This window comes from Kitasatospora sp. NPDC058190, assembly GCF_042883685.1.
GTDB lineage: Bacteria > Actinomycetota > Actinomycetes > Streptomycetales > Streptomycetaceae > Kitasatospora.
Window position 1 is genome coordinate 1 of record NZ_JBHVVI010000071.1, and the last position, 49,512, is coordinate 49,512.

Annotated in this window: 42 protein-coding genes, 1 pseudogene and 1 riboswitch; of the genes and pseudogenes, 15 read left to right on the plus strand and 28 right to left on the minus strand. The window is 72.1% G+C overall.

Annotated elements, in window-relative coordinates; genetic code table 11:
* Positions 1-287: pseudogene (locus ACFVWU_RS28180) on the minus strand (IS630 family transposase); the annotation flags it as partial.
* A gap of 207 nt (positions 288-494) precedes the next feature.
* Positions 495-1,745, minus strand: coding sequence for an IS701 family transposase (locus ACFVWU_RS28185; protein WP_387626122.1), 1,251 nt, complete (start codon positions 1,743-1,745; stop codon positions 495-497).
* A 236-nt stretch (positions 1,746-1,981) separates the two neighbouring features.
* Here ACFVWU_RS28185 and ACFVWU_RS28190 point away from each other — a divergent pair, with 236 nt between their 5' ends.
* Positions 1,982-3,145: an RNA-guided endonuclease InsQ/TnpB family protein gene (locus ACFVWU_RS28190; RefSeq protein ID WP_387626124.1), complete on the plus strand. Its 1,164-nt coding sequence runs from the start codon at positions 1,982-1,984 to the stop codon at positions 3,143-3,145.
* A 73-nt stretch (positions 3,146-3,218) separates the two neighbouring features.
* Here ACFVWU_RS28190 and ACFVWU_RS28195 read toward each other — a convergent pair whose 3' ends face one another.
* From ACFVWU_RS28195 to ACFVWU_RS28245, 11 genes are all read right to left on the minus strand, one after another.
* The gene (locus ACFVWU_RS28195; protein WP_387626126.1) at positions 3,219-4,985 is read right to left on the minus strand and encodes an SDR family oxidoreductase; all 1,767 of its coding nucleotides are present in this window, start codon (positions 4,983-4,985) and stop codon (positions 3,219-3,221) included.
* Complete coding sequence (locus tag ACFVWU_RS28200; RefSeq protein ID WP_387626128.1) at positions 4,982-5,890, minus strand: M24 family metallopeptidase; 909 nt, start codon at positions 5,888-5,890, stop codon at positions 4,982-4,984. Before ACFVWU_RS28200 ends, ACFVWU_RS28195 begins: the two co-directional genes overlap by 4 nt.
* A 21-nt stretch (positions 5,891-5,911) precedes the next feature.
* A complete protein-coding gene (locus tag ACFVWU_RS28205; protein ID WP_387626130.1) occupies positions 5,912-7,000 on the minus strand; it encodes a PDR/VanB family oxidoreductase in 1,089 nt (362 codons plus the stop codon).
* Positions 7,001-7,147: 147 nt separating this feature from the next.
* Positions 7,148-8,065, minus strand: coding sequence for a metal-dependent hydrolase (locus tag ACFVWU_RS28210; RefSeq protein ID WP_387626132.1), 918 nt, complete (start codon positions 8,063-8,065; stop codon positions 7,148-7,150).
* Positions 8,066-8,270: 205 nt separating this feature from the next.
* Entirely contained in the window at positions 8,271-9,050 is a 780-nt protein-coding gene (locus ACFVWU_RS28215; protein WP_387626134.1) for an IclR family transcriptional regulator, read from the minus strand.
* 373 nt (positions 9,051-9,423) lie between these two features.
* Positions 9,424-10,884 (minus strand): catalase, encoded by a 1,461-nt coding sequence (locus ACFVWU_RS28220; RefSeq protein WP_387626136.1) that lies wholly within the window; start codon positions 10,882-10,884, stop codon positions 9,424-9,426.
* Positions 10,885-10,944: 60 nt separating this feature from the next.
* Positions 10,945-12,204, minus strand: a complete 1,260-nt coding sequence (gene alc, locus ACFVWU_RS28225) for an allantoicase (RefSeq protein WP_387626138.1) — start codon at positions 12,202-12,204, stop codon at positions 10,945-10,947.
* 58 nt (positions 12,205-12,262) lie between these two features.
* A complete protein-coding gene (gene allB / locus ACFVWU_RS28230; RefSeq protein WP_387626140.1) occupies positions 12,263-13,642 on the minus strand; it encodes an allantoinase AllB in 1,380 nt (459 codons plus the stop codon).
* Between the two features lie 114 nt (positions 13,643-13,756).
* Positions 13,757-14,899: a glycerate kinase gene (locus ACFVWU_RS28235; protein ID WP_387626142.1), complete on the minus strand. Its 1,143-nt coding sequence runs from the start codon at positions 14,897-14,899 to the stop codon at positions 13,757-13,759.
* Positions 14,900-15,284: 385 nt separating this feature from the next.
* The gene (locus tag ACFVWU_RS28240) at positions 15,285-16,178 is read right to left on the minus strand and encodes a 2-hydroxy-3-oxopropionate reductase (RefSeq protein ID WP_387626144.1); all 894 of its coding nucleotides are present in this window, start codon (positions 16,176-16,178) and stop codon (positions 15,285-15,287) included.
* 175 nt (positions 16,179-16,353) lie between these two features.
* Complete coding sequence (locus ACFVWU_RS28245; protein ID WP_387626194.1) at positions 16,354-17,196, minus strand: TIM barrel protein; 843 nt, start codon at positions 17,194-17,196, stop codon at positions 16,354-16,356.
* 216 nt (positions 17,197-17,412) lie between these two features.
* Between ACFVWU_RS28245 and ACFVWU_RS28250 the strand changes: the two genes are divergently transcribed.
* The 7 genes from ACFVWU_RS28250 to ACFVWU_RS28280 all read left to right on the plus strand — a co-directional run bounded on the left by ACFVWU_RS28250 (position 17,413) and on the right by ACFVWU_RS28280 (position 23,327).
* Positions 17,413-17,658, plus strand: coding sequence for a thiamine-binding protein (locus tag ACFVWU_RS28250; protein ID WP_380404961.1), 246 nt, complete (start codon positions 17,413-17,415; stop codon positions 17,656-17,658).
* Positions 17,655-18,035 (plus strand): helix-turn-helix domain-containing protein, encoded by a 381-nt coding sequence (locus tag ACFVWU_RS28255; RefSeq protein ID WP_387626146.1) that lies wholly within the window; start codon positions 17,655-17,657, stop codon positions 18,033-18,035. The genes ACFVWU_RS28250 and ACFVWU_RS28255 overlap by 4 nt, the downstream gene beginning before the upstream one ends.
* A gap of 203 nt (positions 18,036-18,238) precedes the next feature.
* Complete coding sequence (gene uraD / locus ACFVWU_RS28260; protein ID WP_387626148.1) at positions 18,239-18,742, plus strand: 2-oxo-4-hydroxy-4-carboxy-5-ureidoimidazoline decarboxylase; 504 nt, start codon at positions 18,239-18,241, stop codon at positions 18,740-18,742.
* Between the two features lie 108 nt (positions 18,743-18,850).
* Positions 18,851-19,186, plus strand: coding sequence for a hydroxyisourate hydrolase (uraH, locus tag ACFVWU_RS28265; RefSeq protein WP_387626150.1), 336 nt, complete (start codon positions 18,851-18,853; stop codon positions 19,184-19,186).
* Positions 19,187-19,216: 30 nt separating this feature from the next.
* Entirely contained in the window at positions 19,217-20,137 is a 921-nt protein-coding gene (pucL, locus tag ACFVWU_RS28270; protein ID WP_387626152.1) for a factor-independent urate hydroxylase, read from the plus strand.
* Between the two features lie 271 nt (positions 20,138-20,408).
* Positions 20,409-21,872: a nucleobase:cation symporter-2 family protein gene (locus ACFVWU_RS28275; protein ID WP_387626154.1), complete on the plus strand. Its 1,464-nt coding sequence runs from the start codon at positions 20,409-20,411 to the stop codon at positions 21,870-21,872.
* 69 nt (positions 21,873-21,941) lie between these two features.
* Positions 21,942-23,327, plus strand: coding sequence for an 8-oxoguanine deaminase (locus ACFVWU_RS28280; RefSeq protein WP_387626156.1), 1,386 nt, complete (start codon positions 21,942-21,944; stop codon positions 23,325-23,327).
* A 367-nt stretch (positions 23,328-23,694) separates the two neighbouring features.
* On the opposite strand, the gene ACFVWU_RS28285 is transcribed toward ACFVWU_RS28280, so the two are convergent.
* The gene (locus ACFVWU_RS28285; protein WP_387626158.1) at positions 23,695-24,096 is read right to left on the minus strand and encodes a gamma-glutamylcyclotransferase; all 402 of its coding nucleotides are present in this window, start codon (positions 24,094-24,096) and stop codon (positions 23,695-23,697) included.
* 217 nt (positions 24,097-24,313) lie between these two features.
* Positions 24,314-25,966, minus strand: coding sequence for a malate synthase A (gene aceB, locus ACFVWU_RS28290; protein ID WP_387626160.1), 1,653 nt, complete (start codon positions 25,964-25,966; stop codon positions 24,314-24,316).
* A gap of 201 nt (positions 25,967-26,167) precedes the next feature.
* On the opposite strand from aceB, the gene ACFVWU_RS28295 reads away from it, so the two are divergent.
* Together ACFVWU_RS28295 and ACFVWU_RS28300 are read left to right on the plus strand one after the other, a co-directional pair.
* Entirely contained in the window at positions 26,168-26,965 is a 798-nt protein-coding gene (locus ACFVWU_RS28295; RefSeq protein WP_380609421.1) for an IclR family transcriptional regulator, read from the plus strand.
* Between the two features lie 330 nt (positions 26,966-27,295).
* The gene (locus ACFVWU_RS28300) at positions 27,296-27,796 is read left to right on the plus strand and encodes a hypothetical protein (RefSeq protein WP_387626162.1); all 501 of its coding nucleotides are present in this window, start codon (positions 27,296-27,298) and stop codon (positions 27,794-27,796) included.
* 90 nt (positions 27,797-27,886) lie between these two features.
* Here ACFVWU_RS28300 and ACFVWU_RS28305 read toward each other — a convergent pair whose 3' ends face one another.
* Positions 27,887-29,260 carry a hypothetical protein gene (locus ACFVWU_RS28305; protein WP_387626164.1) on the minus strand — a complete coding sequence of 458 codons (1,374 nt, stop codon included), beginning with the start codon at positions 29,258-29,260 and terminating at the stop codon, positions 27,887-27,889.
* 2 nt (positions 29,261-29,262) lie between these two features.
* Positions 29,263-29,426, minus strand: a riboswitch (cyclic di-AMP (ydaO/yuaA leader).
* Positions 29,427-29,916: 490 nt separating this feature from the next.
* Between ACFVWU_RS28305 and ACFVWU_RS28310 the strand changes: the two genes are divergently transcribed.
* On the plus strand, positions 29,917-30,246 hold the full coding sequence (locus tag ACFVWU_RS28310) for a MoaF N-terminal domain-containing protein (RefSeq protein ID WP_387626166.1): 330 nt from the start codon (positions 29,917-29,919) through the stop codon (positions 30,244-30,246).
* Between the two features lie 82 nt (positions 30,247-30,328).
* Here the strand turns inward: ACFVWU_RS28310 and ACFVWU_RS28315 are convergent, their stop codons facing one another.
* Both ACFVWU_RS28315 and ACFVWU_RS28320 read right to left on the minus strand, forming a co-directional pair.
* Positions 30,329-31,471: an alpha/beta hydrolase gene (locus tag ACFVWU_RS28315; RefSeq protein WP_387626168.1), complete on the minus strand. Its 1,143-nt coding sequence runs from the start codon at positions 31,469-31,471 to the stop codon at positions 30,329-30,331.
* Positions 31,472-31,749: 278 nt separating this feature from the next.
* The gene (locus tag ACFVWU_RS28320) at positions 31,750-32,376 is read right to left on the minus strand and encodes a TetR/AcrR family transcriptional regulator (protein ID WP_387626170.1); all 627 of its coding nucleotides are present in this window, start codon (positions 32,374-32,376) and stop codon (positions 31,750-31,752) included.
* Positions 32,377-32,514: 138 nt separating this feature from the next.
* Here ACFVWU_RS28320 and ACFVWU_RS28325 point away from each other — a divergent pair, with 138 nt between their 5' ends.
* Positions 32,515-33,279, plus strand: a complete 765-nt coding sequence (locus ACFVWU_RS28325) for an SDR family NAD(P)-dependent oxidoreductase (RefSeq protein ID WP_387626172.1) — start codon at positions 32,515-32,517, stop codon at positions 33,277-33,279.
* Between the two features lie 298 nt (positions 33,280-33,577).
* Here the strand turns inward: ACFVWU_RS28325 and ACFVWU_RS28330 are convergent, their stop codons facing one another.
* The 5 genes from ACFVWU_RS28330 to ACFVWU_RS28350 form a co-directional block, all read right to left on the minus strand.
* A complete protein-coding gene (locus tag ACFVWU_RS28330) occupies positions 33,578-34,246 on the minus strand; it encodes a Pr6Pr family membrane protein (protein WP_387626174.1) in 669 nt (222 codons plus the stop codon).
* A 128-nt stretch (positions 34,247-34,374) separates the two neighbouring features.
* Entirely contained in the window at positions 34,375-35,337 is a 963-nt protein-coding gene (locus ACFVWU_RS28335) for a phosphotriesterase (protein WP_387626176.1), read from the minus strand.
* A complete protein-coding gene (locus tag ACFVWU_RS28340; protein WP_387626178.1) occupies positions 35,334-35,870 on the minus strand; it encodes a carboxymuconolactone decarboxylase family protein in 537 nt (178 codons plus the stop codon). The genes ACFVWU_RS28335 and ACFVWU_RS28340 overlap by 4 nt, the downstream gene beginning before the upstream one ends.
* Before the next feature lie 17 nt (positions 35,871-35,887).
* Positions 35,888-36,463: a DUF4865 family protein gene (locus ACFVWU_RS28345; RefSeq protein WP_387626180.1), complete on the minus strand. Its 576-nt coding sequence runs from the start codon at positions 36,461-36,463 to the stop codon at positions 35,888-35,890.
* Positions 36,464-36,549: 86 nt separating this feature from the next.
* Entirely contained in the window at positions 36,550-37,116 is a 567-nt protein-coding gene (locus tag ACFVWU_RS28350) for a TetR/AcrR family transcriptional regulator (RefSeq protein ID WP_387626182.1), read from the minus strand.
* Positions 37,117-37,497: 381 nt separating this feature from the next.
* On the opposite strand from ACFVWU_RS28350, the gene ACFVWU_RS28355 reads away from it, so the two are divergent.
* The gene (locus ACFVWU_RS28355; protein WP_387626184.1) at positions 37,498-38,490 is read left to right on the plus strand and encodes an aldo/keto reductase; all 993 of its coding nucleotides are present in this window, start codon (positions 37,498-37,500) and stop codon (positions 38,488-38,490) included.
* A gap of 126 nt (positions 38,491-38,616) precedes the next feature.
* On the opposite strand, the gene ACFVWU_RS28360 is transcribed toward ACFVWU_RS28355, so the two are convergent.
* From ACFVWU_RS28360 to ACFVWU_RS28380, 5 genes are all read right to left on the minus strand, one after another.
* A complete protein-coding gene (locus tag ACFVWU_RS28360) occupies positions 38,617-39,318 on the minus strand; it encodes a winged helix-turn-helix domain-containing protein (RefSeq protein WP_387626186.1) in 702 nt (233 codons plus the stop codon).
* A 1,015-nt stretch (positions 39,319-40,333) separates the two neighbouring features.
* Positions 40,334-40,981 carry an ATP/GTP-binding protein gene (locus ACFVWU_RS28365; RefSeq protein WP_387626188.1) on the minus strand — a complete coding sequence of 216 codons (648 nt, stop codon included), beginning with the start codon at positions 40,979-40,981 and terminating at the stop codon, positions 40,334-40,336.
* Positions 40,962-41,432 (minus strand): DUF742 domain-containing protein, encoded by a 471-nt coding sequence (locus ACFVWU_RS28370; protein WP_387626196.1) that lies wholly within the window; start codon positions 41,430-41,432, stop codon positions 40,962-40,964. The genes ACFVWU_RS28365 and ACFVWU_RS28370 overlap by 20 nt, the downstream gene beginning before the upstream one ends.
* Positions 41,433-41,551: 119 nt before the next feature.
* Positions 41,552-41,971, minus strand: a complete 420-nt coding sequence (locus ACFVWU_RS28375; protein ID WP_380609434.1) for a roadblock/LC7 domain-containing protein — start codon at positions 41,969-41,971, stop codon at positions 41,552-41,554.
* A complete protein-coding gene (locus ACFVWU_RS28380) occupies positions 41,968-45,006 on the minus strand; it encodes a nitrate- and nitrite sensing domain-containing protein (RefSeq protein WP_387626190.1) in 3,039 nt (1,012 codons plus the stop codon). Before ACFVWU_RS28380 ends, ACFVWU_RS28375 begins: the two co-directional genes overlap by 4 nt.
* Before the next feature lie 620 nt (positions 45,007-45,626).
* Between ACFVWU_RS28380 and ACFVWU_RS28385 the strand changes: the two genes are divergently transcribed.
* Both ACFVWU_RS28385 and ACFVWU_RS28390 read left to right on the plus strand, forming a co-directional pair.
* Positions 45,627-47,453, plus strand: coding sequence for an AMP-dependent synthetase/ligase (locus ACFVWU_RS28385; RefSeq protein ID WP_387626192.1), 1,827 nt, complete (start codon positions 45,627-45,629; stop codon positions 47,451-47,453).
* Positions 47,454-47,778: 325 nt separating this feature from the next.
* Entirely contained in the window at positions 47,779-48,900 is a 1,122-nt protein-coding gene (locus ACFVWU_RS28390; protein WP_387626198.1) for a polysaccharide deacetylase family protein, read from the plus strand.
* The last annotated feature ends 612 nt before the right edge of the window (positions 48,901-49,512 follow it).

Here is a 49,512-nt window from a genome sequence, read left to right on the forward strand (position 1 = left end):
CAGCCGAGTACTTGTACGTCCCCAACGGGAACTCCTGTTCTCCGGATCATCACGATCCAAGTGTCCAGGGTGTCCACGTTCCGGGGGAAACCTCCCACGTCCCGCACGGTGTCCTCGTCGGCCTGGACCAGCCGGGCGATGACCGGGACCCGGTTGCCGCCGGCCGAGGCCAGCAGCATCATCGCCCGCCGGTAGCGCACCGTGCTCGTGCTGCCCCGGCGCACGATCCTCTGTAACTGCTGGCCCTCCTGATCTGTCAGCCTCCGGACTCTGACCGGCTCCGCCACCACGCCTCCCCACACCGAATCGGATGTCGGTCCACATCCAACCGGTTCATGCGTCGCCACCACCAACCCGGCGAACGTATGCGGTCAGAGCACTAGTAGGGCTTGGTCAGGTCTGTATTTGAGTGGGTATGTCGCGGTGGCAGGTGGGGCAGGTGCCGGCCCAGGTGGCGAGGAGGGTCTGCAGCTCGCGGACGACCTGGTAGAGGCTCAGGCCGGTGCCATTTCTTTTGGGGCCCGGGCCAGCCTCCGCAGGGTGCAGAAGGCATGCGCCAGGGCGACGAGGGTGACGTGATGGTGCCAGCCGGTGAAGGTGCGGCCTTCGAAGTGCGCAAGTCCCAGCGCCTGCTTCATCTCCCGGTAGTCGTGTTCGATGCGCCAGCGGAGCTTGGCCAGGCGGACCAGGGTGGTCAGCGGGGTGTCGGCGGGCAGGTCGGAGAGCCAGAACTGCACCGGCTCGGGCGACTTCGCGGGCCACTCGGCCAGCAGCCAGCACTCGGGCAGTTCCACGCCGTCGGTCGCGTCACGGATCTCGCGGCCGGCGGGGCGGATCCGCAGGGCGACGAAGCGCGAGTACATCCGTTTGAACCCGGTGCGGCCCTTGCCCGGACGGGATCCCTCGCGCCAGGACACCGGCTTGACCGCCTTGCGCCCGGCTTCCGTCACCAGGGCCTTCACGCTCTTCGCCGGATCCGGGTATCGGGCCACCGGCGGCCGTCCGGTCCCGCTGTAGGGCGGGGTGACGGGCCGGGCGGAGCCCGGCTGGGCGCTGAGGGTGGTGGAGATGCCCACGACGTAGTTCATTCCGCGCTCGTTCAGGCCCAGGCGGAAGGCGGCCGCGTCACCGTAGCCCGCGTCCGCGATGGCCAGCGGGATGTGGACGCCCCACGATCGGGTCTCGTCGACCATGTCCAGGGCGAGCTGCCACTTCTCCACGTGCCCCAGGTCTGCGGGGATCTGGCAGCGTTCGCGGCGGGACACCTTCGCAGGGTCGGCCTTGTCGGAGGCCGGGTCCCAGGACTTGGGAAGGAACAGCCTCCAGTCGACGGCGGCGGAGGCGCGATCGGAAGCCAGGTGCAGCGAGACGCCCACTTGGCAGTTGGTGACCTTGCCCGCGGTACCGGTGTACTGCCGTGACACACACGCGGAGGCGTCACCGTCCTTGAGGAACCCTGTGTCGTCGATGATCAGGGCCGTCGGCTTCAACTCCGTCTGCATCTTCCACGCCAGCCGGGCCCGCACATGCACCGGGTCCCACGGACTGCTGGTCACGAAGTGCGCGAGCGCCTGCCGGTTGCCGTCCTCGCCAAGCCGCGCGGCCATCGGCTCCACCGACTTGCGCCCGCCGTCCAGCAAGAGCCCACGCACATAGACCCGCCCCCAGCGGCGCTGATCGTTGCGGGTGAACGCCTCGAACAGCTCCGCCGTGAACTCCTCAAGGTCCTCCCGGACCCCAGCCATCTCCCCAGTCGTCACACACCCTCAACGACACGACCCGCCAACGGACACGCCACACCAAAACGGACCTGACCAAGCCCTACTAGCAAGGAACCCCGGGAGGCTTATGCCCGGGTGGGGGTACCTCCCGCTTACGGGGGGGGAGTCGCCTCCCGAGTTCCGGTGGCGCGGAGCGCCGCCGCATCTCTGCACGTCTGCCGGAAGCGCCTGTGTCAGTGGGTCAGGTTATGTTCTCGGACATGAAGGTCGTGGTGCGGGTGAAGCTGGTACCGGAGGCCGACCAGGCCGCCGCGCTGCGCTCCACCCTGCGTACGGTCAACGAGGCCGCGTGCTGGGTGTCGGCGGTGGCGTTCGAGCGCGGGGTGCCGCGCGAGTACGAGCTGCGCAAGCACACCTACGCCGAGTTGAAGGCGCGCGGACTGGGGGCGCAGGCCGCCCAGCACGTCATCAAGAAGACCCGAGACGCCTACACCACCCTACGGGCGAACATCCGCGCCGGGAACCTCGGCAAGCCCGGCTCCAAACGGCGGGTCAAGGCGGAGTCGAAGCCGATCACGTTCCGCCCCGAGGCCGCACAACCGTATGACGACAGGTGTTTGAGCTGGCAGCTGGACCAGCGGACCGTGAGCATCTGGACAACGGCCGGACGGCTCAAGGGCGTGCAATTCGCCTGCTCGCCCGACGCGCTCACGATGCTCTGCGGGCACCGCAAGGGCGAGTCCGATCTGATCGGACGCGACGGCGAGTTCTATCTGATCGCCACCTGCGAGGTGCCTGAGACGCCACTGAACGAGAACCCTGCCGGGTTCGTCGGCGTGGATCTCGGCATCGCCAACATCGCCACCACCAGCACCGGGTACAAGGCGGCCGGACGCGGTCTGAACCGGCACCGCAAACGCCAGCTCGACCTGCGCAGGAAGCTGCAGGCCAAGGGCACCAAGTCCGCCAAGCGGCTACTCAAGCAGCGTGCCCGCAAGGAAGCCCGGCACGCCGCCAACGTCAACCACATCATCTCCAAGACCATCGTCACCACCGCTGAACGCACCGGCTCCGGTATCGCCCTGGAAGACCTCACGGGCATCCGCGACCGGGTACGGCTCCGCAAGGACCAGCGGACCCAACTGCACTCGTGGAGCTTCCACCAGCTCGGCCAGTACATCGCATACAAGGCGAAGCGAGCCGGGGTGCCGCTGGTGTACGTCGATCCGGCGTACACCAGCCAACAATGTTCCCAGTGCGGTCATATTGAGCGGAAGAACCGCGTCGATCAGGCGACGTTCGCCTGCCGGTCCTGCGGGACCGTCCTGCACGCGGATGTCAACGCGGCCCACAACATCGCCCGCAAGGGCGAGACCGTGTGGACAACGGGGCGTGAGTCACGCGTCCCAGCCATCGAAACCTAGGTGGCTCAGACGTGGGGGGCCACGCGGCAGCCAGTTGCGCCCTACCCACAAGCCCGGTCCCTCCAGGGCTGGGTCAAGTTGACGTCACGTTCAGACGGGCGGCCAGGCGCAGCAGGCCGGGGCTGAGACGGGAGAGCAGACGGGCGGCCTTGGCCTCGGGGGTGACCGGGACGACGGACTTGCCGGTGCGCACGGCGCCGACGATGGCGGCGGCCACCTTCTCCGGCGGGAAGCCGCGGCGGGCGTAGAGCCTGGCGGCACGGGCCTGCTTGGCGGACTGCTCGGCGGCGGTGGTCGCGGAGAAGGTGGAGGTCCGGGTGATGTTGGTGTTGACGATGCCGGGGCAGATGGTGGAGACGCCGATGCCGTGGCCGACGAACTCGGCGCGCAGGCAGTCCGAGAGCATGAACACCGCGGCCTTGCTGGTGGCGTACGCGGTGAGCGCCTTGGCGGGCAGGTAGGCGGCGGCCGAGGAGACATTGACGATGTGGCCGCCCTGGCCGCGGTCGGCCATCAGGGTGCCGAAGGCGCGGCAGCCGTGGATCACGCCCCAGAGGTTGACGTCCAGGACGCGCTGCCACTCCTTCTCGGTGGTCTGCAGGAAGGTCCCGGAGTGGCCGATGCCCGCGTTGTTGACCATCACGTCGGGCACCCCGTGCTCGGCGGCGACGGTCTGCGCGAAGGCGTCCATCGCGGCGCCGTCGGAGACGTCCACCCGGTAGGCGTGCGCCGTCGGGCCGATCAGCGAGGCGAGTTCGGCGGTGCGCTCGGCGGCCGCGAGGTCGAGGTCGCAGACCACCACCCGGGCGCCGTCCTCGGCGAAGGCCAGCGCGGTGGCCCGGCCGATGCCGCTGCCGCCACCGGTGACGACCACCAACCGGCCATCACCCTCGGCGGTTCGGGCGTCGCCCGTGCTCCCGGTCTCGATCCGGGCGGTGAACTCGCGGACCATGCCGGCCACGGTGGCTCCCTTCTCCAGCAGCGCCGACCAGTGGCCGGCGTGCAGCGTGCGTCGGGTCAGCTCGGGCGCCCAGCGTTCCAGGCCCTCGGAGAGGTAGGTGCCGACGTAGCGGTCCCGGGTGAGGGTGATCAACTGGACCGGGACCTCGGTCGGCCGCTCACGCGGACTGCCCATCGTGGGGCGGAAGTTGGCGCGGTACAGCTCGATGCCGCGAACGGCGTCGCGGCGCAGCGTGCGCTGGGGGTGGTCGGCGCGCGGGGTGACGTGCTCCAGGTCGCGCAGCACCCGCGGCCAGGCCCGGGCCAGGCCGAGGCGCCAGACCGCGGGGGCGAGGAAGGGCAGGTGGAAGGCGGTGATGTACCAGGAGTGCAGGCCCTGGTGGAGCAGCTGCTTGAGGTGGCGCGGGGTGGGGCGGCGCAGCCGGTGGCGCAGCCAGTAGCCCATGTGGTCCAGGGACGGGCCGGACATGGTGGTGTACGAGGCGATCCGGTGCTCGGCGCCGGGGGCGGTCACGGCCTCCCAGGACTGGATCGAGCCCCAGTCGTGGGCGAGCAGGTGCACCGGGCGGTCCGGGCTGACCGCGTCGGCGACGGCGAACAGGTCGTCGGCGAGCTGCTCCAGGCGGTAGCCGTCCCGGTCCGCGGGGACGCCGGACTCGCCGGCGCCGCGCACGTCGTAGCGGACCACGTGGTGGTCGCGGGCGAGGTCGGCGGCGATGTCGTCCCAGACGGCGTGGGTGTCCGGATAGCCGTGCACCAGGAGGACGGTGGGGGCGTCCGGGTCGCCCTGCTCGAAGACGGCGAGCGGGAGGCCGCCGGAGTGGACGGTCCGGCGGCGGATCGGGGGCGTCGGAGTCGTTGGAGTCGTCGGGGTCGTCATCGGGTGGCCTCCAGGGCGGTCGGCTCGTCGGTGGCGGTCGGCTGGGCGGCGGCCTGGGCGGTGGTCGGCTCGTCGGCGGCGGTCCAGCGGCGGACGTGCGGGAGGTCGTCGTCGAGCCAGTAGGCGTCCTCCTCGGTGACCACCAGCAGTTCCTCGAACTTGATGCCCACGCCGCGGAAGCCGATGTGCGGCTCGACCGCCCACAGGCCCGGCGTGGGCGCGTGCCGGGACGAGCGGCCGTCCGCCCACAGCGGTGAACGGCCGTGCAGGCGCTCGGAGATGAGCTCGCGGCCGAGGGTCTGCAGGGTGCGCACGCCGAAGCCGAAGACGTTCACCCCCGCCGGGCCGCGCACGGTGGTGCGGGTGACCTGGTGGCCGATCACCCGCCCCGGGTAGACCTGGTGGCGGTTGTCGTAGCCGTGCGCGGCGATCTGCGCGTCCACGGCCGCGTACACCTCGTTGAGCGGCTTGCGGGCGCGCACCTCCGCGAGGATCAGCTCGCGGTAGACCTTGAGGTCGGCGGCCAGACGGTCCCACACCTTGTTCTCGCCGACCTTGCCGCCGTAGCCGATGTCGGCGGTGTAGCCGTCCACGACGGGCGCGCAGTCCAGCACGTACGGCATGCCCTCCTCGAGGCGGCGGTTGCCGGCGAAGAACTGCAGCGGGGTGTGGAAGTGCCGGAAGGCCGTACGGTCGCCGAACCAGGCGAAGGGGACGTGGAAGAAGTCCTGCACCCCGGCGGCGACCAGGCGGCGGCGCAGCTCGGCGGTGGCCTGCCGCTCGGTGACACCCGGTTCGATCCAGGCGGCGACCTGTTCGGCGCAGTGGTAGGCGAGTTGCTGGGTCTCGCGGAAGCGGTCGAGGTCGCGCTCGGTGTAGCGGAACGTGGGGATCGCATTCGCCATGGGGGGCATCGGGGGCTCCTTCTAGACGTCGAGCACGAGGGTCTCGCCCTCGGCGGCCCGGGAGACGCAGGGCAGCAGGGCGCCGGCGGCGCGCTGCTCGGCGGTGAGGCGGCGGTCCCGGTGGTCGGGCGTGCCGGACCGCAGGCGGACCTCGCAGGTGCCGCAGAAGCCCTGGTGGCAGGAGTACGGGAGGTCCGGGCGGGCCTCGCGCAGCACGTCCAGGGCGGAGCGGTCGGCGGGGACTTCCAGGATCGGGCCGTCGGTGCCGAGCCGGACGGCGAAGGGCTTGCCGTCGGTGATCGGGGCGGCACCGAATCGCTCGAAGTGCAGGGCGCAGGCCGGGGACTCGTCCAGGGCCCGCTGGACGGCGGCGAGCATCGGGGCCGGGCCGCAGCAGTAGACGGCGGCGCCGCGCGGAGCGTGGGCGAGCAGTTCGGCGCCGGTGGGGACGCCACCGTGCTCGTCGTCGGTGCGCAGCACCACGCGGTGCGGGTCGAGGGCGCGCAGCTCGTCCGCGTACGGGAGGGTGTCGGCGCTGCGGCCGACGTGGACGAGCCGCCAGTCCAGGCCGTGGCGCTGGGCCTCGCGGGCCATCGGCAGCAGCGGGGTGACACCGATGCCGCCGGCGAGCAGCAGGACGGTGGGCTCGGCGCAGAAGGCGAAGCCGTTGCGCGGGCTGCGGGCGGTGAGGCGGGCGCCGGGGTGCAGGGTGTCGTGGATCTCGACGGACCCGCCGCCGCCCTCGGGCAGCTTCCGGACGGCGATCCGGTAGCTGCGGCGGTCGGCCGGGTCGCCGCTGAGCGAGTAGTGGCGCTCGCGGCCGGAGGGCAGGACGAGACGCAGGTGGGCGCCGGGCTGCCAGGGCGGCAGCTGGCCACCGGAGGGGCCAGTGAGGCTCAACTCGATGACGTCGGCGGCGAGTTCGCGGCGGGCGGCGACCACCAGCCGGAGCGGCGGGGTGGGTCGGCTGAGCGGGCGGCGGGGGCTGCGCCGCAGCAGGGGGCCGCCGAGGGCCTGTACGTAACGGTCCTGAATCGCGGTCAGGCCGCGCAGGAAGCGGTCCGCGCGGGGGCGTCCGTAGAGGTCGGGGGGCGGGGTGAGCAGGTCCATCCGGCGTTCCTTGGCGTCAGTCTGAGGGGGTGGCGGGCGACGGGCGACGGCTTTCAGATGTCAGACGACAGATAACAGCTGACAGATAACAGATGACGTTCTCTGTCAGCTGTCATCTGTCATCCGAAATCCGTCACCTGAAACCCGTCAGCCGCGCACCGCCGCCGCGCGGGCGGCCGGAGAGCTGGCCAGGTAGCCGAGCGCCTGGCTGGAGGAGCCCTCCTGGGTGGGGTGGTAGCCGGGGCGCAGGTAGCGCAGTCCGGAGCGGATCGACTTGACCGGGTCGGGCAGCAGCCCGCGCCGGGTGATGCGGTACGCCTCGCGCCAGCTCGGGCGCAGCCGCCCGTCCAGGGTGGGGTCGGCGGCCAGCAGGAAGCGCACCCCGCGTACCCAGAGGTGGACCAGCAGCGGGCCGGCCATCGCCATGGTGCGCACCCGGCGCACGTACCCGGGGTCCAGGTGGACCAGCAGGTCGAAGGCGACGCTGCGGTGCTCGACCTCCTCGGCGCCGTGCCAGCGCAGCAGGTCGAGCATCGCCGGGTCGGCCTTGGCGCGGTCCAGCCCCGGGGAGTTGAGGATCCAGTTCCCGAGGAAGGCGGTGTAGTGCTCGATCGCCGCGATGGCGGCGACCCGCTCGATGAGGGCCTCGCGCCGCTTCGCCGGGGTCGGTCCGGGCCGATCCCCGAGCACCCGCTGGAAGACCCAGGCGACCTGGCGCACGTAGGGGCGCGGGTCGAGCCCCTGGCCGAGCAGGTGGTCCAGCACCTCCTGGTGGGCCTCGGCGTGGATGGCCTCCTGCCCGATGAAGCCGAGCACCTCCTCGCGCAGCTGCTCGTCCCGGATGAGCGGCAGCGCCTCCTTGAACACCTTGACGAACCAGCGCTCCCCCTCGGGCAGCAGCAGGTGCAGCACGTTGAGGATGTGGGTGGCCATCGGCTCGTCCGGGACCCAGTGCAGCGGCAGCCGGGCCCAGTCGAAGCGAACGTCCCGGGGCTCCAGGACGAGGCTCTCGTGCACGCGCGCGGCGGGGGCGGCGAGGGCGGGGACGGTGGTGGTTCGGGGCATGACAGGCCCTCCTGACCTGGGGGCGGCGGCTCGACTCCGGGAAACGTACTCGCCGGTAGCGACCGCGACAAGGGTTTGGACAACTCTTATCGACATCGAGTCTAATAAGTGACGTGCCCGGAGGAGGACCCCGGAAACACTCCCCCGGAAAACACCCGGGCCCCGCCGGACGCAACACGTCCAGCGGGGCCCGTCAGTGGCAGCGTCAGACCGCCATCGCCAGCATCAGCGGCGCAGCCTGGGCCGCCAGCAGTTCGGCAGCGGCCTTCAGCTTGTGGATGTTGCCCACCGGCATCGAGGTGGCCAGACAGCCGACCGTGCTGCCCGCCGTGATCGGCACCGCCGCGCACACCGTGCCGAGCGCGTACTCCTGGATGTCCAGCACCGGCACCGTCGCGGGCTGCCGCTCCAGCCGGTGCATCAACTGGTCGGCGTCGGTGACCGTACGGGAGGTGAGCCGGGCAACCGGGTGCCGGGAGAGGTGGTCGCGCCGCCCGTCCGCGTCCAGCTGGCTGAGCAGGCACTTGCCGATCGCGCTGGCGTGCGCGGTGGCACGGAAGTCCACCCACTCCTGCACGGCCGGCGCGTAGTCGGCCGCCGAGACCGCCTCGACCGACAACTCCCCGTCGTGGTACCGGCTGAAGTACACCGCAGCACCCAACTCGTCCCGGAGTTCGGCGAGTTTGCGGTTCAGTCGGGCCTTGACGAGCTGCTCCCGGTTGTGCTGGCCGAGCAGGGCGAAGGTACCGCCGAGCACCCAACCGCCGTCCTGGCACTGGAGGTAGCCCTCGATCTCCAGGAGCTCCGCGAGCCGCCGGACGGTCGGCAGGCCGAGCGAGGTCTCCCGCGCGAGGGCGACCAGGGTGGCGCCGTCGGGGTGGCGGTCGACGGCCTCCAGCAGTCTGAGGGCGTGCTGCAGGGAGGTGAACGGGCCCGGCAGGCCCGGGTCCAGCGCGGCGTGACGACCCGGGGCTGGTGTCGACATGTCGTCCCCTTCCGATGTCCCCCCACGGAGCGACCGCGGGCAGCCTCCAGCCTAGCCATCAGGTGGCCTCGGCAACTGGCGTCCGTGAATATCCGTGAACATTCCGTGGAGCAGCTGCCGGTCGGCTGGTACAAGGGGCCCCGCCGGTACGAGGGGCCCCGCCGGTACGAGCGGCCCCACCCGCACCAGCGGGCTCCCACCCGCACCCGGGACCCCGCGAGACGACGACAGCCGCACAACGCCCGACGGGCCCCTCCCCCACTGCCCAGGGGGGGGAGAGGCCCGTCGTACGGCCGCCGGGGTGCGAGCCCCGGCGGCCGGTGAGGGTGCGGAGGGGCCGGTCGGTCGGTCAGTCCCCGGCCCCGAGTCGGGCTCAGCCCTCGTCACCGGCGCGCAGCTTGGCGACGGCGGCCTCGAGCCGGGCCCCGTACTCCTCGTCGGCGGCGTGGAAGTGGGCCAGGTTCTTCTCCACCACGTCGTCCCGCGTCACCTGCGCCAGGAAGCCCGCGATGTTGGCGATCAGGCGGGTCTTCTCGCCCTCCGACATCAGCCGGTACAGCTCGCCGGCCTGGAAGAAGTCGTCGTCCTTGGTGTGGGCCGGCGTGGTGTAGGTGCCGGTGTAGCCGTCCACCGTGACCGGCGCGGCGAGCGCGCTGTCGCTCTGGGCCGGGCCGTCGTACGAGTTGGGCTCGTAGTTCTTGCCGCGGCCGGCGCTGTTGACGGCCATGAAGCCGTCCCGCCCGTAGTTGTTGGCCTCGGTGGCGCGCGGGGCGTTCACCGGCAGCAGGGTGTGGTTGACACCGAGGCGGTAGCGCTGGGCGTCGGCGTAGGCGAACAGGCGGCCCTGGAGCATCTTGTCCGGGGAGGGGCCGATGCCGGGCACGAAGTTGTTCGGCGAGAACGCGGACTGCTCGACCTCGGCGAAGACGTTCTCCGGGTTCTTGTTGAGAACCAGGCGACCGACCTTGACCAGCGGGTAGTCGGCGTGCGGCCACACCTTGGTGAGGTCGAAGGGGTTGAAGCGGAAGTCCGCGGCCTCGGCGACCGGCATCAGCTGGACGTAGAGGGTCCAGGACGGGAACACCCCGCGCTCGATGGCCTGGTGCAGGTCGCGCTGGTGCGAGTCGGCGTCGGCGCCGACCACCTCGGCGGCCTGGTCGCCGTCCAGGCTGCGGATGCCCTGGTTGGTCTTGAAGTGGTACTTCACCCAGTAGGCCTCGCCCTCGGCGTTGACCCACTGGTAGGTGTGCGAGCCGTAGCCGTTCATGTGGCGGTAGGACGCCGGGATGCCGCGGTCGCCGAACAGCCAGGTGATCTGGTGGGTCGAGGCCGGCGAGTGGGCCCAGAAGTCCCAGACGTTGTCCGCCTCCTGCACGCCGGTGTACGGGTCGCGCTTCTGCGAGTGGATGAAGTCGGGGAACTTGATCGGGTCCTTGATGAAGAACACCGGGGTGTTGTTGCCGACGAGGTCGTAGTTGCCGTCCTCGGTGTAGAACTTCAGCGCGAAGCCGCGCGGGTCGCGCACCGCGTCGCTGGCGCCCAGGTTGCCGGCCACGGTCGAGAAGCGCAGGAAGACCTCCGTGCGCTTGCCGACCTCGGACAGGAACGCCGCCCGGGTGTACTGCGACACCTCGTCGGTGACCTCGAAGTAGCCGTACGCGCCGGAGCCGCGGGCGTGCACGACGCGCTCCGGGATGCGCTCGCGGTTGAACCGGGCCAGCTTCTCCAGCAGGTGCTGGTCCTGGATCAGCAGCGGGCCGTACTCGCCGGCCGAGGCCGAGTTCTGGTTGTCGGCGACCGGGGCGCCGGACTCCGTGGTCAGGATCTTGGACATGGAGGGTCCTTCAGGTGTCGATAAGGCGGTGCGTGGAGAGGTGAACGGGCCGCGCGGGGATCAGACGCCGAGCAGGCGCCAGAGCGCCGACCGGCGGCGGGCCGAGTGCTCGCCGTCGGGGCCGTCGGCCGGCTGGAGGCCGGCCACCGCGGCGGTGGCCGCGGCCGGGTCCGCCAGCGGGCGGGCGGCGGCCAGCGCGGCGGCCTCCTCGCCGGTCAGGCCGGCGGCGGTGAGCGCGGTGGCGGCCTCGGCGGCCGGGACGGCGTTGAACCAGCGCAGCGCGAGGGCCGCGCGGCCGGCCTCCGTGAGGCGGCCGGTGAGCCGGAGACGGGCGAGCCCGCCGTCCGGGTAGACGTTGATCCGCACGTGGGTCACCGGGCGGCCCACGTCGAGCCGGAAGCGGTGCCGGGTGTCGGGCTGCAGGCGGGTGCGGGGCAGGATCTCGAACCACTCGCCGTCGGCCGGGTCCTGTCCGGTCGAGGCGTCGAAGCCGATCAGGTCGGCCCAGCCGGGGGCATTGGCGACGAAGTGGGTGGTGTCCACCTCGGCGGCCAGGACCTCACCGCCCCCGGCCAGGGCGATCTGCACCCAGTCGTTGGCCTTGTCGCGCCGACGCCGGGTCTCCCAGCCCTCGCCCATGACGGAGGCGCGACCGGGAGCGTTCAGGTTGTGCGGGGAGGAGAAGTAGCGGTCGGAGGCCGCCTCGGCGACGCCGCCGTACTCCTGGGCGGCCAGGTCGAAGGTGAGGCCGTCCAGTTCGCGCGGGTCGGGCAGCACCTCGCCGTGCACCCGGAGCCGGGCGACGCCGCCGTCCGGGAAGATGTTCAGCCGCACGTGGGTGTAGCGGGTGTCGTCCTGGACGGCGAACTCGTGGGCGGTGTCACCCTGGAGCGGGGTGCGCGGCACGATGACGGTCCACTCGGCGTCCTGCAGCTCCTCGGGCGAGGGGTGCCCGGGTACGGAGGCGGCCTCGACCGAGGCGCTCTCCGGGTAGTTGCCGGTGAAGTGGGCGGTGTCGACGATCAGGCCGCGGATCACGCCACCGACGCCGAGCCGGACGATCGCCCAGTCGTGGTCCTGGTCGGTGGGGTGCGGCTGGTCGGCGGAGACGCCGCGGCGGCGCTTGGACTCCCAGCCGTCCATGATCTGGCCCTTGTGACCGAAGGTGTGCGGGCGGAACTCGGCGGGCTTGGCGACCAGCAGGTTCTCCGCGTCCGCGAAGGTGTCCTCGTTGGTGGCGACGACGCCCGCGCCGAGCAGCCGGGAGGCCAGGTTGACCAGCTCGGTGAAGGGAGCGCTCGGGGTGTCGGCAGTGGTCACTGACTCTCCTCGGAAAGGCGGTGTCGGTTCAGGCGGTGTCGGTTCAGGCGGTGTCGGTTCAAGAAGCGCTGTCGGAAAGGGAGTCGGCCGGCCGGGTGAGCTGACGACCGAAGGGCTCGGCGCCGGTGTCCACCGCGCGGCCGCGCAGCCAGGTGGTGCGGACGACACCGGTCAACGTCCGTCCCGCGTACGGGGTCACCGGGTTGCGGTGGTGCAACTCCCCCGCGTGAACGGCGAATTCGCCATCGGGGTCGAAGGCGACCAGGTCGGCGTCGCAGCCCACCGCGATGGCGCCCTTGGTGCCGGTGAGGCCGACCAGCTCGGCCGGTCCGGCGGACATCCAGCGCACCACGTCGGCCAGGGTGTGGCCGCGTCGCCGGGCCTCGGTCCAGACGGCCGGCAGGCCCAGCTGCAGCGAGGCGATCCCGCCCCAGGCGGCCGCGAAGTCGCCGCTGCCGCCGTACTCCGGCAGCAGTTTGAGGTCGGGGGTGGACGGCGAGTGGTCGGAGACGACGGCGATGAACTCACCGCGTCCCAGGGCCTCCCAGAGCGCGTCCCGATTGGACTCGTCGCGGATCGGCGGGCAGCACTTGAAGGCGGTGTCGCCGTCCGGCACCTGCTCGGCCGCGAGGGTCAGGTAGTGCGGGCAGGTCTCGGCGGTGACCCGTACGCCGTCCTCGCGCGCCCGGCGCAGCAGCGGCAGCACGGCCGCCGAGGAGACGTGCAGGATGTGCACCCGGGCACCGGTGCGCCGGGCGGTTTCGAGCAGGTGGGCGACGGCCGCGGTCTCCGCGTCGGCGGGGCGGGAGGCGAGGAAGTCCCGGTAGTGGACGCCGGGTTGCTGCGGCGCGGCGGCCAGCACGCCGGGGTCCTCGGCGTGGATGATCGCCAGCGCCCCGATCCGGGCCTGTTCGGCCAGCGCGGCCTCCAGGTCGGCGCCCTCGACGTGCGGGAACTCGTCGACGCCGGAGGGGGCGAGGAAGCTCTTGAAGCCGAACACGCCTTCCCGGTGCAGGGGTTCGAGGTCCGGGACGTTGCCGGGGACGGCGCCGCCCCAGAAGCCGAGGTCGACCCAGGCCTGTCCCTCGGCGGTCTTCCGCTTGGCGGCCAGCCCCTCCACCGTGGTGGTGGGCGGGATCGAGTTGAGCGGCATGTCGATGATCGTGGTGACGCCGCCGGCCGCGGCGGCCCGGGTGGCGGTGGCGAAGCCCTCCCACTCGGTCCGGCCGGGCTCGTTGACGTGCACGTGGGTGTCGACCAGGCCGGGCAGCAGGGCCGTCTCGCCGAGGTCGACGAGCTGGCTGTCGCCGATCGTGAGCGAGCCGTACGCGGCGACCTGCTCGATCTTCCCGTCCCGGATCAGCACGTCCGCGGGGCGCTCACCGTCGGGCAGCACCGCCCGACGGGAGCGGATCACCGTCGGCTGGCTGAAAGGCATGGGGGACCTCCGAAACCTGGGAGTTGGGGGTGGCGGAACGCGGGTGGAGGCGCAGGATTGCCGGGAGCCTAGGCCCGCCTTCAACAAAACGTCAATGGAGGAACGTACGAGGGCTCAGCCCGGCAGCAGCTCCTCGGCCAGCCGCTCCCCCGCGACCTCGGCCAGCTCACCGGCCCTGGTCATGCTGTCCCCCGGCTGCTCGGCCAGGTCGGTGAGGGCGATCGCGGCGGTGAAGCCGGCCGCGCGCCACTCGGGCTCGGAGAGCTCCAACCGGCCCGCCACAGCGGCCACCCGAACCCCCGCCCGGGCAGCCGCTGCGGCGACTCCGGCGGGGGCCTTGCCATGGAGCGTCTGCGCGTCCAGGCAGCCCTCGCCGGTGACGACGAGGCGTGCCCCACGCACGGCCTCGTCGAAACCCAGCAGTTCGAGCAGCAGCTCGATACCGGGTCGCATGGTGGCGCCGAGCAGGGCGAGGGCGGCGAAGCCCACCCCGCCCGCGGCCCCGGCGCCGGGGGCCTCCCGCACGTCGCGCCCGGTGACCGCGGCGACCTGGTCGGCGAAGCGGGTCAGGCCCTCCTCCAGGACCACCAGGTCGTCCCCGTCGGCGCCCTTCTGCGGGCCGTAGACGGCGGTCGCGCCGCGCGGGCCGAGCAGCGGGTTGTCCACGTCGCAGGCGACCACGATCTCGACGCCGGTCAGCAGCTCCGCCAGGCGGCCGACGTCGATCCGGTCGAGCTTGCGCAACGCGGCCCCGCCGGGCGGCAGTTCGGTGCCGTCGGCGTCCTGCAGGCGCACCCCGAGCGCCTGCACCATGCCGGCACCGCCGTCGGTGCAGGCGCTGCCGCCGAGGCCCAGCACGATCCGCTTGGCGCCCATCGAGACCGCCCGGCCGATCAGCTGGCCGACCCCGTAGGAGCCGGCCGCGAGCGGGGCGGTGCGGCCGCCGGGCAGCCGGGCGAGGCCGGAGGCCTGGGCCAGCTCGACCACGGCGGTGTCGCCGCGGACGGCCAGCGCGGCGTCCACCGGCAGGCCGGTCGGGCCGGCGACCTTGGCCGCGACCCGGGTGAAGCCGGCCGCGAGCGCGGCGGCCAGGGTGCCCTCGCCGCCGTCGGCGACGGGCAGTTCGCGCACCTCGGTGCCGGGCGCGGCGCGCCGGATGCCGGCGGCGATCCGGGCGGCGACCTCGGCACCCTCCAGGGTGCCCTTGAACTTGTCCGGAGCTACGACCACATGGCCCTGGTGGGGGGTGGGGGGCATCGCGTGGTCCTCACTTCCGTACGGGGTCTGGCGGTGCTTCGACAAGCATGGGTCCGGTGGCCTCGGGGATGCGAGACCTTCCCGGGTGGTGCGACCCCCTCCCCGCCGTTCTCCCCCAGCCTTCGGCCGGGAGGTACCCCCACTCGTCCCGCTTCCGACGTACGAGGGGCTCCCCTCGGCGGGGAGGGGGCCAGGCGACGCGCGAGGCACGACCGAAGTGCCCCCAGGGAGGGTGCGCGCGTCACCGGTTGGATCGACCGGCGGGCGGGTGGATGAGCCCCGGCCCGCACGCCGGTCGGGCCTGGCCTCCTGGCGGCGCGGGCACGACCGGATCAGGTACACGCCGCCAGGAGGAGCTTGTTCGGGCCGAAGGCCCTGGTCAGGGTTACTTGACCTCGCGGCCGGAGAGCCGCTCGACACCGCGCAGCAGCGCCGAGTGGTCCAGCGAGCCGTCGCCGTTGGCCCGGGCGGAGGCGACCAGCTGGGCCACCACGGCGCCGACCGGCAGCGCGGCGCCCACGGCCCGGGCGGCGTCGGTGACGATGCCCATGTCCTTGTGGTGCAGGTCGATCCGGAAGCCGGGGGCGAACTCGCGGTTGAGCATGTTCGCCTTCTTGCGGTTGAGCACGGTCGAGCCGGCCAGGCCGCCGCCGAGCACGTCCAGCGCGGCGGCGAGGTCGACACCGGCGTTCTCCAGGAACACCACGGCCTCGGCGAGCACCTGGATGTTGACCGCGACGATCAGCTGGTTGGCGGCCTTGACGGTCTGGCCGGCGCCGTCGGGGCCGACGTGGATGACCGTGGTGCCCAGCGCGTCGAACAGCGGCTTGGCCTCGGCGAAGTCCGCGGCCTCGCCGCCGACCATGATCGACAGCACTGCCTCGATCGCGCCGGCCTCGCCGCCGGAGACCGGGGCGTCCAGCGTGCGCACGCCCTTCTCCCGGGCGGCCTTGCCGACCTTGATGGAGGTCTGCGGGGTGATCGAGGACATGTCGATCACCAGGGTGCCGGCCTTGACGTTCTCCAGGACGCCGCCCTCGCCGAGGATGACCGCCTCGACGTGCGGGTCGGCCGGAACCATGGTGATGACGACCTCGGCGTCCTTCACCGCGTCCGCGATGCTGGCGGCGTCCTGGCCGCCGGCGGCGACGACGGCGTCGATCGAGGCCTGGGAGAGGTCGAAGCCGGTCACCTGGTGGCCGGCCTTGACCAGGTTGACGGCCATGGGCTTGCCCATGATGCCGAGGCCGACGAAGGCAATCTTGCGGGAGGCGCTCATCGCGTCGAGTTCCTTACGTGTGCGGGGTGGGTGGTGGCTTGCCGGGCGGACGGACGGAACGTGGGCACGCCGCCGGGCCGCGCCGCCAGATTGCGCTGCCGGATTGCGCTGCCGGATTGCGACTGCAGGGCTGCGGCTGCCGGACTGCGCGGGCGGGCCGCGCTAGCGGGCGGCGCTAGCGGGCGGCGCGCAGCTCGCGCGGCAGCCAGCCGAAGCTGTCGGCGCTGACGCCGGTGGAGGGGCGGTACTCCAGGCCGATCGAGCCGCTGTAGCCGGCGGCGCTGAGCCGGGCGAACAGGTCCTCGAAGTCCAGCTCGCCGGTGCCGGGCTCGTTGCGGCCCGGGTTGTCGGCGATCTGCACGTGGCCGATCCGGTCGGCGTAGGTGTCGATGACCGCCGCCAGGTCCTCGCCGTTCTTGGCCAGGTGGTAGAGGTCGCAGAGGAACTTCGCGTTCCCCAGGCCGGTGGCGGCGTTGACCTTGTCGACCACCTCGACCGCCGCGGCGGCGGAGACCAGCGGATAGTCCGGCGACTCGGCCTTGTTGAGGGCCTCGAGCAGCAGGATCGCGCCGATCTCGTGCGCGGCCCTGGCGGCGATGACCAGGTTCTCCAGCGCGAGCGCGTCCTGCTCGGCCGGCTCGACGCCCTCGACCCGGTTGCCGTACAGCGCGTTGAGCGCGGTGGCACCGAGCGAGGCGGCGAGCTCTGCCGCGACCGGGACGTTGGCGCGGAACCGCTCCTTCTCGGACGGGACCGAGACGGTGCCCCGGACGCCCTGGCTCAGGTCGTCCAGGAAGTTGAGGCCGGCGAGCCGGACCCCCGCGTCACTGAACGCCTTGCGCAGCGCGTCCAGTTCGACCCGGGAGGGACTGTGTTCCGTGCCGAACGGCCACCAGAGCTCGGCGGCCGTGAAGCCGGCCGCGGCAGCCGCGGCGGGGCGCTCCAGCAGCGGGAGTTCGCTGAACAGGATCGACAGGTTGACCGTGAAGCCGTGTTTGGCAGCCGCCGTCACGTCCATCACCTCTCACTCTCTTCCTTCATCCGCAACTTCCACGATCCGGAAGAGGGATTCTGTGTGGTGGAAGCATCTCCGGCTCGCCGAGCGAGTGTCAAGGGCGCCGCAACATTTTGTTGAAGCAGCTGGACGGCGCCCGCCTCCCGGATCCACGGCTGTTCGATCACCCAGCCCCTGCCCGCCACCACCCCCGCTCGATACAGTGAGCACGTGCGATTGATGGTGGAGTTCACGACAGAACCGTTCGAACTGGACACGTTCCCCGAGCACGCCGCGACGGCCCGCAAGGTCGTCGACGAGGCCGGCCTGGACGTGTCGGTCGGCCCCTTCGGGACCGGCGCCGAGGGCGAGGCCGACCAGGTCCTCGCCGCGGTGACCCGACTGCTCCGGGAGACCCTGGACGCCGGGGCGACCCGGATCTCGGTGCAGGTCAGCGTGCTGGGCGAGGAGGGCGGTACGCCGTGACCGAGCACGCGGAACACCCGCTCGCCGCGGCGGTCAAGCCACTGCTGGACGCGGTCGGCGCGACGCCCGTCCCGCTGGACGAGGCGAAGGCCGAGGACGTCGTCCTGGAGTGGGAGGGCGCCCCGGCCCTGGCCGTCCGGCTGCCACACCTGAGCAGTGCGCTGGACCGGCTGCTGGCCGAGATGACCCGCCAGTTCGACGGCCGACCGCTGGCGGAGCTCGACCGCTGGGAGAAGCAGCGGGTCGTCGCCCTCCTGGAGGAGCGCGGCGCCTTCACCGTCCGCCACGGGGTCGAGACGGTCGCCTCGGCGCTCGGCGTCAGCCGCTTCACCGTGTACAACTACCTCAACCGCCAGGACGGCACGAAGTCCTCCTGAGCGGCCCGCGAAGCGAGTGACCCCGCCGCTGGAGAAAGTGTGGATCAGCCCAGGGCGGGGCACACTCGGCGAATCGCACACGAAAGGGCCCGGCATCGCGGGCCGGTTCAAAACGTAACCACCAACCGTTCAACAAACTGTTGACGGCCGGGTGGGGTCGATCTAGCTTTTCCGGGTGGCACCACTCTTCAGGAGGTCCACTCGTGACCAACCACCCCCACGCCCTTGACGCCCTGGCCGCGGCCGATGCCGCGGAGCTGGAAGGGCTCCTGCTGGAGGTATGCTCCAGCCCCGGTTGGGCCGCCGCGATCGCGGCGGCCAAGCCCTGGTCCAGCCGCGAGGCCCTGCTCGCCGCCAACGCGGCGGCGATGGCCGCACTGACCGACGCGGATCTGCGCGACGCGATGGCCGGACACGCCCGGATCGGACAGCCCAGGACGGGCGACGCCACCTCCGAGCGCGAGCAGGCCGGCATCCAGGGCGTGGATCAGGCGATCCTCGACGAACTGCACGAGGCCAACGCCGCCTACGAGGCGAAGTTCGGCCACGTGTTCCTGATCTGCGCGACCGGCCGCACCGCGGCCACCATGCTCGCCGCTCTGCGCGAGCGCCACCCCAACGACCCCGCCACCGAGGCGGAGATCGTCCGGGGCGAGCTGCGCAAGATCAACGACATCCGACTCAACCGCCTCCTCGACGAGTCCTGACGCATCGTCAAGAATACTTCGTGGACCGGCGAATGCCGTCCGGATGCCGCATCTCCACCAGAGAACCGGCGCACCACCACCTCTGCCATCAGTAAGGTCACCTCACCCATGACTGGCATCTCCACCCACGTGCTCGACACCAGCCTCGGCCGCCCGGCCCAGGGCGTGCCGGTCGAGCTCGCACTGCACACCGAGGGTGGCTGGAAGGTGCTCGGCACCTCCGCCACGGACTCCGACGGCCGGGTCAAGGACCTGCCGGCCGTGGAGGCGGGCTCGGTCGTCCGGCTGCTCTTCGACACCGGCGCCTACTACGCGCAGCTGTCGACGGAGCCGCCGTTCTTCCCCGAGGTCTCGATCGTCTTCACGGTCGCGCCCGCGCAGCACCACTACCACGTGCCGCTGCTGCTGAACCCGTTCGGATACTCGGTCTACCGCGGAAGCTAGTAGACCGACCTGGAAGCTTAGGAGCCTGTCATGGCCCACGTGCTCGGTCAGAACCAGTACGGCAAGGCGGAGAACCGCATCGTCCGGGTCTACCGCGACTCCACCCGCCACGAGATCAAGGACCTGAACGTCTCGGTCTCCCTCCAGGGCGAGTTCGAGGACGTCCACCTCACCGGGTCCAACGCCAACTGCCTTCCCACCGACACCACCAAGAACACCGTCTACGCCTTCGCCAAGGAGTACGGCATCGAGTCGGCCGAGGCGTTCGGCATCCTGCTGGCCCGGCACTTCGTCGACAACACCGAGCGCGGCGTCGTGCACAGCGCCCGGATCCGGATCGAGGAGTACACCTGGGACCGGATCAAGACGCCGGACAACTCGGCCCGCTTCATCGGCTCGGAGGAGGTCGGCCACTCCTTCGTCCGCAACGGCCAGGAGACCCGCACGACCGAGGTCGTCTACGACGGTGAGAAGGTCCAGGTCATCTCCGGCCTCAAGGACCTCATCGTCATGAACTCCACCAACTCGGAGTTCTGGGGCTACATCAAGGACAAGTACACCACCCTGCAGGAGGCGTACGACCGCATCCTCGCCACCCAGGTCACCGCCCGCTGGAAGTACGGCTACAGCGGCCGGGACGGCGAGGCCCAGCCCAACTGGAACCGCTCCTACACCCACGTGAAGCGGCACATGCTGGAGGCGTTCGCCGAGACCTACTCCTACTCGCTGCAGCAGACCCTGCACGCGATGGGCACCCGGGTCCTCAACAACCGCGCCGAGGTGGACGAGGTACGCCTCGAACTGCCCAACAAGCACCACTTCCTCGTCGACCTGGAGCCCTTCGGCCTCAAGAACGAGAACGAGGTCTACTACGCCGCGGACCGCATGTACGGCCTGATCGAGGGCACCGTGCACCGCGAGGGCGTCGTACCGGTCATCCCGGTCGTCTGACCTCCCCCGCCCCAACCGCATGGACTCCGCCCGGAGTCGCCGCACCCTCCGGCCCCCACGGGCCGGTCGAGACCGGGCGGACCGCACCACCGGCACCATCCGCACCACCTGTTTCTCCACCCCCACCAACCGGAGTTCGTGTTCGCCTCACGGCGGCCGGCCCGGGGCACTGGAGAAGCGCTCCGAGGGATCCTTGCTCCGCCGTCCCGCCCTCGGGGGGTCTCCAGCGCCACGGGCGCGCCGGGAGCCACGGGCACAAGAGGGGCTCGACATGGCACCCAGCAACACCAGCAGTTCAGACGGCGGTTCCACCCCAGCAAGAACCCCAGGCCCGGACGGCACGTCACACCGTCTCCCCGGCAAGCCGTCCGGGTCCGCCACCCATCCCGTGGACGAGGTGCTGCCTCCGGTGAAGCTGTTCTCCACCGGGCTCCAGCACGTCGCCGCGATGTACGCGGGGGTCGTCGCACCCCCGCTCATCGTCGGCGCCGGCGTCGGGCTCTCCGCCGCCGACCTCGCCCTGCTCATCTCGGCCAGCCTGTTCACCGCCGGACTGGCCACCCTGCTCCAGACCCTCGGCGTCTGGAAGATCGGCGCGCGACTGCCGTTCGTGAACGGCGTCTCGTTCGCGGGCGTCGCGCCCATGATCGCCATCGCCGAAGAACACGGCCCGAAGGACGCCCTGCCGGTGATCTTCGGAGCGGTGATCGTCGCGGGGGCCCTGTGCTTCCTCGCGGCGCCGTACTTCTGCAAGCTCATCCGGTTCTTCCCCCCGGTCGTCCAGGGCACCGTGATCACCCTCATCGGGGTGTCCCTGCTCCCGGTGGCGGTGAACTGGGCGCGCGGCGGCTCGCCGAGCGCCCCCGGGTACGGCTCCATGCGGGCCATCGGCCTCGCCGCGATCACCCTCGCCGCGGTGGTGCTCTGCAACCGGCTGCTGCGCGGCTTCTGGCAGCAGTTGTCCCTGCTCATCGGTCTGGCGTTCGGCACCCTGATCGCCTTCCCGCTGGGGCTGGCCGACTTCAGCGCGGTCCAGGACGCGAAGGTCTTCGCCCTCCCCTCCCCGTTCCACTTCGGCGCGCCGATGTTCGACGGTTCCGCGATCGTCTCGCTCTGCATCGTCATGGTGGTCTCGATGACGGAATCCACCGCCGACATGCTCGCGCTCGGCAAGATCGTCGACCGCGAGGCCGACGAAGCCACGCTGGCCGCCGGCCTGCGGGCCGACGGACTGGCCACCGCGCTCAGCCCCGTGTTCAACGGCTTCGCCGCCAGCGCCTTCGCCCAGAACATCGGGCTGGTGGCGCTGACGAAGATCCGCAGCCGCTTCGTGGTCGCGGCCGGCGGAGGCATCCTGATCCTGCTGGGGCTCTTCCCCGTGCTCGGTTCGGTCGTCTCCCTGGTCCCGCAGCCCGTCCTCGGCGGCGCCGGGATCGTGCTCTTCGGCACGGTCGCGGCGAGCGGGATCCGCACCCTCGCGGAGGCCGGCATGGAGTCCAACTCCAACACCATCCTGGTGTCGGTCTCGCTCGGGGTCGGCATCATCCCGATCGCCGTGCCGGCCTTCTACGACTCCTTCCCGGAGGCCGTCCGGACCCTGATGCACTCGGGGATCTCGGCCGGCTGCGTGATGGCCGTCCTGCTCAACCTGCTCTTCCACCACGTCGGAGCCGCCCGCCGGACCAGGTCCGACCAGACCTCCGGCACGACGGTGCCGACGGCGACACCGTCCTGACCGGTCCGGGCAGGGGCGCGTACCACCAGGTGCGCGCCCCTCCTGGCCCTCCCCCATAGGAGTGACACCATGGCAGTCCAGCCCCCGCCCGCCGACCAGCGGATCGTCATCGAGAACGTCGCGATCGCCACCGTCGACGCCGCCGACACCGAGTACGCCCGAGGCCACGTGGTCATCCTCGGCAACACGATCGAATCCGTCGGCAACGGTCCCGCCCCGGCATGGCTGGACAACGTGGTGCGCCGGATCAACGGCGAGGGCCACCTGCTCACCCCGGGCCTGGTCAACACCCACCACCACTTCTACCAGTGGATCACCCGCGGCCTCGCCCAGGACAACATCCTGTTCGACTGGCTGGTCGCCCTCTACCCGACCTGGGCGCGGATCGACGAGAAGCTCGTGCACGCCGCCAGCCAGGGCTCGGCCGCCGCCCTGCTCAAGTCCGGCTGCACCACCGCCTCGGACCACCACTACGTCTTCCCCAAGGACGGCGGCGACGTCCTCGGCGCCTCCATCGAGGCCGTCCAGGAGCTCGGCATGCGCTTCACCGCGCTGCGCGGCTCGATGGACCGCAGCAAGAAGGACGGCGGGCTGCCGCCGGACCACGCGGTCGAGGAGCTGGACGACATCCTGGCCGCCTCCGAGGCCGCCGTGGACCGGTACCACGACGACTCCTTCGGCTCGATGCTGCACGTCGCGCTGGCGCCGTGCTCGCCGTTCTCGGTCTCCACCGACCTGCTGCGCCAGTCCGCCGAACTCGCCCGCCGCAAGGGCGTACGGCTGCACACCCACGGCTCGGAGACGGCCGAGGAGGAGCAGTTCTGCAAGGAGCTGTTCGGCATGGGGCCGACCGACTACTTCGAGTCGGTGGGCTGGCTCGGCGAGGACGTCTGGATGGCGCACTGCGTCCACATGAACGACTCCGACATCGCCAAGTTCGCCGAGACCGGCACCGGCGTCGCGCACTGCCCCTCCTCCAACGCCCGCCTGGCCGCCGGGATCGCCCGGGTGCCCGACATGCTCAAGGCCGGCGTGCCGGTCGGGCTCGGTGTGGACGGCACCGCCTCCAACGAGTCCGGCGAGCTGGGCACGGAGCTGCGCAACGCGCTGCTGATCAACCGGCTGCACGGCTACCCGACCGCCCTCACCGGGCGCCAGGCGCTGCGACTGGGCACCATGGGCGGCGCCCGGGTGCTCGGGCGTCAGAACGAGATCGGCTCGATCGAGGTCGGCAAGCTCGCCGACCTGGCGCTGTGGAAGATCGACGGGATCATGCACTCCTCGATCGCGGACCCGGTGGCGGCCCTCACCTTCGGCGCGCTGCCGCCGCTGGCGGTGCTGTTCGTCAACGGCAACGCCGTGGTCGAGAAGGGCGAGCTGACCACCGTCAACGAGGACCGGATCGCCCGCGCCTGTGCCCGCGCGGCCAAGGAACTCGCCTCCCGGCCGCTCTGACGGGACGGCGTCCCGCTTCCCTGCTCGCTCCCTGTACTCCGGGCCGCCCAGGGACGGTGCGTGACCCGGACTCCGCGCGCCTCCGGGCGGCGGACAGCTGACAGATTTCGTTGTCTGTCATCTGTCATCTGTTCGCTGCCATCGGCGCGCGGACCGCAGCCCCGGACCCACGGCGAGGGTCCGGGGCTGCGGCGTGCCCGGGAACCGACCCACACCCGGCCGAGCGCCGGGCGACCGGGGGCGGGCGGCCGGGGACGCCGGGCGGCCGGCAGACGACGGCGAACAGCCGACGGACAACAGATGACAGATGACGAAAGTTGTCAGCTGCCATCTGTCATCTGTCGGCTGCCGGTCAGGCCCTCGGCAGTCAGGCCGTACGCCCGAGCGTCGCCAGGTAGGCGCGCCAGCCGCCGTGGCGGGTGATCTCGCGGTGCACACCGCGCTCCAGCTCGCCCCGGGCGAGCAGCATGGACAGGCACGCCGAGCCGTCCTCCAGCTTGATCACGCCCAGCTCCAGCTCGCGCGGCTCGCCGGGCAGGATGACGTCCCGCAGGCGCTCCAGGCTGATGTCGTACAGCTCGCCCTCGATCGCGGTGTCCACCGCCGGGTCGGCCAGCAGCCCCGGGCAGACGTCCGTCCCGCCGCTGTGGTCGATGGAGAAGAAGCGGTAGCCGGGGGCGGTGCGGGCCGGGCCGATCAGGGCGTCGGCGACCTTGGCGTGGAACGGTCCGCCGACCATCGCCTGACCGTTGAAGAAGATGCGCGCCATGGATGGACTCCTCACAGATTCAAAGACCGTGACAAAACGGTCATGACAAGACGACCGCGACAAGCGACCGCAGCAAGCGGCCGTGACAAAAAAGACCGTTCCGCACGGCGACGAGAGGACAGGTGGATTTCGTCGCCGTACGGAACGGAGCAAAGGAGCGGCGGAACTGCTACAGCCCGGCAGGCGGCAGCGGCGGCGCCGGCGGATACATTGGTGCTCAGCCCAGCAGGGGAAGCGCGGGGAGGGTCAGGAAGTCCGCGAAGTCCTCGGCCAGGGAGACCTGTTCGAAGAGCTGGGCGGCCTCGGGCCAGCGGCCGGCGGCGTAGGCCTCGGCACCCAGCTCGGTGCGGAGTTCGGCCAGCTCCGCGACGACCAGGGTGCGGACCAGCTCGGCGGTGGCCTTCTCCCCGGTGTCGGACAGCACGACCCCGTTGTGGATCCACTGCCAGATCTGCGAACGGGAGATCTCGGCGGTGGCGGCGTCCTCCATCATGTTGAAGATGCCGACCGCGCCGAGCCCGCGCAGCCACGCCTCGATGTAGCGGATGCCGACCTGGACGGCGTTGTGCAGCCCGGCGTGGGTGCAGGTGCCGCCGGCGCCGGCGATGTCGAGCAGTTCGGCCGCGGTGACCGGCTCGGACGGCCCCGGGTTGTCCTTCTGGTCGGGGTGCTCGCCGAGCACCGCATCGAAGGAGGCGCGGGCGACCGGCACCAGGTCCGGGTGGGCGACCCAGGAGCCGTCGAAGCCGTTGCCGGCCTCGCGGTCCTTGTCCGCCTTGACCTTCTCCAGCGCGGCGGCGTTGACCTCCGGGTCCTTGCGGCTGGGGATGAACGCGGCCATGCCGCCGATCGCGTGGGCCCCGCGCTTGTGGCAGGTCTGCACCAGCAGCCGGGTGTACGCGGCCATGAACGGCGAGGCCATGGTGACGCTGTTGCGGTCCGGCAGGATGTAGTGCTCGCCGGCGTCCCGGAAGTTCTTGACGATCGAGAACAGGTAGTCCCAGCGCCCGGCGTTGAGGCCGGCCGCGTGGTCGCGCAGCTCGTAGAGGATCTCGTCCATCTCGAAGGCGGCGGTGATGGTCTCGATCAGCACGGTGGCGCGGACGGTGCCGTGCGGGATGCCGAGTTCGGCCTGGGCGTGGGTGAACACCTCGTTCCACAGCCGGGCTTCGAGGTGGCTCTCCGTCTTCGGCAGGTAGAAGTACGGGCCGGAGTTGGGGTCCTCGGCGCCCTTGGCGAGAAGCCGGGCGGCGTTGTGGAAGAAGTACAGGCCGAAGTCGACGAACGCGCCGGCCACCGGGACGCCGTCGACCAGCAAGTGGTTCTCGTCCAGGTGCCAGCCGCGCGGGCGGACCACGACGGTGGCGAGTTCGGCGGCGGGCTTGAGGGTGTAGGCCTTGCCGGCGGCGCTGGTGAAGTCGATCCGGCCCTCGAAGGCGTCGATCAGGTTGACCTGACCGCTGACCACGTTCTCCCAGGTCGGGGAGGTGGCGTCCTCGAAGTCGGCGAGCCAGATCTTCGCCCCGGAGTTGAGCGCGTTGATGACCATCTTGCGGTCGGTGGGGCCGGTGATCTCGACCCGGCGGTCCTGGAGGGCGCGCGGCGCCTCGGCGACCTTCCAGTCGCCGGCCCGGACGTCGGCGGTCTCCGGAAGGAAGTCCAGCGTGCCGGTGCGGGCGATCTCGGCGCGGCGGGTCTTCCGCCTGGCCAGGAGCTCCTGCCGGCGTCCCTCGAAAGCACGATGGAGGCCGACGACGAAGGCGACCGCCTCCGGAGTGAGCACCTCCTCCGCCCGGTGGACGCGCGGACCGGCGACAGTGACGACCGGAGCGGCGGGGGAGGCGCCGACGGGCCCCTGATCTGCAGCCATGAGCAGGACACTCCTAAGACGGTTGAGCCTGGCGAAGGGAGCTCCGGTGGGAGCCCCCTCGGGAACTTCCTCGATCGTTACCCGCCTGTCGGCGAGTTCGATTCTGTAAGGTGGAGACTAGTTTCCGCGATACAGAATTTCAACGGTTTGTTGAAGAGGTCGCCGGGACTCTACTCCTCCCCGACAGCGAAGGGAACGCCGGTGGTTGCGACCCCCGACACAGCATCGACGACAGGCGCCGACCGCGCGAGCGGCGGCGTGCAGTCCGTCGAACGCGCCTTCCAACTCCTGGAGGCGCTGGCCGACTCCGGCGGCGTGGCCACCCTCAGCGAGCTCTCCACCAGCTCCGGCCTCCCGATGCCGACCATCCACCGACTGGTTCGTACCCTCGTCCAGCAGGGCTATGTCCGCCAGGACACCGCGCGCCGCTACACCCTCGGCCCCCGACTGATCCGCCTCGGCGAGACGGCCGGCCGCCTGCTCGGCAGCTGGGCCCGCCCCTACCTGGCCGAGCTCATGGAGGCCACCGGCGAGACCGCCAACCTGGCGGTGCTGGAGGGCGGCGAGGTGGTGTACGTCGGGCAGGTGCAGTCGCGGCGCTCGATGCGGATGTTCACCGAGGTCGGACGGCGGGTGCAGCCGCACTGCACCGGCGTCGGCAAGGCACTGCTCGCCCAGCTCCCCGAGGACGAGGCACGTGCGATCCTGGGCCCCAACCCGCTGCCGGCGCACACCGAGTACACCGTCACCGACCCGCAGGAGCTGATGGACCAGCTCGCCGAGGCGCGCGAGCGTGGCTACGTGGTCGACGACCAGGAGCAGGAGATCGGCGTCCGCTGCATCGCGCTCGCGGTCCCCGGCGCGCCGACGCCCACCGCGCTCTCGGTGTCCGGCCCGGAGGCCCGGATCCGGGCACTGGAGGAGCAGGCCGGCGCCTCCTCACTGGTGCCGGTGATGCGCCAGATCGCGACCCGGCTGGGGCAGGTCCTCGCTCCCTGACGCCGGGTCAATCGCCCTACTGTGCACGGGAGATGGATCCAACCCGCCGCCGCTCTCGACGTCCCCCGGTTCGGTGGGCCCCGTTCGACGTCCCCCGTTCGACGGACGGGCGGGCGGGTTGCGCCGTGTCGGCGGCCGCCGCTGCGCCACCCTGGTGCGGACGTGGCCCGCGACTGCGCGGGCGGCCGCAGCGCGAGGAAACGGTGAGCGGTGATGGGGCGCAGGCAGGGCAGGCGTACGGGACTTCGGGGCGGATCCGGCGGCGCGACCCGCAGGTCCGACCGGGCCGCCGGGTTCACGGCGGTCATGGCGGCGGGTTGCGCGCTCACGATGCTGACTGCCGGACCGTCCTGGGCCCTGCGGCCCGATCCCCGGCCCACGCCCCGGCCGGACCTGCGGGTCGCGCCGCTGAGCCCGGCCGCCGTGCCGTCCGACTCCGACCTGGAGGTGGTCCGGCTCGACCCGGAGGCCGCCCCGCCCGGCGGCACCACCACGATCCACGCCTTCGTCGCGAACCGCGGCCCGGAGCGCACGGCCTCACCGTTCACCGTGATCGTCACCCTGCCGAACGGCGTGACACCGGAGGGCCCGTACTTCCCCGCGAACTGCGAGGAGCTGGGGGGCGGCCGGTGGGTGCGCTGCGTCTTCGAAGCCGGGCTGAAGGAGCGGCGCAGCGCGACCGCGCTCGTCCCGGTGCGGCTCTCCCCCGACCTGCCGGCGGGCACGCTGACCGGCGGGTCGGTCGCGGCGCACAGCCCCGACGACCGGGACGAACGCAACAACCGGCAGCCGTTCGACCTCACAGTGGTCGAGACGGCTGCCGGTTCCTGAGAGCGGCTGGTTCCAGGGGTACGTGCGCTAGGTACGCTGCGTGCGACGTGCGACGTGCGACGTGCGACGTGCGATCGACTGCAGATGCGATTAGCGGTAGACGCGCACGTAGTCGGCGGAGAAGGTGATCGGGGTGTTGCCCTTCGGCGCGGGGTGGTACTTGCCCGCGCACACCGAGAGGTTGAGGATCAGGTACGCCGACCAGTTGGCGCCGACGCCCTTGCCGTCCGAGAACACCTTGGCGCCGTTGACGTACCAGTCGACCGAGTTGGCGCCGTAGTAGGTGCCGATGGTCACCCACTGGTCCTTCGCGATGGCGTTCGCGTCGGTGTAGTAGTCGGGGTTGCCGGGGTTGACGTGGTTGGTCAGCTCCAGCAGGTTCGGGTTGTCGGGGTGGTACTCGAAGGAGTCGACCTCCCCGTTTCCGTTCTTCCACGTCCACAGGGCCGGCCAGGCACCGGTGCCGGAGGGCAGCTTGACCCGGGTCTCGGCATAGTCACCGGTCTTGACCTGGAAGCCCTCGGCGGAGCCCTCGGTGGTCAGAAAGCCGGTGTTCCAGGACTGCTGGCCGTTCTCCAGGGTGGGCCCGCCGGGAGTGGCGGTGAAGGTGGCGACTCCGTTCGCGACGGCGACGTTGTTCTTGTTCAGCCAGTCGAGCTTGTTGTCGTCCGGGTTGTGGTTGCCGTACTTGTACGAGGTGCTCTTGTCGCCGACCCAGCGCTGACCCCAGTTGATCGGGCCGTTGAACTCGTCGGACCAGGTCAGCGACTTGCCGGCGATCGGGGAGGACGGCGTCGGGGTGCTCGGGCTCGCGGCGACGCTCGCGGTACCGGTCAGCGACGGCGCGGTGTGCGAGGAGGAGGTGGTCGTCGCGGACGGGGTGGTCGCCGCGGACGGGGTGGTCGCCGGCGACGGCGTGGCGGTCGGCGACGGGGTGGCGGTCGGCGACGGCTTCGCGCTGGGGGTGGCGGTCGGGGCCGGGGTCGGCGTCGACGTACCGGCGGCGGAGACCACCAGCTGCTGCGAGGGCAGGTTGTGCCAGGTGTTGCCGAAGTCCTGCCAGAAGCCGAACTGGGTGTACGTCCCGGCGGGCAGGGTGCGCGCGCCGCTGGTGAAGTTGACTCCGCTCGGGCAGATCTGCAGGTTGGTGGCGTTGCCGGGGAAGTCGAGGTTGGTGCCGCGGGCGTCGCGCACACCGACGCCGACGGTCTTGGCGACGAAGCAAGAGGAGGAGTGCAGGCCGAGCGAGGCGGTGGTGGCCTTGCCCGCGACCATGGTGGCGGGGACGAGCCGGTCCTGGGTGACGGTCGGGCCGGTGGCGGCCTGGGCGCCGGAGACGGACGGCAGTCCGAGCAGGCCGGCACCGCTGATGGCGAGCGCCCCGGTGGCGGCAAGGGCAGCGTTGCGGCCGCGGTGGGACGGACGGGCATGGCGCGGCGCGCGGCGGCGGGCAGGCTGATGCATGGGAGTCCTCTGCGACGCCTGCGAGGTGAGCTGTCGGATTCGGGCTGCAGTTGCCCGGCCGCCTGTGGAGCGGCTTCACCCCTAGCCGCGGCCCGAGCGCGAGAACGCACGGGCCGGGCGCTGACCTTGGTTCCCCCGCTCCCGTCCGCTGTGGTGCTCGGTTACCCGCCGGCGGGTGGACAGGACTCGGCGTCCCGGCGGCGGGGTCCGCAAGAGCGGACGACCGTTGCAGGCTAGGCAGGCCGTCCCCGAACGGACAACTCCGTCGGGCCGGTTGTCGCACAGCTCACAGTGGTGTCGATCAACGACGGCGTGTGGTGGCCGAGTTGATCAAAAGCGCCGATCAAGCACGGCGATCAAGCGCGGCGATCGAGCGCGGCGATCGAGCGGAGTAGAGCTCGCCGCTGCCGAAACAGGTGCGGCGGGCGACGCCCATGTGCCGGTCACACACCGCGACGGGTGGCGCGGTCGCGGACAGTTCCGTGGCGCGGGGCCGCCCAAGTCGGCCCGGTCGGATAAATTGGAGCCCTGACATTTTCCGCCGTGCACAAGTACCCGAGCCCGATCCGCACGACCCGTACGACCTGCACCGCCTGTACGGCCTGCACGCCCCGCACGGTCCGCCCCACGCTCCCGAAAAGAGGTCCCGCCCCACCATGACCGCGTCCCTGCCCGCCTTCGCCGGCCGTACCTACGTCTTCCGGGCCGACAACGGCGCGGCCTTCCGCAACACCTACTCGGCCGACGGCAAGCGGCTGCGCTGGGAGGGCCTCGGCGAGTCGGCGGGCCAGTGGGAGGACGTGCTGCTGCACGTCGCCGAGGTCGCGCCGGAGATCTACTTCGTCAGCTGGACGGAGCAGAGCGGGATCACCGTCAGCCACGTCATGGACCTCAACAAGCTGACCGTGCGGGCCTTCTGGACCTTCGAGGGCGAGGGCGGCCGGGTCGGGCAGCTGCACGCGGGAACGCTGGAGCGGGTGGCCTGAGCCAGGCTGAGCGTGAACTGAGCCCCCGGAGCCGCTGGCTCCGGGGGCTCAGTTCACGCTCAGGTTCTCGGTCCGTCCGGCGTCAGACGGCCTGGTTCGGCACCTTGAGGTGGTCGGACAGCCACTCCAACGAGGACGGCAGCAGCGCGCTCCAGGTCTCGAAGTTGTGACCGCCCTTCTCCAGCATGCTGAAGGAGACCTTCATCGGGCTGTGCGCCGCGTCGATGAAGGCCTCGGTGTCCTGCCGGTAGTTGCCGTCGCCCTTCTTGGTACCGGCCAGCAGCACGGAGACCTTCGGCTGGGGCATGTTCTTCAGCCGCCACATCAGGTTGGCCTCGTCGCGGCGCTGCTTGCTGCCGCCGAAGAGGTCGCCGGTGGTCGGGTCGTCAGCGGCGTCGTAGTAGGCGGACAGGGCGACGGCGGTCGGGAAGATGTCCGGGTGGCGCATCGCCAGCTTGAGTGCGCAGTAGCCACCGGTCGAGTTGCCCATGAAGGCCCAGGCCTGCGGGTCGGTCGAGACCCGGAAGCTCGCCTGGATCGCCGAGGGGACGTCCTTGCTGAAGTAGGTGTCGGACTGGGCACCGTTCGGGATGTCCTCGCACTCGGTGTCCTGCGGCAGGGCGGGCGAGGGGCGCATCAGGACCATGACCGTCGGCTGCATCCGACCCTCCTGCAGCAGCTTGAGCGCGGCACCCGGGTAGTTGAACCGGGTGATCAGGTTCTCGGCGATCCCGGGGAAGCCGGTGCTGACGATCACGGCCGGGAACTGCCTCTGCGCGTACTCGGGCTGGAAGTACTGGGGCGGCAGGTAGACGTAGCCCTCGGTGGACAGCTTGCTGGCCTTGCCGTCGATCCGGACCTTGCGGATCTCACCGGACTGGCTGGGCTCGCGGCCCAGCGCTCCCCCGCCGTGAACCGAGGCGTGGCCGATGGTCTCGACCATGAGGCGGCCGGCGGCGTCCGCCTTGTTGTGGATCACCACCGGGCCGGTGCTACCGGTGCCCAGCAGGTCGTCCCAGCTGCTGTAGAAGGCGAAGTAGTTGTTCGCCACCAGGCCGAGCGCGGCGAGCACGGTGAACTGGGTGGCGAGCAGCGCTCCGATCCGGCCGAACACCGCCTGCCAGGACTTCTTGGCGAGTCTGGGCCACAGCCAGACCGTGCCGGCCATCATCACGACGGCGATCAATACGGCCAGCGCCAGCACCTTGTGGCTCGTCAGACCCATGTCCTACTTGCTCCCACGCCTCGAACTCCCCGCCCCCTCCGTCCAGGACATCCGAGGAGGTCACCCCGGTTCCCCCGCCGGGGTGCGCGATCACCAACCCTAGCGGGAGCTGGGAGAAAGCTGACCGCCGCCCGACAGTCAGCGGGGAGCGGGCAGGGAGTCGGCTGGGAACAGATGACAGCGTTCAGCGTTCAGATGACAGATTTCGAAATCTGTTATCTGAACGCCGAATGCTGAATGCCGAACGCTGAACCCCGTCGGCCGGCGGCCGAGCTCCCCTACTCCCCGCCCACCCGCGCCCAGAGCCCCAGCCCCGCCGTGAGCTCGCGCATGCAGCGGGCGCCGAGGTCCTGCGGAGAGCCCGTACCGGCCACAGGGGCGTCCGAGGAGGCCCACTGCTCCAGGGCCACCCGGATCGCCGTCGTCGCCGCGGCGGCGGCCAGCCGGAGCTCCAGCGGGTCGGTGCCGGCCGGGCAGCGGTCGGCCAGGACCGTCCGCAGCCGCTCCTCCGAGCCCGCATGGACCCGTTGCCAGGTGCCGTCCAGCCTCGGGTCGCGCAGCAGACTGCGGGTCCAGTGCATCGCCTCGACCGCCGCGTCGTCGGCCGGGGTCAGCGACGCGACCGCCGAGCGCTCCAGCGCCTCGCGCAGCGACAGGTCCGCCGCGCTCTCCGCCAGCAGGTCCACCCAGCGCTGCCCGCCGGCCGCCAGCAGCGGCGCGACGGCGTCCTCCTTGACCGAGAAGTAGCGGTAGAAGGTGCGCAGCGAGATGCCCGCGGCGAGGGCGATCTCCTCCGCGGTGGTCGCCTCGACCCCCTGCTCGGCGAAGAGCGCGGCGGCGGTGCGGGCGATCTCCAGCCGGGTGGCGTCACGGCGGCGCTGGGTCAGGGAGGGGCGTCCGGTCACAAGGGCCAGCGTACGCAGTCGACCTCCTTGGTGGCACATCGCGCCGGAATGTCACATCAAGACTTCTTGGCACGTCGTGCCACATAGGCGTACCGTGTCGCTTGGGGTCGAGAGACCACGAACGAACGGAGTACCACCATGGAGCGCTTCAGCGGACGGAACGTCCTGATCACCGGCGGCGGCTCTGGCATCGGCCAGGCGACCGTGCACCGGATCCTCGCCGAGGGCGGGAGGGTCGTCGCCGTCGACGTCAACGAGGACGGCCTGAAGAAGACCCTGGACCGCGCGACCGCCGACGGCACCGCGGACCGTCTGACCATCCAGGTCCTGGACATCTCGGACGAGGCCGCGGTCGTATCCGGCGTGGCCGAGGCGATCTCGGCGCTCGGCAGCCTGGACGTGCTGGTCAACGCGGCCGGCATCCTCCGTTCCTCGCACACCCACGAGACGACCCTGGAGTTCTGGAACAAGCTCCTCGCGGTGAATCTGACCGGCACCTTCCTGATGACCCGCGAGGCGCTCCCCGCGCTGCTCGCGACCGGCAAGGGCGTGGTGGTCAACTTCAGCTCCACCTCCGCGAGCTTCGCCCACCCCTACATGGCCGCGTACGCAGCGACCAAGGGCGGTATCCAGTCCTTCACCCACGCGATCGCCTCGGAGTACTCGAAGCAGGGCCTGCGTGCGGTCTGCGTCGCGCCGGGCAGCATCGACAGCGGCATGACCAACAACCCCGGCCTGCCCGCCGACGCCGACTTCAGCCTGCTCGCCAAGCTCTCCCCCGCCATCGGCCAGGGCTTCGCGGGTCCGGAGACGGTGGCCGGCGTGATCGCCATGCTGGCCTCCGACGACGGTGCCTTCGTCACCGGCACCGAGCTGCGGATCGACGGCGGCACCCACATGTGACCCGCCGGGCCGGCGGGCGACACGACGGGCCCTGTGCCTTCCCCCGTACGGCGCAGGCCCCGTCGCGCGTACGCCGGCCGGTCAGGCCGGCGGCTTCGCCATCAGGCGGCCCCGCCGTCAGCGGTTCGCGGCCGCCCCCGTCAGCCGGCGGTTCGCCGGGCTCCGCGAGCGGGGCGAAGTCGTTGCGGCGGTAGAGCGCGAGGGCGGGTTCGTCGCTTCGGAGCACGGCGAGGCGCAGCACCCGGCCGGGACGTACGGCGGCCACCGTAGGGACGTACGGCGCCTATGTCAGTCTCCGTCAGCCTCCGTCAGCCGGTGCGGGCCGGGCGTGACCGCCGGGTGGCAGCGCGCCCTGCCGGGCGTCGCGGTGGGCGGCGAGGGCGTTGCCCACCGCGGCGACGGGGGCCCCGACCAGCAGGAAGGCCACCGTCATCAGGAAGCACGCCCCCGCGACCCGGCGGTAGCCGCCGTGCCGGGCGGGGTCGAGGAAGGGGTACGGGTACCAGTCGACGGCGTGGCCACGGATCAGCACGTACACCAGGTAGACCAGCGGGAACACCAACCAACTGAGCACCGCCGTCGGGCGGACGCGCTGGACGGGCGGGTCGATCAGCCAGTCGGCGAGCACCACGAGCGGCATCGCGCGGTGGGCCACGTCCTCCACCCACGGGATCACCAGCACCGCGGGGTACTTCGCCAGCAGCGTGCCGTAGGCGAGGCCCGTGATCGCCAGGTAGAGCACCACCGCCCCGCGCACCGCGTCCGGCACGGGCCGACGGCCGGTCAGTCCGGCCCAGCCGCCGTAGCCCAGGACTGCCATCGCGGCGAGGTTGCCGAGGTTGGTGAAGTAGCTGAAGAAGTTCACCACCCCGGTGACGGCGGTCGCCGCGTGGTAGCCGGAGAAACAGAGCGCGACGGCGAGGAAGGCCGCGACAGCGAGCCGGGCGGGAGCGAGCCACGAGTGCATCGTCGGGACCGCCTCTCTGGGGCGTGGTCCGGAAGGGCTTACTCGGATTCAAACCCCGCCGAGCGGACTCGGCCACAGGAGGGAGCGCCTCGCGGGCCTCGGACGGTCTCGGAGGGCCCCGGACGGTCTCAAGGGGTGCGCCAGTCGACGGCCAGAGCCGCAGCCGGGTTGGCGACCAGCAACCGCCCGGGCAACTCGGGCCCGAAACCGCGGGCCAGCCGCGGGGCCAGGTCGGTGAGCAGCCGGGCGGGGCCGCCGACCTCGCGGGCCGTCCGGGTGGTGGTGTCGGCGCCGAGTAGCAGCTGGTCGGCGTGGCCCGCCTCGACCAGGTCGGCGATCACGTCGAAGGCCTGGAGGTCCGCGGGGTGGCCGATCCGGGAGGGGCTGTCCAGGGCGAGGAACACGCCCTCGGCGGCCAGGCTGCGGTGCAGCGTCCGGTCGGTGAAGCGGGTGAGGTGGCCGAGGATGATCCGGTCGGGGCGGACCCCGTACCGTCCGTGGAGCTGGCGCAGGACGCCGTGCGGGTCGCCGTCGGGTTCGAGGTGCACGGCGATCGGGGCACCGGTGGCGTGGTGTGCCTCGGCGGCGGCGGCCATCGTCCGACGGGTGTGCCCGGTCCGGGGGCCCGCGTCGTCGGCGATCTTGATCAGGCCGGGCCGGACGCCATCGGGCGTGCCGGGGAGTCCGGTGGTGAGCTCGGTGACGAAGCGCTCGGCGAGGTCGGCGTACGGGGCGGTGCGGTCGCCCGCGTCGTCGCCGGGGGCGGGGAAGCGGCCCTGGGGGTAGTGGGCCGTCTGGTGCGCGCCGGTGGCGGCGACGATGTGGACGCCGGTCGTGCGGGACAGCCCGGCGAGGGCGTCCGCGCCCCGGCCCATGCCCCACGGGGTCCACTGGACGAGGGTGCGGCCGCCGGCGGCGGCGTAGGCGCGCAGGACGTCCTCGGCGGCGGCCGGGTCGTCCAGCTCCTGGCCGGGGAACCGGGGGCTGCGGATGAACAGGTGGTCGTGGGCGTCGGTGACGCCCAGCTCGGCGGGGTCGAGGTCGCCCAGGACGGTCCGGACCGTGCGGGTGGCGCCGGCTGTGGTGGTCATCGCCGACCCTCTGCGCCGTCTGTGTCCTCCATGCCCTCGGTGCCCTCCGCGTTCGCTGCGGGGGCGTCGGCCGGGGTGTCGGCCGCCGCGAAGGTGGCGGTGGCGACCCGGAGGCCCGCCAGGGTCTTGGGGACGCCGACGTAGGGCGCCAGGTGCACCAGGACCTCGGTGATCTCCTCCCTCGTCATCCCGATCCGCAGGCTGTTGCGCACGTGGTCGGCGAGCTGCGGCTCGACGCCGCCGAGGGCGGTGAGCGCGGCCAGGTTGGCGACCTGGCGGTCGCGCAGGGCGAGGCCGGGGCGCTGGTAGGTGCCGCCGAAGAGGCTGGTGACGATCCAGTCGGGGAAGCCGGGGGCGAGGCCGTCCAGACCGCCGAGGGTGGCGGCGGCGACCGGGCCGGCGAGCTCGGCGAGCAGGGCGTAGCCGGCTTCGCGGTCGAGCGGGGCGGGCGTGAGGTCGGCGGGAGCGAGCTCGGTGGGGGTCGTGGCGGTGGCCTGGGCGGCCGTCGGGGCGGTGGGCACGGCAGTGGGCATGGCGGTGGTGGGTCCTTTCACCAGTGGCGGCCGGTCGGCAGCCGGTCGAGTTCGGGGCGGGACAGGTGCAGCACCTGGTAGCGGGTCCCGGGCTCGTCCTCAGGGGCCGGGCCGTGCCAGAGGGCGAGCCGGAGCAGCTCCCAGCGGCTCGGGTCCACGGCGACGGCGACGGTGTGCAGGGCGGGATGGGCGGGCAGTTCGGCGAGGGCCCGCTCGACGGCCTCGGCCGGGTCGGCGGTCTCCGGGAGTCGTACGGTCACGCGGGTGGCGCTGGTCGGGGCGGCGGTCCGGGAGCCCTCAGCGAGTCCCGCGCCGAGCCAGTGGTGGACGGCGGGGCGGCCGAAGTCGGCACTCAGTCCGCGGAAGCCAGGGCCCCAGAGGAAGCTGTTCATGCCCTCGGCGGTGTGCCAGAGGTAGAACGGCGCGTACTGGTTGACCGGCGAGCCGTCCCGGCCGCGCTCGCGGACCAGGTAGGCCTTGAGGCCGAGGCCGGGGTGGGCGTCGAGCAGGTGGCCCTTGTCGGCGACGCGTTTGCGGATGACGCCCATGTCGTAGTCGGCGGGGAGGGTGATCTCGTACTGCATGGCGTGCACGGCGGGGCTCCTCGGGGTGGTCTTCGGGCGGGCCTCGGGCGATGCGGCTCCGGCTGGCGCGGCCGGTTCGTCGTGGCTGTCCGGTGTCAGGCCCGGCGGTGTGCACCGAGCAGGCCGAGGGCGCCTCGGATGGCCTGCTCGAAGGGCTCGGCGCTGTTCGAGGCGCGGGCCAGTACGTAGCCGCCCTGGACGACGGCGACCACGGCGGCGGCGGTGTCCGCCGGGTGGAGGCCCGGGGCGAACTCGCCGTTCGCCTGGCCCTCGGCGACCAGGTCGGCGATCCGGCCGCGAAGCCAGTCGAAGGTCTCCTCGACCGGGGCGCGCAGCTGCGGGTCGGCGATGACGTCCGGGTCCTGCGCCATCCGGCCGATCCGGCAGCCGCGCAGCACCTCGCGGTCGCGGTGCAGGTAGGCGGCGATGCGGTCGTAGGCGCTGCCGGGGGCGGCGAGGTCCGCCTCGGCGATGCCGCGCATCTGCTCGGCGCTGCGGCGCAGGGCGGCGGCGGCGAGGTCGGGCTTGCCGGCGAAGTGGTGGTACATGCTGCCCTGGCCGACCCCGGAACGCTGCTGGATGGCCTTGGGGCTGGTGCCGACGTAGCCGCGCTCCCAGAGGAGGGACTGGGTGCTTTCGATGAGGCGGTCCTGAGTGCTCATGTGGATCACTGTACATACCAGTAGGTACAGGGCGCCAGGGGCTTCCCGCCCGGGGACTCCGAATGCCGGAAATGATTGAGGGCCGTGCGCCGCCCCCCGGCGGCCACGGCCCCTCGACCGTTCGTCATCCCCCGTGCCGGCAACGGGCATTCCGCCGCGGCCGGTGGCGCGCGTCACGTCACGCACGGTGGCAGACGCCACCCCGGGCAGGGGTGCGCGGCGCGTGCGCGGGCGGGCGGGCGCTCGGGGGGTGGCTCGGGGCAGGCCGGGGCAGGATCACCCGGCGTCAGTCACGCCAAGGGCGGCCCGGCGGAACGCAGTTCGCGGCGGGGCCCGGGGCGAGGGCTTGATCGGCCGCTGACGGCTGGCAGGATGTCCGGCATGAGCTACCTCGCCTCGGATGACCGCTATGCCTCGATGACCTACCGGAAGGCCGGCCGCAGCGGTGTGCAGCTGCCCGCCGTCTCGCTCGGACTCTGGCACAACTTCGGAGACGCCCAGCCGCTGGAGGTGCAACGGGCGGTGCTGCGCCGGGCCTTCGACCGGGGCGTCACCCACTTCGACCTGGCGAACAACTACGGCCCGCCGTACGGCAGCGCGGAGCGCAACTTCGGCTACCTGTTCGCCCAGGACTTCCGGCCGTACCGGGACGAGATGTTCATCGCGACCAAGGCCGGGTGGGACATGTGGCCCGGCCCGTACGGCAACGGCAGCAGCCGCAAGTACCTGATGGCCAGCCTGGACCAGTCGCTGGGGCGGATGGGACTGGACTACGTCGACGTCTTCTACTCGCACCGCTACGACCCGGACACCCCGATCGAGGAGACAATGGGGGCGCTGGACAGCGCGGTGCGCTCGGGCAAGGCACTGTACGCGGCGATCTCCAACTACCCGGCGGAGCAGCACCGGGAGGCGGTGGCGATCCTGCGCGAGCTGGGGACGCCGGTGCTGATGAACCAGTCGGCGTACTCGATCCTCAACCGGCACGTGGAGGAGGCCGGCGTGCTGGACGCGGTGGGCGACACCCAGACCAGCCTGATCGCCTACTCGCCGCTCGCCCAGGGGCTGTTGACCGATCGCTACCTCTCCGGCGAGGTGCCGGCCGGGTCCCGGATGTCGGTCGGGAAGTTCCTGACCGAGGAGGCGCTGACCGGGCCGAAGCTGAAGCGGCTGCGGGCCCTGAACAAGGTCGCCGAGGGACGCGGGCAGACCCTGGCACAGCTGGCGCTGTGCTGGGTGCTGCGGGACCCGCGGGTGGTCTCGGTGATCATCGGGGCGAGCAGCGTGGCCCAGCTGGACCAGAACCTCGACGCGCTGGCCGGCGGGCCGCTGACGGAGGCGGAGCTGGCGGAGATCGACCGACTGAGCCGCTGAAGCGCTGAAGCGGACGGCGGCGGGCGGCCGACAGCTAACAGCTGACAGATTTCGAAATCTGTCAGCTGTTAGGTGTTAGCTGTCGTCTGCAATCTGTCGACCGTCCGACGCCGCCCGCAGACCGGATCAGCCGGCCGGGGTGTACTTGTAGCCGACCCGACGGACCGTCACGATCGTGTCCCGGTAGGCCGGTCCGAGCTTTCGGCGCAGCCGGGCGACATGCACGTCGACCGTGCGTCCGTCCCCGACGTGGCCGTAGCCCCAGACCGCCGAGACCAGGTGGTCCCGAGTGTGCACCCGCTGCGGGTGCTCGGTGAGGTGGGCCAGCAGCTCGAACTCCAGGTAGGTGAGGTCGAGCGGCCGCCCATCGACGTAGGCGTTGCGCCGCTCGGTGTCGACGGTGATCCCGCGCCCGGCCGAACGGACCGGCCGTCCGGCATTCGAGACGCCGCCCGAGACGGCGGGCCCGGAAACCCCCGAGGGCGGAGCCATCGGGCTCTCGGTCGGCACCAGAACCAGGTACCCGACCATCGGGTGGCCAGCCGCACCGCCGACCTGCGGCCCGTACTGAGCGAGCAGCCCCTGCGGCAGCACGCCCTGCGGCAGGGCGGCGACGACGGTCGCCCCCTCCGGCAGCGCGGCCAGCAGCGAGGCGGGCGCCGGCGGGACGACCGCCCCGGGCTTCGGTACGGCGGCGGGGGCGACCGAGGGAACGGAGGCGACAGGCGGAACCGAGGGAACGGGCGAGAGGGAGGGAATGGAGCGGACCGCGCGCAGATGCGGGGTCGCGGTGTGCAGGGGCAGGGTGGCCGTAGAGGAAGAAGACATGGTGTGCCGCTCATTTCGCGCGTGACGGACGGGGTGGAGTCGTCTGCGCGTCGACCGGGCGTACTGCCGTTGCCGGACCGGACCGAACCGGGTTCAGCGGGCGGAGAGCCGGGACGCGCTGGGCGAGCCCGGACACGTCTGATCGAACAGGTGCGGCTGCCGGGACGGCCAGAACGGCTCAAGGTCGAGACGACCCTGTCGGCTGTCCACGGCGCGACGCGCGCGCCCGTCCCACCGTCCGGTCCGTGGACCCGCGCACATCGCGGAAGCCGACCCGGTCGGACGGGGACGGCCGGCGACGCCGGGGACAGGGCTGGGGCAGACGATGTTCACTGGTGGTTTCTCCGCGGGGCGGGGCCGGTTGGTCGGCCGCGGGCGCGCCGGAGGGGCGGTCCGCTACGGCCTGGTCGACGGGGCTCGGCGGTGCGTCGGGCGGCGTCCGGGTGGACCGGAGCTGCCAGGGGACGTACCGGGACGGGGTGAGGCCGTCAGCGACAACAGGCGCTGCAGATCAGCGCGTGGTCGATGTAACGGCGGACGGTGAGCACCGGCATGACGGGGCCGGGCACGGTGGTGGTGCGTCGCTGACCGACAGTCATCCCCGTTGCCCTCCCCCTTCGTTCTGCCCGGCGACGCACCGCTGCCGGTGCGTGCCGACGGTGCCGCGTCGGATCGTCGAAGGCCTGGTCACCGGTCGGCAACACCCGTGCGAACGGGGCGTTTCCGACCTTCCCGGCGGCATGGCCGGGGCGGCCTTCGCCCACAGAGCCTTCCACGCCCGAGCCGGTCTAGGCAACCTCCAGTGCGTCGACCGTCCGGAATGTGGACGCCACAATGAGACACCGGGCGGGCCAAGGGGCCTTGACCAGCAGCGTTTGGCGGACGGTCAAGCCCTGCCGGTCAGGCCCCAAACGGTCAGGCCCCGGACGGTCAGGTCCTGCCGGTCAGGCCGGGGTGGTCAGGCCCTGGATGGCCAGACCGGGGCTGTCAGGCCGGGGCTGTCAGGCCGGAGCTGTCAGGCCCGCGCGGGAGCCCGATGGCGGAGGGCTGCGGCATGCTCGACCAGGGCGACCAGCAGCTCCTTCCCGTCCTCCCGCAGCCGCGCGTCGCACAGCAGCACCGGGATCTCCGAGTCGAGGTCGAGGGCGTCCCGGACCTCGTCGGGGGCGAACCGCTCGGTGCCCTCGAAGCAGTTGACCGCGACGACGAACGGGATGCCGCGCTGCTCGAAGAAGTCGACCGAGGGAAAGCAGTCGGCCAGCCGCCGGGTGTCGGCGAGCACCACGGCGCCGAGCGCACCGCGCGCCAACTCGTCCCAGACGAACCAGAACCGGTCCTGCCCGGGGGTGCCGAACAGGTAGAGCGCGAGGCCGGGCCGCAGGTCGATCCGGCCGAAGTCCATGGCCACCGTGGTGGTGTGCTTCTCCTCGACGCCCGAGGTGTCGTCCACCGGGCGGCCCAGCTCGCTGAGCTCCTCCTCGGTGCGCAGTGGCCGGATCTCGCTGACCGCGCCGACCAGGGTGGTCTTGCCCGCGCCGAACCCGCCCGCGACCAGGATCTTCACCGCGACGGCCGGACCGCCGCGCCACTGCGGGTCGTTGGCGTTCCCGCGCGGCGTCGAGGACGGGCCCGCAGGGGTGTGGTCAGAGCGCACGGAGTCCATTGATCACGTCTCGCAGCAGGCGCTCGTCCGGCAGCTCGGCGAGCGGAACGGGTCGGGTGACGCTGATCAGGTCGGCGTCGTAGAGGTCGCCGAGCAGGACGCGCACGACGCTGACCGGCAGGTCGGTGTAGGAGCCGAGCTCGGCGACGGACAGCGGATCGTGGCGGCACCAGGCCAGCAGGGTCTGGTGCTCCGGGTCCAGGACGTGCGCGGGCACGGCCCCCGCGTCCGGCCCGGGGTCCTTGGCGGTGATCAGCGAGATCAGGTCGAACAGGCCCTCCTCGACCGGCCGGGTGCGGCCCCGGGTCATCGAGTAGAGCCGCACCACGGGGCCGGCCTCGTCGTCGAACCAGCGGTCGTCGGCCGGGGTGCGCGGCCGGAACAGGTCGACGTCGGGTCCGCCCGGGGTCGCCTGCTCCTCGCCGGTGGGCTCGGCCGAGCCCACCGACACCTGGGGGCCGTCGAGCGCCTCCGGCCCGTCGAGCGCCTCGGGCCCGTCGAGCGCCTCGGGGCCGTCAAGCACCCCGGGGCGCTCCGGCCCGTCCGCCTTCGGATCCGCCATCGGACCCCTCAGCTCCTCGGCGCGGCGGCTTCGGTGCGCGGCTCGGCGGCCATGTGCTCGCCGACCCGCTTGACCAGCAGGGCCATCTCGTAGGCGATCTGGCCGATGTCCGCCTCGGCCTCGCTCAGCACGGCCAGGCAACTGCCGTCGCCGGCGGCCGTGATGAACAGGAAGGCCTCGTCCAGCTCGACCATGGTCTGCCGGACCCCGCCGACCTTGAAGTGCCCGCCGGCGCCCTTGGCCAGGCTGTGGAACCCGGCCGCGACGGCGGCGAGGTGCTCGGCGTCCTCCCGGTCGAGGTCGCGGGAGGCGCCGGTGGCCAGGCCGTCGCTGGAGAGGATCACCGCGTGCCGAAGGGCCGCGACACGCCCTACCAGGTCGTCCAGGAGCCAGTTGAGGTCACCGGACGGCTGCGTCGAAGTGGTCATGAATCAGTTCCTTCCGCTGGAGCGGGTGGTGCGGGCGATACGGGTGTCACGGGTGATGCCGGTACTGCGGATGCTTCGGGCGCCTTGGGTACTGCGGGTGCCGCGGGTGCCACTGGTGTTACGGGCGAGGCGGGCGCCGGGTTCCGCCGCACCGGCTGCCCGGCCGGCACCCGGCGGGCGAGCGGCGCCCGGCCGGCGTCCTCGGGGGCGGGCGCGGGCAGCGCCGCCGGGGCGGGTGCCGGGCTGATCGCCCGTCGGGACAGGTCCGGCGGCTGCCAGGCGGGTACGGCCGTGGGCCGGGCACCTGATGCGGTGGAACGATCCTGCGCACTGCGGTCCCGGGCGGTACGGTCCTGGACGGAACGGTCCTGGGCAGTACTGTCCTGGACGGCGCGATCGGCCGGGCCGCTGGCGCCGCGCCCGCGGGTGAAGCCGCGCTGGAACGACGCGAAGGTGGCCCGGGCCTCCTCCGGCGAGCGCTCCCGCGACTCCCGGAGCTCCCGGACGTCACCCGACGCGCCGGCCGATCCGGCCTCCCGAGCCGCGCCGTCCTCGGGCGCGGCCTCGGAGCGCAGCCGCTCCTTCGCCTGCTCCCTGAGCTGCGGCGCGAGGTTCGCCTGCCGGACCCTTCGCGGCAGACCGCCCGGCGTCCGCTGCGCGGCAGTCACCGGGGCAACGGCCACCGCCGCAGTGTCCGCGGACACGGTGGCCGCGGACGCGATGTCCACCTGTGCGTCGTCCACTGGCACGGCCGTCGGAGCGTCGGCAACCGTCGGCGCATCCTCGGCCGCCGCCACGTCCCGCCGGTGCCGCCCCGTACCCGGAGCGCCCTCGACGTCCAGCGCCGGCGCGGGCACCAGCACCGGCCCGCCCTTGGACCGCGCCGCCCGGCGCGGCAGCCCGTTGGCCGTACGCCCCGCCTCGGGTGCCGACGGGCGCGGCCCGCCACTCACCCGGTGCCGCCCGCCCGCAGCGGCGGCCGGAGACTCAGCGGCGGACGCCGAGGCGTCGCCCGGCACCGCGACCAGGTCGCGCTGCCCCCGCCGCCCCGCCGCCGTCCGTCCCGTCGCCGCCCGCTTCGGCGCACGGACGGCCGCGGTCCCGGCGGCTCCCTGGGCGGGCGGCTCCGGCAGCCCGTCCGGTGCCTCCGCCAGCAGCTCGCGCGGGATCAGCACCACCGCCGCCGTCCCCCCGTAGGGCGAGGGCCGCAGGTGGACCCGGATGCCGTGCCGCCGGGCGAGCCGGCTGACCACGAACAGTCCCAGCCGGTCGGTGTCGGCGAGATCGAACTCCTGCTCCACGGCGAGGCGTTCGTTGATCTCGGCGAGCAGCTGCTCGCCCAGTCCGAGTCCGCGGTCGTCGATCTCCAGCGCGAAGCCGTGCGCCACCACCTCGCCCTGGACGGTGACTTGGGTGGCCGGCGGGGAGAACACCGCGGCGTTCTCGACGAGTTCGGCGATCAGGTGGGTCACGTCGGCGACGGCACTGCCGAGCAGGCCGGTGCCGGGGAAGGGCCGGACGATCACCCGGGCGTAGTCCTCGACCTCGCCGACCGCCGCGCGGACCACGTCCACCATCCGGACCGGCTTGCGCCAGGCGCGCCCGGGCGAGCCGCCGGCCAGGATGATCAGGCCTTCGGCGTGCCGGCGCATGCGGGTGGTGAGGTGATCGACCTTGAAGAGGTCCTCCAGCTCCGCCGGGTCCTCGGTGCGGCGTTCCATGGTGTCGAGCAGGGTGAGCTGCCGGTGCAGCAGCACCTGGCTGCGCCGGGCCAGGTTGACGAACACCGCCGAGACGCCGCGCCGCAGTTCGGCCTGTTCCACGGCGGCTTCCACGGCGGCCCGCTGGACCGCGTTGATGGCCTGGCCGACCTGCCCGATCTCGGCCTGACCGAAGTGCAGTTCGGGCGCCTCGGCGGCCACGTCCACCGGCTCACCGCGGCGCAGCCGCAGCATGACGGACGGCAGTCGGGTGGTCGCCAGTTCATTGGCGGCGTTGCGCAGGCCGATCAGCTCGCGGGCGAGGCCCCGGCCGATCCGGAAGGAGATCAGGATGGTCAGGACGACGGCGACCAGGCCGATCGCGCCGGCGATGCCGCCGCTCCAGAGCGCCGCGATCGCGGTGGACCGCCCGCGCTCGTCCAGGCCCGCGGCGATCCGGGAGTTGATCGAGGCGAGGTCGCCGAGCGAACGGTCGGCGGTCTGCCGCCAGTTGTCGCCGTTGAGCGCCCAGGCCACCCGGTCGGGGCCGCCGGCACCGACGAAGTCCGCCTCGGCGCGGGCCAGCGCTCCCCAGGCCTCGCCGCCGCGCAGGGCGATGTAGTCGGACTGGTCGGCGGGTTCGAGTTCGGCGATGTAGACGGTGAAGAGCGCCTGCTGGTTGTGCAGGGCGTCCAGCGCTACCTGGTACTGCTCGGCGGTGGGCTTGGAGGCTCCGGAGCGCAGGCCCTCCATGGCCGCGTCCTCCTGCGAGAGGTACTCGCGCGCACGCACCAGCTCGATCAGGATGGTTCCCTGGCGCGGGAGTTGGCCGCTCTGCCGGGCGACGTAGGCGGACCGGAAGCCGAACACCGGCCGGACCAGGTCACTGTACTGCCCGAGCGCGAACTCCCAGTTGAGCGCGAGGCGGCCGATCTGGGCGCGCAGCGGGGCGATCTGGTCGGCGGCGGCGATGATCTGCACCAGGCGGGCCCGCTGGGCGGCGGAGAGTTCGCCGTGGGCGCCGTCCTTCTTCTGCCGCAGTACGGTGAGGCTGCGGTCGGTGGCGGCCGCGGCGTGCTCGAAGGCGTCCCGGGCGACCGGCGAGTTCGGGTCGGCCAGGCGCTGGACGGCAGCCCGCCGCTCGTCCTGCAGGTCGCTCGCGTACTGGTCGACCGCGGCGCCGTAGTCCTTGTACGTACGGCTGATCGCCAGCTGGTTCCAGGCGTCCCCGGTGGTGGCGAGCGTCGCGTACACCCACAGGGCGGCGAGCGCGACGATGGGCACCAGGAGCAGCGCGATGATCTTCGCGCGGATCGAGCTGCTGCGCAAACGCATGGAGTCCTCGGTCGGAAGTGCCAGGCGCGGACGGGGAGCGGGGAAGCGGTGTGAACGGAGAAGCGGTGTGAGCGGGGTGCGGAGGGTTCGGCGGGCTCGGACGGGTTCGGCGGACGTGCGAAGTGGGGCTCGGACGGACTTTGCGGAGGTATGGGAAGGAAGCTGCGGAGGGCTCCCGGCCACGGGTCTGCGAGACTCTACTACGCCGTGACCACACGTTCGAGGGTCGAACCACCCCACTTCCCCACCTTGCCCAGGACACGTCAGGAGCCGCCCGCGCTCGCGCCCGTCCCACACCCGGCTCTCGAACGGATCCTGGACCGATCCCGGACGGATCCCGGACGTTTCCGACCCGGATCGCACCCGGATCGTCCACCGGCACCCCGAATGCCCAGGTCACACCGTGCGCGCATCAACTCCCCGATTCCTCCCCCTCACCTCCCCGATCACGACACCATCCGAGCGGGCCCGTGCCGATCTCGTCGCGTCACCGCCACAACCCTGGGCAGTGACAGGACGATCCGATAGTTTCGCTCCACCCCCGCGACCGGGCGCCGCCACCCCGACGCCCCCCGCCGGGACCGACGGACAGCGCCGCGAGACGCGAACTGGGGAGGACTGTGCGCGAGTTCACCACGCCCGCCCCGCCCGGGCGCGAGGCCAGCGGAGGACTCGCCGACTCCCTGTACGACACCGCCGAACGCACGCCCGAGCTGCTCCAGCTGTCCTGGCGGACCGACGACGGGCGGTGGCAGGACGTCACCGCGCGGGAGTTCCGGGACCAGGTGCTCGCCCTCGCGAAGGGCCTGCTGACCCGCGGCGTGCGCTACGGCGACCGGGTCGCCCTGATGTCCCGCACCCGCTACGAGTGGACGCTGTTCGACTACGCGCTCTGGTCGATCGGCGCGATCACCGTCCCGGTCTACCCCACCGCCGCAGCCGAGCAGGTGCGCTGGATCCTCGCCGAGACCCAGGCGGTGGCCTGCCTGGTCGAGGACGAGGACGCCGCGATGACCGTCGGCGCGGTCTGCGACGCGCTGCCCGACCTGACCGGCATCTGGCAGCTCGACCGCGACTGCGTCGCCGCGATCACCGAGGACGGCCTGGACGTACCCGACGCGCTGGTGCACCGCCAGCGGCTCGGCGTCGCCGCCGCCAACATCGCCACCGTCGTCTACACCTCGGGCACCACCGGCCGACCCAAGGGCTGCCTGATCACCCACGGCAACCTGGCCGCCGAGGCCGACGCGCTGCTCGACGGCTGGGGAGACGTCTTCCGCGACACCGGCGGCGGCCAGCCCTCGACCCTGCTGTTCCTGCCGCTCGCGCACGTCTACGGGCGGGCCGTGCAGATCGCGGCGGTCCGCGGCGGCTTCCGGATCGGCCACATCCCCGAGGTCTCCACCAACGCGCTGCTGCCCGCCCTGGACACCTTCCGGCCGACCTTCCTGCACGCCGTGCCGTACGTCTTCGAGAAGATCTTCCAGCAGGCCAGACGCGCCGCCGAGGAGAGCGGGCGGGGCGAACTCTTCGAGCAGGCCCGGCAGGTGGCCGTCGACTGGGCGGCCGCCCGTGAGCAGAAGGCCTTCGGCCACGGCCCCGGCCCGGGCGCCGCGCTGCGGCTGCGCCACCTCGCCTACGAGCGGACCGTCTACCCCAAGCTGCGCGCCGCGCTCGGCGGCCGGGTACGCAGCGTGATGTGCGGCGGGTCCTCGCTGCGGCGCGAGTTGGGCCTGTTCTTCACCGGAGCGGGGCTCCAACTGTACGAGGGCTACGGGCTGACCGAGACCACCGCCGCGATCACCGCCAACCCGGCCGGACGGCAGAAGCTCGGCACGGTCGGCCAGCCGGTGCCGGGCGCCTCGGTGGCGATCGCCGACGACGGCGAGGTGTGGGTGCGCGGCGGCTCGGTGTTCGGCGGCTACCTCAACCACCCGCAGTGCACGGCGGATTCACTGGTGGACGGCTGGTTCGCCACCGGCGACCTGGGCCGACTGGACGGCGACGGCTACCTCACCATCACTGGGCGCAAGAAGGACCTGATCGTCACCAGCAGCGGCAAGAACCTGGCCCCGACCGCACTGGAGGAGCGGGTCGAGGCGCACCCGCTGGTCTCCCAGTGCCTGGTGGTGGGCGACGACCGCCCGTACGTGGCCGCGCTGATCACCCTCGACCCGGCCGCACTGGCGCACTGGTTGAAGACTCACGGGCGGGAGCAACTGGACCCCTGGAGGGCGCTCGCGGACGAGCAGTTGCACGTCGAGATCCAGCGCGCGGTGGCGGCGGCGAACACGGCGGTCTCGCGGGCCGAGTCGATCCGTGCCTTCCGGCTGCTGCCAAGGGAGTTCAGTCTGGAACAGGGGCTGCTGACGCCCTCGCTCAAGCTGCGGCGGGCGGCGATCGCGGAGCACTACGCGGAGGACATCGAGGAGTTGTACCTCTCCTGAACCGGGCCGGCCCACATCGTCACTGACGCACCGTCTTGTCCTTCATGACCCTGGTGCGTTCCGGGTCCTGTTCACCAGCCATTCCCTTGACGGGCCGATTGGTCCAGTCCATTGTTGCTCTTCGGTCCGCGTGCGGCGCACCGGTACAGCCCGCCCCCGCCCCTCCGGGAGCGCCCCCGTTCCACGGCTCCGAGCTCCACGGCTCCGAGCTACACGGCTCCGAGCTGCACGGTCACGAGCTCCACCGCCCCGAGTTCCACGGTCCTGATTCCGCTCACGCCCTCCCCACGGGCGTGCCCCCACCCGCTGGAGTCCTCACGTGTCGATGTCCACGCGCCTGTCCGCTCTGGCCGCCTCCGTCGCGCTGCTCGCCGGCTTCGCCCTACCGGCGGCCTCCGCCGGCACCGGCGGTTCCGCCGGGCCGACCGTCAACCTCGCCACCAACCCCGGCTTCGAGCTGCCGTCCCCCAACCTCGCGGACTGGGGCAGCATCCCCGGCTGGAGCTGCACCGGCGGCCCGGCCGAGGCCGCCGTCACCACCACCGCCCCGCACTCCGGGAACTCCTCGCTCACCGTGACCCCGGCGGACGCCGACTCCACCGGCGAATGCGCGCAGACCGTCGCCGTCCAACCCGACACCACGTACACCGCGTCGGCCTGGGTGCGCGGCAACTTCGTCTACCTGGGTGCCACGGGCACCGGCCGGGACGTCGCCCCCGCCTGGACCGAGACCACCGGCGGCGACTGGCAGCAGCTGACCACCCGCTTCACCACCGGCCCGAACGCCCGCAGCATCCGGCTGTACGTGCACGGCTGGTACCAGCAGGGGCCGTTCTCGGTGGACGACGTGCGGGTCGACGGCCCGGCGCCCGCCCCGGCGGTGGCGCGGGGCTCGATCCCGACCAGCGACAAGGTCGTCTTCTTCACCGTGGACGACGGCTGGCAGCGCACCCCCGAGGCGGAGCGGTTCATCGCCGACCACCACCTGCCGATCACCGCCTTCCCGCTGCCGATGCCGGCCGGCACCGACCCGGACTTCTTCAAGCGGGTCACCGCCGCACCCGGCTCCTCGATCCAGGACCACAGCGTCTCGCACTCCGACCTCAGCAAGCTCCCGCCGGAGCAGCAGCAGGTCGAGATCTGCGACGCCCGCGACGCGATGACCCGCCTGTTCGGCACCGCGCCCGTGGTGTTCCGTCCGCCGTCCTTCGCCTGGAACACCGACACCCTGCAGGCCGCGGCCAATTGCGGCATCCGCACCGTACTGACCGCCGACGCCGACTTCAGCTGGGGTGCCTCCAACATCTGGCACCCGGGCCCGCTGCAGCCGGGTGACGTCGTGCTGATGCACTGGACCGACACCCTCGCCACCGACCTGCCGCGCGCCCTCGCCGCCGCGGACGCCGCCGGGCTGAAGCCGGCGGGGCTGGTGGACTACCTGCGCTGACGTGGCGTCGGGTCGGGTCGGGTCGGCCTGCCAAGGGGCCAGCGAGCTGCCGGGTTCCGGGGTTCCCGGGGCTCCCGGGGTTCCCGGGCCGACAGATGACGGATGACAGCGGACAGATTTCATCATCTGAAATCTGTCCGCTGTCATCCGACCGCCGTCCGTCGCCCGCAGCTCGCCGTCACCCGTTCGCCGCACCCGTTCGCGCCGAGGTCGACGGCGCGGTCCACGGTGGTGTCCGCTCCCCTCCGAGCCGCGATCTTGCTCGTTGACAGGGCGTCCGCGGCATGGCTCTAATGGGGGCGTGCAGCGCGGCGTCGGCCACAGAGCAGTGGGCCGGCCGACAGCCGAGCCAGCACCTGATGCCCAAGGGGACGATGCGCGATGAGTACTTTCTCCGCTGCCCTGATCTGACGTAGGCGGTCACCGCGGTGTCCGCCCGTTCTGGCGTGGTACCGCGTGTGGCCGCGACTCCCTCGAAGTCTCCGGAGACTCCACCACACACGTATGCCTGATTTCTGGCTCTTCTGCTCCATCTGTGGGTCGCTGAGGAGCGCCTGACGCAGTACACGCCGTCCCCTGTGCAGATCTTGAGGTGTCGAGACTCAGGATCTG

Bases quoted from the DNA above. Each gene is read 5' to 3' on its own strand.
- ACFVWU_RS28185 (WP_387626122.1), bottom strand. From the start codon at position 1,745: ATGGCTGGGGTCCGGGAGGACCTTGAGGAGTTCACGGCGGAGCTGTTC.
- ACFVWU_RS28190 (WP_387626124.1), top strand. From the start codon at position 1,982: ATGAAGGTCGTGGTGCGGGTGAAGCTGGTACCGGAGGCCGACCAGGCC.
- ACFVWU_RS28195 (WP_387626126.1), bottom strand. From the start codon at position 4,985: ATGACGACCCCGACGACTCCAACGACTCCGACGCCCCCGATCCGCCGC.
- ACFVWU_RS28200 (WP_387626128.1), bottom strand. From the start codon at position 5,890: ATGGCGAATGCGATCCCCACGTTCCGCTACACCGAGCGCGACCTCGAC.
- ACFVWU_RS28205 (WP_387626130.1), bottom strand. From the start codon at position 7,000: ATGGACCTGCTCACCCCGCCCCCCGACCTCTACGGACGCCCCCGCGCG.
- ACFVWU_RS28210 (WP_387626132.1), bottom strand. From the start codon at position 8,065: ATGCCCCGAACCACCACCGTCCCCGCCCTCGCCGCCCCCGCCGCGCGC.
- ACFVWU_RS28215 (WP_387626134.1), bottom strand. From the start codon at position 9,050: ATGTCGACACCAGCCCCGGGTCGTCACGCCGCGCTGGACCCGGGCCTG.
- ACFVWU_RS28220 (WP_387626136.1), bottom strand. From the start codon at position 10,884: ATGTCCAAGATCCTGACCACGGAGTCCGGCGCCCCGGTCGCCGACAAC.
- allB (WP_387626140.1), bottom strand. From the start codon at position 13,642: ATGCCTTTCAGCCAGCCGACGGTGATCCGCTCCCGTCGGGCGGTGCTG.
- ACFVWU_RS28235 (WP_387626142.1), bottom strand. From the start codon at position 14,899: ATGCCCCCCACCCCCCACCAGGGCCATGTGGTCGTAGCTCCGGACAAG.
- ACFVWU_RS28240 (WP_387626144.1), bottom strand. From the start codon at position 16,178: ATGAGCGCCTCCCGCAAGATTGCCTTCGTCGGCCTCGGCATCATGGGC.
- ACFVWU_RS28245 (WP_387626194.1), bottom strand. From the start codon at position 17,196: ATGGACGTGACGGCGGCTGCCAAACACGGCTTCACGGTCAACCTGTCG.
- ACFVWU_RS28250 (WP_380404961.1), top strand. From the start codon at position 17,413: ATGGTGGAGTTCACGACAGAACCGTTCGAACTGGACACGTTCCCCGAG.
- uraH (WP_387626150.1), top strand. From the start codon at position 18,851: ATGACTGGCATCTCCACCCACGTGCTCGACACCAGCCTCGGCCGCCCG.
- pucL (WP_387626152.1), top strand. From the start codon at position 19,217: ATGGCCCACGTGCTCGGTCAGAACCAGTACGGCAAGGCGGAGAACCGC.
- ACFVWU_RS28275 (WP_387626154.1), top strand. From the start codon at position 20,409: ATGGCACCCAGCAACACCAGCAGTTCAGACGGCGGTTCCACCCCAGCA.
- ACFVWU_RS28280 (WP_387626156.1), top strand. From the start codon at position 21,942: ATGGCAGTCCAGCCCCCGCCCGCCGACCAGCGGATCGTCATCGAGAAC.
- ACFVWU_RS28285 (WP_387626158.1), bottom strand. From the start codon at position 24,096: ATGGCGCGCATCTTCTTCAACGGTCAGGCGATGGTCGGCGGACCGTTC.
- aceB (WP_387626160.1), bottom strand. From the start codon at position 25,966: ATGGCTGCAGATCAGGGGCCCGTCGGCGCCTCCCCCGCCGCTCCGGTC.
- ACFVWU_RS28300 (WP_387626162.1), top strand. From the start codon at position 27,296: ATGCTGACTGCCGGACCGTCCTGGGCCCTGCGGCCCGATCCCCGGCCC.
- ACFVWU_RS28305 (WP_387626164.1), bottom strand. From the start codon at position 29,260: ATGCATCAGCCTGCCCGCCGCCGCGCGCCGCGCCATGCCCGTCCGTCC.
- ACFVWU_RS28310 (WP_387626166.1), top strand. From the start codon at position 29,917: ATGACCGCGTCCCTGCCCGCCTTCGCCGGCCGTACCTACGTCTTCCGG.
- ACFVWU_RS28315 (WP_387626168.1), bottom strand. From the start codon at position 31,471: ATGGGTCTGACGAGCCACAAGGTGCTGGCGCTGGCCGTATTGATCGCC.
- ACFVWU_RS28325 (WP_387626172.1), top strand. From the start codon at position 32,515: ATGGAGCGCTTCAGCGGACGGAACGTCCTGATCACCGGCGGCGGCTCT.
- ACFVWU_RS28330 (WP_387626174.1), bottom strand. From the start codon at position 34,246: ATGCACTCGTGGCTCGCTCCCGCCCGGCTCGCTGTCGCGGCCTTCCTC.
- ACFVWU_RS28335 (WP_387626176.1), bottom strand. From the start codon at position 35,337: ATGACCACCACAGCCGGCGCCACCCGCACGGTCCGGACCGTCCTGGGC.
- ACFVWU_RS28340 (WP_387626178.1), bottom strand. From the start codon at position 35,870: ATGCCCACTGCCGTGCCCACCGCCCCGACGGCCGCCCAGGCCACCGCC.
- ACFVWU_RS28350 (WP_387626182.1), bottom strand. From the start codon at position 37,116: ATGAGCACTCAGGACCGCCTCATCGAAAGCACCCAGTCCCTCCTCTGG.
- ACFVWU_RS28355 (WP_387626184.1), top strand. From the start codon at position 37,498: ATGAGCTACCTCGCCTCGGATGACCGCTATGCCTCGATGACCTACCGG.
- ACFVWU_RS28360 (WP_387626186.1), bottom strand. From the start codon at position 39,318: ATGTCTTCTTCCTCTACGGCCACCCTGCCCCTGCACACCGCGACCCCG.
- ACFVWU_RS28365 (WP_387626188.1), bottom strand. From the start codon at position 40,981: ATGGACTCCGTGCGCTCTGACCACACCCCTGCGGGCCCGTCCTCGACG.
- ACFVWU_RS28375 (WP_380609434.1), bottom strand. From the start codon at position 41,971: ATGACCACTTCGACGCAGCCGTCCGGTGACCTCAACTGGCTCCTGGAC.
- ACFVWU_RS28380 (WP_387626190.1), bottom strand. From the start codon at position 45,006: ATGCGTTTGCGCAGCAGCTCGATCCGCGCGAAGATCATCGCGCTGCTC.
- ACFVWU_RS28390 (WP_387626198.1), top strand. From the start codon at position 47,779: ATGTCCACGCGCCTGTCCGCTCTGGCCGCCTCCGTCGCGCTGCTCGCC.